Origin of the sequence: Rhizobium sp. BK661, assembly GCF_024808825.1 — a bacterium.
GTDB lineage: Bacteria > Pseudomonadota > Alphaproteobacteria > Rhizobiales > Rhizobiaceae > Rhizobium.
Window position 1 is genome coordinate 730,705 of record NZ_JANTYT010000001.1, and the last position, 57,671, is coordinate 788,375.

The window sequence follows — 57,671 nt, forward strand, 5'->3', positions numbered from 1 at the left end:
CATATTGTGGCGAGAATCTGTCTCAATGTGGCAAGGCAAGTCACATTTTAGACCTTGTTAACTTTTCCACGAAATTTTTGTGTGCATAATTTCGGTCTGCTACTACATCTAGATCAAATCGCGCCTCAATTCTTAATCAACTATTAATTCCCGTCGATTAGTTCCTACAGCTTGTCCCAGAATCGCGCGATTCGTACCCATAGAGCATCGAGGTACCACAAGTGATTCGGAGGCGGACGAATGATCGTAGTGGTTGATGAGCGTGAGCTCGTGAAAGATGGTTACACTTCACTTTTTGGGCGGGAAGGCATTCCCTCCACAGGGTTTGATCCAAATGAATTCGGCGAATGGGTTCAGACGGCGGCGGATTCTGATATCGCGGCTGTCGAGGCGTTCCTGATCGGCCAGGGGCAGCAGACTTTCGAGCTGCCGCGCGCGATTCGCGATCGGACGATGGCGCCGGTTATCGCTGTCAGCGACCAGCCATCCTTGGAAAACACGCTTGCACTTTTTGATTGTGGCGTCGACGACGTCGTGCGCAAGCCGGTGCATCCCCGGGAGATCCTGGCCCGAGCCGCCGCCATTCGACGTCGACTGAAAGCGATTTCCAGCCACACGGACATCGGCGCAATCCGCGTGTTCTCCGATGGCCGCGATCCGGAAATTCACGGCGAAGTCTTTGCGCTTCCCCGTCGCGAGCGCCGCATCCTCGAATATTTGATCGCAAATCGCGGTCGTCGCGTCACCAAGACTCAGATCTTCAACGCGATCTACGGAATATTCGACGACGAAGTCGAAGAGAACGTCGTCGAAAGTCATATTTCCAAGCTGCGCAAGAAGCTCCGGAAGAAGCTCGGCTTCGATCCGGTCGATTCGAAGCGCTTTCTTGGCTACTGCATTGATTGGAACTGATTTTTTAGAACGGGCCGTGTTGCCTGAGCATTGTCGCTGCATTCTCCCGACGATCGTTCAGCTCCAGACAGCTTCACGCAAGGCCCACCAAATACTTTCAAGCCTACTAAGGGAATCGAGGTTTTCAGATGAGCATTTTTGGCAGCATGAAGACGGCCGTGTCCGGCATGAACGCCCAGGCAAACCGCCTCAGCACCGTCGCCGACAACATCGCGAACGCAAACACGACGGGCTACAAGGCCGTTTCGACCGCCTTCTCGTCGCTGGTTCTACCCTCGACCTCGGGTAACTACAATTCGGGTGGCGTCCAGACATCCGTTCGCCAGTCCGTGTCTGAGCAGGGCGATATCTCCTACACGACCTCTAGCTACGATCTCGCGATCTCTGGTGACGGTTTCTTCATCGCTCAGAGCCCGGACGGCGTTCCGGTCCTGACTCGCGCCGGCGATTTCACCAAGGATCCCGAAGGTAACCTGGTCAATTCCGCCGGCTTCAAGCTGATGGGCTACTCCTACAATTCGGGCGCTCCCTCGGTCGTCGTCAACGGCTTCTCGGGCCTTGTACCGATCAACGTCAACCAGTCCGGTCTGACGGCGATCGCCTCGACGACGGGTACGTTCTCCGGAAACCTCAATTCGAACGCGAACGTTGCGACCGGCAACCTGCCGAGCTCGAACACTGCGCCAATCACCGCCGACACGAAGCAGATGTCGATGGTCGGTTACGACAAGCTCGGCAACACCGTGCAGTACGATTTCTACTTCACCAAGACCGCGGCCGGGACGCCAGCTTCCCCAGGTCCGCCGCCGGTTGCAGCAACGTCCGGCACCTGGCAGGTCGCAGTCTACCGGCACGACGACGCGGCGACGGGCGGTACGTCATCGTTCCCCTATTCGTCGGCCGCGGTTGGTACGACGACGTTGACCTTCGACGCGAACGGCAAGATGGCTTCCGCCGGCGCGATGACGCTCACCGACCCGGTAACGGGTGGCTCCATCGCGATGGACGTGAGCGGCTTCACGCAGCTTGCTTCGGAATTCGCGGGTAGCGGTACGCCGAACGGCCAGGCTGCAAGCCCTGTCAAGGACGTGACGATCGACAAGGACGGCACGGTATATGCCAAGTACGCGGACGGCACGTCTAAGCCGCTCTACCGCGTTCCGCTGGCGACTGTCGCCAGCCCGGACAACATGACGCTGATGAGCGGCAACGTTTATAGCGCCAACGGCCAGTCGGGCGTGACGGTTACCGGCTTCCCGCAGACGAACGGTTTCGGCTCGATCCAAGCGGGTGCGCTGGAGAGCTCGAACGTCGACCTCGCCGGCGAACTGACCGAAATGATCGAATCGCAGCGCAGCTACACCGCCAATTCCAAGGTGTTCCAGACGGGGTCCGACATCATGGACGTCCTCGTCAACCTCAAGAGATAAGTAGGGTACGGATAAGCCATGTCGCTCACTTCCGCACTGAATACGGCGCAGAACATATTCAACAATACCGGCACTCAAAGCAGTGTCGTATCGAACAATATCTCGAACTCCAGCAACAGCGACTACGTGCGCCGGCAGGCGATGATCACCACCTCGCTGGGTGGCGCGCAGGTTGTGAAGATCAGCCGCGCGCAGGAAGACGCGCTGATGCGTCAGTGGCTGAAGGCGAGTGCGCAGGACAGTGGCCAGCAGACGTTGCTGGGCGGGCTGACCGACCTGAAATCGATCATGGGCGGCAACGATTACGAGACGTCGCCAGCCAACTACTTGGCGACGTTCCGCGAAAAGCTGCAGGCTTTCCGCACGTCGCCGAGCAGCACGATTGCCGCGCAGAGCGCAGTTACAGCAGCCCAAGACGTTGCCAATTCGCTGAACGACGCAACGAAATCCGTCCAGGCCGTTCGTCAGGGCGCCGACAAGGAAATCGCGACGCAGGTCTCGACTCTCAACACGCTGCTTGCGCAATTCAAGACGGCGAACGACGCCGTCAAGAGCGCCACTGCGACCGGCGGCAATCCAGCCGATGCCCTGGACGAGCGGGACAAGCTGCTCAAGCAGATCTCTTCGATCGTCGGCGTTAACGCGGTCGACCGCGACAACGGCGATATGGCGCTCTACACAACCGACGGCACCGTCGTCTTCGATACGATCCCGCGCACAGTCACGTTTGTCGCCCAGAACACCTATACCGCTCAAACGAAGGGCAACGGCGTCTACATCGACGGCGTGCTGCTCGGTAGCGGCAAGGGCTCGACGAGCACGGCTCAGGGAAGCCTGCAAGCGCTGCTGCAGGTGCGTGATGATATCGCTCCTACCTTCCAGTCGCAGCTCGATGAGATCGCGAAGTCGCTCGTCACCATGTTCTCGGAAACCGGCGGCACCCCCACTACCACGCAGCCCGGCCTGTTTGTCTGGAAGACAGCGGTTGGAGCGCCGGGCGGTACCCCGACTGCGCCTGGCGTGATCGACGGCATTGCCGGCACGATCACCGTGAACGCCGCCGTCATCACCAACCAGGGCGGCGACCCGATGAAGTTGCGTGACGGCTCGATCTCGGGCCTCACCAATCTGAACACAACGGGCAGCAGCGGCTTCTCGGACAATCTCGACGCGCTCTACACGGAGATGGGCACCGCGCAGACCTTCTCGGCCACCGCCGGGCTGTCGTCCAACGTCAACATCATGGACTACGCCTCGAACTCGATCGGTTGGCTTGAGCAGTACCGAAGCGATGCAACGACGGCCTCCGAGAACACCTCCGCGGCGCTCTCGCGTTCGACGGAAGCGTATTCCAACGAGACTGGCGTTAACCTCGACGAAGAGCTGACGCTGCTTCTCGATATCGAGCAGTCCTACAAGGCGGCTACGAAGATCCTCAACGCTGTCGACGAAATGATGAAGTCATTGCTGGATATAGCGAGTTAAGCCATGAAAAGTTCATTTATTTCTAGCTCAGCCATTCAGAACGCAATGCGATTGACGATCCGCCAGTCGCAGAAGCAATTGGTTAGCGCTTCTCTCGAAGCAACGACCGGCGTTTACGCCGACATTGGTGCCTCGCTTGGTTCGGGCGCGGCGAAAAGCGTGAATTTCACGGCCGAAGTCAGCCGTATCAAGGCTCTCAAGGGCAGCAATTCCGTCGTCTCAGCGCGGTTGGAAGCATCGCAGCTCGGCCTCGACAGCATGAAGAAGGCCGGCGATGCGCTGGTCTCCAAGCTGACCGCGCTTCAGGGCAGCCAGGACAAGACAAGCATCACGGTGGCAATGCAATCTGCCGGTGACGCGCTGTCGCAGCTGATGGATACCGGCAATTCGATGCTCAACGGCGAGTATCTGTTCTCGGGTATCAACACCGATGTCCAGCCGCTCACCAATCAGCAGACCGCCGCGACGACCGCTATTCAGACCAACCTGGAGGCTTATGCAAGCGGCCTCGGCAAGCCGGTCAGCTCTCTGACGGGCGCCGAAATGGGCACCTTCATCACCAACTTTGTCGAGCCGATGTTCTCGCAGGACACCTTCAACGGCACCTCGACGCCGATCGCGTTCCCGCCGCCCGGTGCACCGACGCCGGTGGCGCCAGCGGCCTACGTGACGCCGCCTGCTTGGAGCGATTGGTCGGCTGCCTCGAACCAGAACATGACGAGCCGTATCAGCAACTCGGAAGTCGTGACGTCGTCGACCAACTCCAACTCGGACGGCATGCGCTACTTCGCGCTGGCCTCGATCACAGTATCGGCGTTGGCAAGCCAGAATGTAAGCGCTGACGCACTAAGCACGGTCACGTCGAAGGCGATTGGCTATGCGGCACAGGCAACGACTGGCATCGTGACGCAGGCGAGCCAGCTCGGCCTTTCGCAGGAGCGCGTCGAGAAGGCTAACGATGCCCTCGATGCCCAGTCCAGCATCATCCAGAACAAGCTCGTCGATCTCCAGGGCGTGGATACCTCGGAAGCATCGACGCTGGTCAACACGCTCCAGACGCAGCTGGAGACCGCCTACACCATTGTCTCGAAAATCCAGCAGTTGAGTCTCGTGAACTACCTTTGATGATCAAGGGTATGAAAGACAAAGAAGGATGCATGAATGTATCAGTTCTCTTACTCCGAGATCATGGAGGACTCGGTGGCCGATGCGAAGGAGCGGGAGCGTCAAGTTCTCGACCGGTCCATCGAGCTGCTGTCGATTGCACGGGACAAAGAGAAATACAGCCGGGAAGCCATTGATGCATTGTTCTACACCCGGCGTGTTTGGGTGAGCTTTATCGAGGATCTCAAGCATCCGGACAACCAGCTTGAAATCCAGCTGCGGGCGAACCTCATCTCCATCGCGATCTGGATCTTGAAAGAGTGCGATCGGATCAGGCGCCGGCAGTCGACAAACTACCAAGGCATTATCGACGTTACCACCATCATCAGGGATGGACTAAAATGAAAAGCACACTTCGTATCTCGCTAAAAGCCGGGGAAAAGATCTTCATTAACGGTGCGGTTTTGCGCGTCGATCGCAAGGTCGCGTTGGAATTCCTGAACGATGTAACGTTCCTTCTTGAAAACCACGTTCTCCAGCCGGAAGACGCGACGACGCCTCTGCGTCAGCTCTACTTCATCGCGCAGATGATCCTCATCAATCCGGAAGGCAAGGATCAGTCGACGGCGATGTTCCGCAAGTCGATCACGATGTTGCTGACCTGCTTCAAGAACGAGGAAGTCCTCGCCGAACTGAAGCGCATTGACGGTCTGGTTTCCACCGGACGCGCCTTTGACGCGTTGAAGGCGATCCGCGGCCTCTATTCGATCGAAGACAGCATTCTCAACAACCAGGAAATGCACCCGACGATGGTCGAGCAGATTCGCAAGGAGATCGCGCCATGGCGGTAGACGGCGTATCAAACGTCAACAATTCTTCGTCGTCGAGCAACTCGAGCGCACAGCAAAAGGCAACGCTCAACTACGACAACTTCCTGCAGCTTCTCATCGCGCAGATGAAAAACCAGGATCCGACGGATCCGGTGGATGCGAGCGAGCAGATGTCGCAGCTGGCAAGCTTTTCGCAGGTCGAGCAGACGATCCAGACGAACAGCAAGCTGGACACGTTGCTGGCAAGCTCGAGCCTGACCCAGGCAGGCAGCTACATCGGCAAATACATGACCAGCGCGGACGGCAGCGTGAAGGGCACGGTCGCCTCGGTAAAGGTTTATTCCGACGGCATCATTGCGACGACGACCGATGGCGGTAATATCCTCGTTCAGGCGGGAATCACCCTGTCCGACAAGGCGCCGACGACGACAGATACTTCGTCGTCGAGCTAGGTGAAATGACAGAGCGGTTCGGCCCAGTCGGACGAACCGCAAGGCGATATGAGGTTGCCTGAAAATGAATGAAGCTGATGCACTTGACCTCTTCCAGGCAGCGATCTGGACCGTTCTCGTGTCCGCCGGCCCGGCGGTCGCGGCGGCCATGGTGGTCGGTCTGATCATCGCGCTTTTCCAAGCGCTGACGCAGGTTCAGGAAGCAACGCTCACCTTCGTTCCGAAGATCGTGGCCGTCCTCGTGACCATCGGCATCTCTGCGCCGTTTGTCGGATCGCAGATTTCGATTTTCACCAATCTGGTGTTTTCGCGCATCCAGTCTGGCTTCTGAGCCACCTTCGCGCAAGCTTCGCCATTTAGTTCTCGTTCCGAATTGGTGGGCATCATGCCCGCACCTCTCATGAAGAGACGGAATCGAAATGGCGCAACCTCCCGCACTTCCCCTTCCGAAAGCCGGACTTAGCGTACGTGATATCGGTTTTGCCATGGGCATCATCGTTATCATCTGCGTGCTTTTCCTGCCGATCCCGCCATTCCTGATCGACATGGGCCTGGCGTTCTCGATCGCCTTCTCGGTGCTGATCCTGATGGTGGCGCTGTGGATCCAGAAGCCGCTCGATTTCTCGTCGTTCCCGACCATCCTCCTGATCGCGACCATGACGCGCTTGGCGCTCAACATCGCGACGACCCGCGTCATCCTTTCGCACGGCAACGAGGGCCATGATGCCGCCGGCGGCGTCATCGCAGGGTTTGCAAGCCTCGTCATGTCCGGCGACTTCGTGATCGGTCTGATCGTCTTTCTGATCCTGATCACCATCAACTTCATCGTCATTACCAAGGGTGCGACGCGTATTGCGGAAGTCGGCGCGCGCTTCACCCTCGATGCGATCCCCGGCAAGCAGATGTCGATCGACGCCGATCTTTCTGCCGGCATCATCGACGAGAAGGAAGCCCAGCGCCGGCGTAAGGAACTCGAAGAGGAAAGCTCCTTCTTCGGTGCGATGGACGGTGCGTCCAAGTTCGTTCGCGGTGACGCGATTGCCGGTCTTCTGATTACCTGCATCAACATTTTCGGCGGCATCATCATCGGCTATTTCCGTCACGGGATGCCGATTGGCGAGGCCGCCGACGTTTTCGTCAAGCTCTCGGTCGGCGACGGCCTCGTCTCGCAGATGCCGGCGCTCATCGTTTCGCTCGCCGCCGGCCTTCTCGTTTCGCGCGGCGGCACGGTCGGTTCCACCGAGCAGGCGGTCGTCAATCAGCTCAGCAACTATCCGCGCGCGCTTTCGGTGTCCGCCGTGCTGATGGCAATCCTCGGCCTCATGCCGGGTCTGCCATTCGTCCCCTTCATGTTCCTTGCCGGTCTTTTGGCCTTCGGTGCCTGGTTCATTCCTCGCCAGGTCGAGGCTGAGAACAAGGCTCGACGCGAGCAGGAAGAGAAGAAGGTCGTCCAGAACAAGGAACTCGAAAAGGACTCCGTCAAGTCGGTGCTGCGCACCTCGGAGATCGAACTCGCGCTCGGCAAGATGGTGTCGACCCGGCTGCTCGGCGCCCATCAGGAGCTTGCCTTCCGTGTCGGAAAGATGCGCAAGAAGTTCGCGACGCAGTACGGCTTTGTCGTTCCCGAAATCAAGGTGACCGACGACATCGCCATCGCCGAGAAGTCCTATCAGATCCGAATCCACGGCACGACGGTCGCGTCGAACATGCTGCGCGTCGGCGAAGTTCTTGTTGTCACCGGCTCTGGCCGCAAACCGAGCATTCCCGGCGACGAGATTCGAGAGCCGGCCTTCGGCATGCCCGCCGTTTCCATCCTTGAGGCTTTTTCCGAAGACTTGAAGCGCGAAGGTTTCCAGCCGATCGACAACGTTTCCGTCGTGCTGACGCATATGAGCGAAGTCATCCGCAACAATCTGCCGGCGCTTCTCTCCTACAAGGACGTGAAGGTGCTGATCGACAGGCTCGATCCGGAATACAAGAAGCTGGCGGACGAGATCTGCTCGTCGCATATGTCTTACTCCGGTCTGCAAGCCGTATTGAAGCTGCTCCTTGCCGAGCGCGTATCAATTCGCAACCTGCATCTCATCCTGGAAGCCGTCGCCGAACTGGCGCCCCATGTCCGCAAGACCGAGCAGATTGTCGAACACGTTCGCGTTCGGATGGCACAGCAGCTGTGTGGCGATCTTGCCGACAACGGCGTCCTGCGGGTGTTGCGACTCGGCAGCAAGTGGGATCTTGCCTTCCATCAGGCTCTGAAGCGCGACAACAAGGGCGAGATCATCGAATTCGACATCGACCCGCGCATGCTCGAGGAGTTCAGCGAGCAGGCAACGAAAGTTATCCGTGAATTCATGGATCGCGGTCTGCCGTTCGCCCTTGTCACTTCGCCGGAAACCCGCTCCTATGTGCGCATGATCATCGAACGCTTGTTCGCAACGCTCCCGGTCCTCTCGCATGTAGAGCTCGCCAAGGGCATCGAGATAAAGATTCTGGGCTCTATTTCATGATAACTGACCCGCAAGGGACCGTGCTGGCGTTGTTCCTGATCTTCTGCAGGATCGGCGGCTGCGTCCTGGCGATGCCCGGCTTTTCCTCGGCGCGGGTGCCGCCGCAATTGCGGGTCTTCATCGGTGCTGCCCTGTCGCTGGCGATCCTTCCGGTCCTGTGGGATACGGTCTATCCGATCGTTCATACATCGAACGCCACCTATATCGGTTACATCTTCAGCGAATCGTTGATCGGTGTGATGTACGGCATGCTCGCTCGGGTCTACACGCTCGGCCTGCAGTTCGCCGCGAGTGTCATCGCCATGATGGTGGGATACACGCAGCCGAGCGCCGGCGACATCTTCGAAGATACCCCCGAAAGCAGCCTTTCAGGCTTCATCACCTTCGCCGGCATGATGATCCTGTTCATGATGGACTTTCATCACATCGTGTTCCGAGCGTTGGTGGATTCCTACACGTCGATGCCCTTCGGAGGCATCCTGCAGATGCGCAGCACGCTGATCTCGTTCACCGACACGCTGTCGTCGACCTTCATGATCATGCTGCGGCTCTCAAGCCCCTTCCTGATCTACGGCCTGATGTTCAACATCGCCATCGGCTTCATCAATAAGCTCGCGCCGCAGATTCCGGTGTACTTCATATCGACCCCGTACCTGCTTCTCGGCGGCCTGTTCCTTTTCTATTTCTCCGTGGCGGCACTGGTGAGCCAGTTCGGCCAGTCCTTCGCTAGCGTCTTTATCGGCAGGTAGCGGCATGGCGGACAAGACACGCTCCCAGAAATTGAAGCGCCTCGTGGCCGTTCAACGTCATCTGGAGCAGATGGCCGAATTCGATCTTGCCGAAACCAGCCGCCAGCGCGCAGAAGTTAACGACCAGATGGACAGCGTCATCCTGGCGCTTGGTTCTATGGATCCGGTCCACCACGCCTTCTCTCAGGGCTACGCGGATCGCTTCAACCGGCTCGGGATCAAGGACAAGCAGCTGACCGGCATGCAGCAGATTCACGAAATGCGCGTTGTTCAGGAGCGCGCCAGGGGCGACAGGCTGGAAGACGGCATGCGCGAGGCCTTGGAGTCGGAGCGCCGCGAAGCCGACGACAACGCGGTCTATGATCTCATCGATCAAAAGTTCGGTACGCCAGCCTCCAGCAAGCTTCAAAAACCATAATCGTCACAATCTTAAAGCAAGAGGATTGTGACTTGGCTATTTCACCTCCGAGTGATCTGGTCCTGGATGTTGTCAAGGCTGCCGACCCACTCGAGGTTCAGGCGGCGCAGGACAAACTGAAGGCAAACCAGGCCGCTTTTGCCGCCAACAGTCTCGCCGAAGCCGGCAAAGGCTTCACGTCGGCCGTCGATATTCTCGACCGCGCCGTCGGCAAGACCGGTTTGAGCGACGGCAAGAATCGCACCACCAAGACGGAAGAGGTGCCGGAAACCTATCGCAAATTCGAGGCGATGGTGCTGCAGAACTTCATCAAGAACATGCTGCCGAGCGACAGTGAAGAAGTGTACGGCAAGGGTGCCACCGGTGATATCTGGAAGGGCATGATGGCCGAACAGCTCGGCAACGAGATTTCAAAGGGCGACGGCATCGGCATTGCCAAGCAGCTCTATCAGGACGCGCTGAAGAAGCAGGAAGGCAAGGTCGCCAACGCTTCGACCGATCAGGACGATCGCAACATGGCGATGAGTATGATCGACGAGTTCCAGCGCAAGACCTTCGGTACAACAACTGCGGACAACAAGTCCGCCAATGACGCCTGAGAGAATCGAGGACAAAAATGGAAATAATCTCGAACGAATACCGTATCAAATCGGTTCTTGGACGCCTGGAGATGATCATCGACAATGAGAACACGCGTATCGGCAACGATCCGCAGTTCGATCTCAAGGTGTCGAACGCGCACAAGAGCCGCTGCCTCTATGAACTCTCGATGCTCTTCCGCGACACCGATCCGAAGGAACTGGCGGAGACGCATCTCGATCAGCTGCACGGGCTGAAGAAGAAGCTGGTACTGAACGCACGGCGCGTCGAAGCTCATCTTGAGGCGGTCCGCACGGTTGCCGATCTCCTCAAGAATGCGGTTCAGGATGCGGATGCCGACGGCACCTATTCCCAAGAGCAATTCGTGGCACGTGACGCTTGATGATTAAGCTCGTTCTGACAGGCGTCTGGGTTTGCGCGATCACGCTGGCATCGGTCTATTTCTCGGTGCACATGGCCACGGCCCCTGCGCCGGCTCCTGATGATTCCAAGCAAAGCCAGCTCGAGCTTGTAAAGGGCGAGACGATCACCGTGCCGATCATTGCCGATGGTGCGGTCACCGGTTACTTCCTCGGCAAGGTGTCTTTCATGATGAACAAGGACGCGGTGAAGAACGTGTCCTTGCCTCTGACCGAAATGACCACCGACGAACTCTTCACACTGCTCGTCGGCAACAAGATGGTCGACATCTCGAACATGAAATCCTTCGATCCGAATGCCTTCCGGGAGATGATCAAGAAGGACATCAACCAGCATCTCGGCGGGGACTATATCGACCAGGTCATGCTGGAGCAGCTCGACTATCTCTCCAAGGAAGACGTCAAGGCAAACGCTTCCGGTCAACAGAAGAAGACAGTCAAGCCTGTCAACGTCGTAGCTCCGGCGCCAGTGTCGGATCCGGCTGCAACCGAATAGACCTTGCCGTTGCCGGCATGTCTGCGTGTGGGTCTCGATGGTTAATCATTCCTTCGTTCGCAACCGGCAATTCAAGCGATTTTCCTAAGGGATAGTTGAAATCGCGCTGCTACAAGTCCCGTCGATGGGCTGATTGTGCACCTGCATTCCGGTTCCCGGAATTCTTACATACGCTCCCAGGCGAACGCGCTCGGTCGATGCTCAATCGCCCGCGCGATTGATTATCTGTTCCGGGATGCATGCGGCATGAAGCACTACCGTCAGGAGACCGGCATGAACTTGATCGCGAATTTCGCGGTTCTGTCGTCCCGTCGTGCGATTTTCGATCTGCCGGTTTGCGATCTCGGCTGGGATGACGCGCTGGTGTTCATCAACGAACTGCTGTCGATACCGGCCGGACAGACGACGATCTCGTTCGTCAACGCGCGCAATATGCTGATGACGCTGCGCGACAGTGAATATCGTGCCGTTCTTGCGCAAAGTCTGCTGCTCCCCGATGGCCAGGGACTCGATATCGCATCGAAGGCGGCGCACGGATCACCGTTCCCAGCCAGCCTGAAGGCTCCCGATTTTGTGCCGGCGCTACTGACGTTCATGGAAATACCACGGCGCATCGGCCTGGTCGGCAGCACCCCAGTGGCCGTCAGAAAGACAGCCGCGACATTCCGGCAGCACGCTCCGTGGCATGAATTCATCGTCATTTCCGACAGATTCGACGGGACCGAAGGGGGATCGGCGATCGTCAAGGAGATCGACCAGCAGCGACCCGACATACTCATCGTCGGGGCGACGACGCCGTCTCAGGAGAAATGGGTTCATAGGAATATCCGGGCTGATCACGCCCGGCTCGTTCTTGTTGCCGGTGACTTGTTCGCCGCCGTCGCAGGTGCTCCCCGTCGTCCGCCGACGATTGTGCGGAGGCTGGGCTTCGGACGCTCCTATCTCCGGACGCAGAAACCGGCTCGCTTGGGCCTTCAGTATGGCCTCGGCTTTGCAGCGTTTCTCTACTATGTGCTCCAGTACCGCCGATCACGCCGCAAACGGATCCTGAGTCGATCGAGGTAAGATGCTAGCGGCATCGCATCAGGCGCCGCCAGTTAACCATTTCTTTGCCATGAACATTTAGGCTTGGTTAACCATCCGCAATCGCGGGCGTCCGACCGTTCATACGCATGAGATCTGGCGATGTACGACAGTAATCAGAGAAGCCAAGCCTTCGATCGGTCGGCCGCCCGGCACGATCGTGCCGCGGCCCGATCCAATGCGGCGGCTGCGTTGCCGGCGGCCGAGGCACAACTGCTCGGCGTGATCGAGCGCGCGCTTGAGCAGCAGAGAGCAAGGCAGGCTGATGCGCCGGCGCTCGTCAGCCGCATCGAGACGATCTTGGGCAAGAGGCTCGAAGCCGCAAACGATGCAGAATTTGCAGTGGTTGAGCCACAGCCAGTGGTGGCGGAGCCAGAGGTGGTGCGTCCGGCCGCAAATCTCAATCAGGCGCCACTTGCCGTCGGTGCGCGGCGTTTGCAGCCCCTTTTCATGATTGGTCTCATGTGTGCATTGGGCGCCGCGAGCGGTACTCTGATCCCGGTGGAACCGGCGCGCTATAGCGCCGAAGGCAGGCTTAGCATCCAAGGCACCGGCCAAGGTCGCGGTGAAATGGCAAAAGCGGCCGAACGGACGCTTTTGTCTTCTCACACGGTCGCAGCAACCGTCGCGGCATTGAAGCTCGATCGCGATGCCGAGTTTTCCGGGGCGTCCTCCGATGCGCTTGCGGTGACTTTCGACCTGATCGCGGCCGATGGCGCCGCCACCGATCCTGTTTCACGCGCCGAGGCATCACTCGCCTCCGCAATTCAAACGGCGACCGATACACATGCGGGCACGGTCGATTTCAAGGTGACGACCGGGAGTGTGGCGAAATCCACACGGATCGCCGGCTACCTTGCCTCAATCCTAACAGGCGCAGGCGCCACCACCGCAGTGGCCGAAGGCGGATCGCTGAAGAACGCGGCTGACGCCGCACAGCTCGAACTTTCCTCCTTTACGCAGAAGAGCGGCGAAGGAAACGTCAAGGTTGCCACTGATCTGCGGCAGCAGATCGGAAGCGTTGATGCGGCGGTGAAGGCGGCCGAGCAACGCATCGTCACCGCTCAGGACAGGGTGCGCCGGCTAAAAACGGCGAAAGTCGGCGATGTGTTGGCCGGCACACTGGATGCGGATCTCATGTCGCCGACACTCGTCGAGCGCCGCGACAAGGATGTGGCCGCGCAACTCGCCCTTTCGCAACTGTCCGTCAGTCTCGGCCCCCGTCATCCTCAGCTTCAGGCGCAGCAGGCGGAGGTCGACAGCGTGAGGGCAGCAGTCGGCGACGAACTGGCGCGCCTGGTGCGCGACGCGAATGATGAGATCAAGTCAGCCACTACAGACAAACGGCAGCTGAGTGACCGCCGCAATGCGCTCATCGCGCAGAGCAAGGATACGGGCGTCGACCTGGCCAAACTCATCGAACTCCGCGACAAGGCGAGCGCGGCGCGCTCGCGTCTTGACGATGCGATTACCACAGGATCCGTGCCTGGCGCTGGCGGCGTGCAACTGCTGAAACCCGTGCAGGTCGCTGCGGTGCCGGCCGATCAAGGCTGGCTTCCACCGCTGCTCGGCTCTCTTGCTGGGCTTGCTTTCGGCCTCGCGACTCTCTCAGTAAAGGCGCGTACCATCTTGGCCGTTCCGATAAGGAAAGAGCCATCAATGCGGACAATTACGCGAGAGCCGGCAAGTGTCACTCCATCATCGGCTCCGGTCGAGACTTCACAGGACATGGCCGCCATCCGCGCGGACCTCGCCGCTATGCGGCAGAGGCTGCATACCCGGTCGGCGACGTCCTGACCTTGCTGCGACACGATTGTTCTTGCATTTGCCATTTTAGGCAGGATAGGGCGTGGACAGGCAAATCGCGCTGAGCGCCACCGGCTATAATGAGCGAAAGCAAGGGCAGGAGACAGTCTTGACGACAGTGATTGATGGCAAACAGGTCGCAGCTTCCGTCATCGAAACGGTAAAGGCGGCGACATCGGCACTGGACAAGCAGAGTGGCGTCAAGACGGGACTCGCCGTCGTGATCGTCGGCGATGACCCGGCCAGCCATGCCTACGTCAATTCCAAGAGCAAGATGGCGAAGGAATGCGGGTTCAAATCCGTCCAGCACACCTTGCCGGTCGAGACGACCCAGGAGGAGTTGGCGGCGCTCGTCGCTTCGCTGAACGACGATCTGTCGATCCACGGCATCCTCGTGCAACTACCGCTGCCCAAGCACCTGAAATCCGAGCCGATCATCCAATCGATCCTGCCGGAAAAGGACGTCGATGGTCTCCACGTCGTCAATGCCGGTAAGCTTGCGACCGGCGATCTCGAAACAGGCTTGGTCTCCTGCACACCGGCAGGCGCGATGGTCTTTGTGCGCCGGACACACGGCGAAGATCTTTCTGGCTTGAATGCCGTGGTTATCGGCCGCTCGAACCTCTTCGGCAAGCCGATGGCACAATTGCTGCTGAACGCCAATGCGACGGTGACGATTGCTCACTCGCGCACAAAGGATCTGCCCTCCGTCTGCCGCAACGCGGACATTCTGGTTGCGGCAGTCGGACGCCCCGAGATGGTCAAGAGCGATTGGGTAAAGCCCGGCGCTACCGTCATCGATGTCGGCATCAACCGCATTCCCGCGCCGGAAAAGGGTGAAGGCAAGACCCGTCTTGTTGGCGACGTTGCCTTTGATGAAGCCGCGAAAGTCGCTGCCGTCATCACGCCGGTTCCCGGCGGGGTAGGGCCGATGACGATCGCGATGCTGATGGCCAACACCGTCATCGCCGCGCACCGCACGGCTGGTCAAACCCCGCCCAAGTTCTGATCCGCTCGCGGCACAGGCCCCGTCGAGGACCTGACGATCAGCTCGGTCTTCCAGAGTTCCTGCTCCGGAAACGGCCCATCCTGCTTGATCGTGCCGATGAGGCGCTGGGCAATGCGAACGCCCGCGGCGCGCAGCGACGATCGCGTCGTTGTCAGCGGCACGGAGAAGTTCTCTGGCTTCAGATGCGGCAGGACGTCGTCATGCGCGATTAGCGAGACGTCCTCCCCGAGCTTCAAACCAGCCTGATTGACGGCGCGGATTGCGCCGAGCGCCAGCACCGTACTGGAACACAGGATCGCCGTCGGTCGCTCCGGCATCTGCAGAAACCGTTCCATTGCAGTCTGGCCAAGCTCGTCGGTCATCGTCGTGTGGCTCATGTGATCGTCCGGAAGTGACAATCCGCGCTCGGAAAGCGCGGCAATCATCCCGTTCTTGCGGCGCATTGCGAAGTCGAGATGTTCCGGCCCGTTGAGCAGGGCGAAGCGCGTATGGCCGAGTTGCAGCAGCAGGCGCGTCGCATCGTAGAAAGCGCCTTCGTTATCGATATCGAGATAAGGGTAGTCCGGCTCAGAACCGATGGAACGACCATGCACGAGGAAGGGCATGGAGAGCGACTTCAGCATTGGCAGCCGCGGATCGTGGCCACGCATATAGGCCACAAACAGCGCATCGACATTGCCGCTGATCGCAAGCCGCCGCAGCGCGCCCACTTCGTCGTTAGGATCGGCAGGCATGATCACGAAATGAAAATCGTGGCGGACGGCCTCCTCGCCGAGGCCCGTCAGGAACTCGCCGAAGTGCACATCGGAATAGTGGTCGGGAGCCGTCGGCATCACAAGGCCGATCGAGCCGGCCTTGCCGGTTGCAAGCCGCTGAGCCGCCTTGTTCGGGCGGTAGCCAGTTTCCTTCACCGCCTGCAGAACGCGCTCGCGCGTCGCTTCATTGACCTCTGGATAGCCGTTCAATGCACGGCTTACCGTCGTCTGCGACAGGCCAAGCAATTCCGATAGCTGTTTCAAATTCACGTGCTATGCTTCCTCCGCCTACCCTGGCTGCCAGCTCCCAATGGCATCCAAAGCGCTTTTAATTATGTAGCAATTGTGCCGCTTGACTCAAGGAAAATCGCTCCATATTCCCAAGATATGGCGCTGAAGCCGTGATATAAAAGGCCGCATCTTTTACGCTTTTCGCAAAATTGCTTGACTCTTTTCCGCCGAAAGTGACATGAGTGCTTTTGTCAAAGCGCTTTGGAACGGCGTCAAAATGGTTCAAAAGTGCGGTTGGGATTGTGATGGGAGGTTGATCACATGAGAAAGACGTTTTTGATGGGCGTTGCTGCGGCGGCGCTTCTTGCTGCCGGTGCCGCATCTGCTGCCGATCTGAAGTTTGCCCCTGGGCAGGATTCGAAGTTCAACTGGAAGAGCTACGACGATTTCAAGGCTGCTCACGCCGATCTCAAGGGCGAGCAGATGACGATCTTCGGGCCGTGGCGCGGCGAAGACGAAGCCTTCTTCCGCAGCATTCTTGCTTATTTCACCGAAGCGACCGGCGTAGACGCCAAATATTCCTCTTCGGAAAACTACGAACAGCAGATCGTCATTGACACGCAGGCAGGTTCGCCGCCGAATATCGCCGTTCTGCCGCAGCCGGGCCTTCTCGCCGATCTCGCCAGCAAGGGATTCCTGACGCCGCTTGGTGAAGAGAACTCCAAGTGGATCAAGGACAATTACGGCGCTGGCGACAGCTGGGTCGGCTACGGCACCTACAAGGGCAAGGACGGCAAGGAAGCCTTCTATGCCTTCCCGTATAAGGCCGACGTGAAGTCGCTGGTCTGGTACGTTCCCGAGAATTTCAAGGAAGCAGGCTACAAGGTCCCGACGACGATGGAAGAACTGCACGCCCTGACGGAGCAGATCGTCAAGGACGGCGGTGTTCCGTGGTGCATCGGTCTCGGTTCAGGTGGTGCGACCGGTTGGCCGGCAACGGACTGGATTGAAGACATCATGCTGCGCCAGCAGAAGCCTGACGTTTACGACAAGTGGACCACCAACGAAGTGAAGTTCACGGATCCTGCCGTGGTGGCTGCGATCGAGGAATTCGGTTCCTTCGCCAAGAACGAGAAGTATGTCAGTGGCGGTGTTGCAGCTGTAGCCGCAACCGACTTCCGCGACAGCCCGAAGGGCCTCTTCGGGGTGCCGCCGAAGTGCTACCTGCACCATCAGGCTTCGTTCATCCCGTCCTTCTTCCCTGAAGGCACGAAGCTCGGTCAGGATGCCGACTTCTTCTACATGCCGACCTATGCGGCGCATGCCGACCTCGGCAAGCCGGTTCTCGGTGCGGGTACTCTCGTCACCATCACCAAGGACTCCAAGGCTGCTCGTGCTTTCGTCGAATTCCTGAAGACGCCGATCGCACACGAAGTCTGGATGGCGCAGTCGAGCTTCCTGACGCCGTACAAGGGTGTCAACACGGCCGCCTACGCCAATGAGCAGATGAAAAAGGAAGGCGAGATCCTGACGACCGCGACTACCTTCCGCTTCGATGGCTCCGACCTGATGCCTGGCAAGATCGGTGCCGGTGCGTTCTGGACCGGCATGGTCGATTTCGTCGGTGGCAAGTCCGCGGAAGAGACCGCCACGGAAATCCAGGGCGCCTGGGATGCCATCAAGTAACAACGCCTGAGTTCCATGCCGCCGTTTGCGGCGGCATGATTGAAGTGCATGGCCGGATACTGGGAGTGTCCGGCCACTGTCGCCTGTCGCTTCGAAAGCGACGGCGGCGTGACGACATCGGCGCGCAAACCCGTCAGGATAGACCGGGTCGCAGGGGAGGGACGAATGCTGTCGCAGATAGTTTCCGCTTTAGGGGTCGTGGTCGTGGCGGTCTTCGCCTGCTCGGCCTATTTCTACTTCTCGAACAAGATCTTGGATTGGTCGCTGCCGGTGAAGCATGGCGATATCCATTTCGCGGCGCGTAACCTGAACCGCCGGGCAATGATCCGACCGTGGCTGTTCATCGGGCCCGCCCTTTTGCTGCTTGTCGTCTATCTCGTCTATCCTGTGGTCGCGACGCTGATCCTGTCTTTCTATGACCGCTCCGGCGAACAGTTCGTCGGCTTTGCGAACTACCAGTGGGCCTTTACCGACCGCGAATTCCGCCAGTCGATCTTCAATAACATCTTGTGGCTGGCTGTCGTGCCGGCGGCCTGCACTTTCTTCGGCCTCGTTATCGCCGTCATGACCGATCGCATCTGGTGGGGCAATATCGCCAAGAGCATCGTGTTCATGCCGATGGCGATCTCCTTCGTCGGCGCATCGGTCATCTGGAAGTTCATCTACGAGTATCGTGGCGGCAACGATGTACAGATCGGCTTGCTCAACGCCATCGTCCAGCTGTTCGGCGGCACGCCGCAGGTGTGGATCTCGGTGCCCTTCTGGAACAACTTCTTCCTGATGATCATCCTGATCTGGATTCAGACGGGTTTCGCCATGGTGATCCTGTCCGCAGCACTTCGCGGCATCCCGGAGGAAACCATCGAGGCTGCCGTCATCGACGGCGCGAATGGTTGGCAGATCTTCTGGCGCATCATGGTGCCGCAGGTCTGGGGCACGATCGCCGTTGTCTGGACGACGATCACGATCCTCGTCCTCAAGGTCTTCGATATCGTGCTGACCATGACCAATGGTCAATGGAATACGATGGTGCTCGCCAACCTCATGTTCAACTGGCTCTTCCGTGGAGGCGGCGATTCCGGCCGAAGTGCTGTTATCGCGTTGATCATCATGCTCGCCGTGACGCCGATCATGGTCTGGAACGTCCGCCGTGCAAATCGCGAGCTGGGAGGCCACTGAGATGACGCTGACCCGAGATTTCTTCAAGATCGGCCCCGCCCGCCTCTTCGTTCACTTCGCGGTGCTTGTCATCGTCATCATTTGGCTGATCCCGACACTCGGCATCTTTGTCAGTGCGCTGCGTGACAAGGACCAGCTCGTCGTCTCCGGCTGGTGGACGGCTTTTGCCGGCTCGTCGCGGACGGTTGCGGCGCGTCTTGGCCAGCCGGACCAGCAGACGCAGGAGGGAGCCGTCTACGTCATTTCCGGCAATGTGCTGGAGGGCCAGCAGGGCCGTTCCATCCGGGCCTTCGGAACGCGCGTCCAGCAGCCATCTGCCTATAAGGCCGGCGAGACGGCAGATCTTGGCGATGGCCTTTCGCTGACCGTCGCCAGCGATGGTAACTATCGCTACATGAAGAACGCCGCCTTTGGACCGGATGATGGCGGCCGGCGTGTTTACATTTCCGTCGCCACGCCGCCGGAATTCACCCTGCAGAACTACAAGAACGTTTTGACCAGCGAGGGGATTGGCCAATCCTTCATCAACTCGTTGACCGTGACCATCCCGGCGACGATCATCCCGATCCTCATTGCCGCCTTCGCCGCCTATGCGCTGAGCTGGATGGAATTCCCCGGTCGCGCGCTGATGATCGCGCTCGTCGTCGGCCTGATCGTCGTGCCGCTGCAGATGTCGCTGATCCCGCTTCTCAGGCTTTATAACGGCATCGGCGCGCTGCTCGACGCTCCGTCGAAGACCTATCCCGGTATCTGGTTTGCGCACACCGCCTTCGGCATGCCGCTCGCCATCTACCTGCTGCGCGCCTATATCGCCGGCCTTCCGAAGGAGATCATCGAATCCGCCCGCGTCGACGGCGCCAGCGATTTCGAAATCTTTACCCGTATCGTACTGCCTTTGTCCTTCCCGGCGCTCGCATCCTTCGCGATCTTCCAGTTCCTGTGGGTGTGGAACGACCTGCTCGTCGCCATGGTCTTCCTCGGAACCGACAGGGATCACCTCGTTCTGACAGGTGCCCTGAATGCACTGCTCGGCTCGCGGGGTGGCAACTGGGAAATCCTGACGGCATCGGCCTTCGTCACCATTGTCGTACCGTTGCTCGTGTTCTTTAGCTTGCAGCGCTATCTGGTGCGTGGTCTGCTCGCGGGCTCGGTCAAGGGCGGCTAGCAACCAGAAAGCATCCAACAGGAAACATGAGCATGGCATCCCAATCCATTTTGACGGCCGACAAGGACTGGTGGCGGGGCGCGGTGATCTATCAGATCTACCCGCGCTCCTACCAGGATTCGAACGGCGACGGCATCGGCGATCTGAAGGGCATCACCGCCCGTTTGCCGCATGTCGCGGCCCTCGGCGCCGACGCGATCTGGATCTCGCCGTTCTTCACCTCGCCGATGCGCGATTTCGGCTATGACGTTTCCGACTACGAAAACGTCGATCCGATTTTTGGCACGCTGGTGGATTTCGACACGCTGATAGCAGAAGCCCATCGCCTCGGTATCCGCGTGATGATCGACCTCGTCATCTCGCACAGCTCGGACCAGCATCCTTGGTTCGTCGAAAGCCGCACGAGCAAGACGAACGCCAAGGCGGATTGGTATGTCTGGGCCGATGCCAAGCCGGACGGCACGCCGCCGAACAACTGGCTGTCGATCTTCGGCGGGTCCGCATGGGCGTGGGACCCGACGCGCATGCAATACTACATGCATAACTTCCTGACCTCGCAACCGGATATGAACCTGCACAATCCCGAGGTTCAGGATCGGCTGCTGGATGTGGTGCGCTTCTGGCTGAAGCGCGGCGTCGACGGCTTCCGTCTCGATACGATCAACTTCTACTTCCATGATAGGGAACTGCGCGACAATCCGGCTCTGCCCCCTGAGCGTCGCAACGCGTCCACCGCTCCGGCGGTCAATCCCTATAACTTCCAGGAACACGTCTACGACAAGAACCGCCCGGAGAACCTCGAGTTTCTCAAGCGGTTCCGCGCCGTGCTCGAGGAGTTTCCGGCGATTGCGGCCGTCGGCGAGGTGGGCGACAGTCAGCGCGGTCTCGAGATCGTCGGCGAATACACATCAGGCAACGACAAGATGCATATGTGTTATGCCTTCGAGTTCCTTGCGCCCGATCCCCTGGCTCCCGAGCGGGTTGAAGAGGTCATGGAAGACTTCGCTGCGGCTGCACCGGATGGCTGGGCCTGCTGGGCTTTCTCCAACCACGATGTCATGCGCCATGTCAGCCGCTGGGGATCGCTGGTCGCTGACCACGATGCCTTTGCCAAGCAGTATGCGTCCCTGCTGCTGACGTTGCGCGGCTCGGTCTGCCTCTATCAGGGCGAGGAACTCGGCCTCACCGAAGCCGATCTTGCCTACCAGGACCTGCAGGACCCGTACGGCATCCAGTTCTGGCCGGAGTTCAAGGGCCGTGACGGCTGCCGCACGCCGATGGTCTGGGACAGTCAGGTTGCTCAGGGTGGCTTCTCCACCGTCAAGCCATGGCTGCCGGTCCCGGTCGAACACATCCTGCGCGCAGTCAGCGTCCAGCAGGGCGATGAGACCTCGGTGCTCGAGCACTATCGCCGCTTCCTCGCCTTCCGCAAGCAGCATCCCGCCTTTGCGAAGGGCGAGATCGAGTTCATGGAACCGCAGGACGACGTGCTGATTTTCGTGCGCGAATACGGCAACGAGAAGCTGCTTTGTGTCTTCAACATGAGCGCTACCGAAAGCGCAGCTGTTTTGCCCGCCGGCGACTGGCAGGCGTTGACGGGCCACGGCTTCGTCAGCAATAACTACGGTGAGAAGATCGATATTCCGGCATGGGGAGCGTATTTCGCTCGTCTCGCCTGACGATTCTGGAGGAGGAATTAATGACTGGACTGACGCTCAAGGATATTCGCAAATCCTACGGCTCCGTGGACGTTCTTCACGGGATCGATCTTGAGATCAAGGAGGGCGAGTTCGTTGTGTTCGTCGGTCCTTCGGGCTGCGGAAAATCCACGCTGTTGCGCATGATTGCCGGCCTGGAGAACATCACCGGCGGTGACATGTATATCGATGGCCAACTGGTCAACGATGTGCCGCCGTCGAAGCGCGGCATCGCCATGGTGTTCCAATCCTACGCGCTCTATCCGCACATGACGGTTTACGACAACATGGCGTTCGGCATGAAGATCGCCGGCGAAAGCAAGCAGGAGATCGATCGCCGTGTTCGTGCTGCGGCCGACAGCCTGCAGCTCGGCAAGTATCTCGATCGTCTGCCGAAGGCACTCTCCGGTGGTCAGCGCCAGCGCGTGGCCATCGGCCGCGCCATCTGCCGCAACCCCAAAGTCTTCCTCTTCGACGAGCCGCTGTCGAACCTCGATGCAGCTCTTCGTGTCGCAACCCGCATCGAGATTGCCCGCCTCAGCGAGCAGATGGCCGGCACGACAATGATCTACGTCACCCACGATCAGGTCGAAGCGATGACGCTTGCCGACCGCATCGTCGTTCTTTCTGCAGGCAACATCGAGCAGGTAGGCGCGCCGCTGGAACTCTACGAGCGCCCGGCAAACCTCTTCGTCGCGAAGTTCATCGGCTCTCCGGCGATGAACGTCATTCCTGCGACCATCACCGAAGCTGGCAACACGACAACGGTGACGCTGACGGGCGGCAAGTCCGTCACGCTGGATATTGCGACAGCGGCTTCCGAGAAGGGCAAGACGGCAAGCTTCGGCGTCCGCCCTGAAGATCTGCGTGTCGCCGGTGCGGGCGACGACTATCTTTTCGAAGGCGAAGTCTCGATCGTCGAGGCGCTCGGTGAGGTGACGCTTCTCTACATCGAGGGCCTTGTCCGCGGCGAACCGATCATCGTCAAGCTGCCAGGCATTTACGACATCAAAAGGGGCCAGAAGATGCATTTCTCTGCCGACCGTTCCAAATTGCATCTCTTTGATGCGGACGGCCGTACGTATCGTAAATAAAATTGCTCCAAACGGGAGCAGCAAAAAGCGAAGCCCGGGGGTCAGCAAGCGCTGCCGGGCTTTTTATGTATCTGATCGAAAACAATATTATTTGCTGAGACACGCCCCGCCGTTCGCTGTGGACAGTACTCGATATCGAAACTGCTCTCACCTTCTGTTAAGCATCGCCCGCTAGTATTTCCTCATTGAGTATTGAGGGGAATACGAGCGGTGGCTCCATCCAATCCGATGCCCTTTGGGCAGCACTTTCTGAACAAAGAGGAATCCTTCATGTACGACCGCGAAGTGCGGTTCAGAATGGAGGATACGAGGAACGCCGCGCGCATCGAATATACGGAAAAAGGCGTCATGCACATGGCGTCCCGGCGGTGCGACATCATTCGCATTTCCAAGAGCACGGCGGTTCTCGCGCTCCTCACCCAATACGCCCTTCCGAAGCAGTTCTATCTCGATATTCCGGATGCGCGCATCACCAAAGTCGGCTGCATGCTGATGAGGGTGAATGCGAACAACACGATCGAAGTCCGATTCCTGCGCATGCTGAACGACAAGGAACTGAACAAGATCTTCGTCTACAGCACACATCCGGCGCACCGCGATCGCGTTCTCGATATTCGCGCCTGAGTTTTCAAACCATCAAAAGACAAAGCCCGCGAGCTTCCTCGCGGGCTTTGTTGTTTGATGGCTGGCTACCGACTAGTGGAAGAGCACACTCGCACCACGATCCGACGGGCCAACCGCCCGGCGGAATGGCGCAAACAGGTCGCGGCCCATGCCGAATTCGTTCTCCGACAGATCGGCGACCACCGACTCACGCTCGGCCATATCAGCTGCGTCGACAAGAACTTCCAAAGTGCCGGCGATCGCGTCGAGACGGATGATATCGCCGTCCTTGATGCGAGCGATCGGGCCGCCATCGACAGCCTCGGGCGTGACGTGGATCGCCGCCGGCACTTTGCCGGAGGCGCCGGACATGCGGCCATCTGTCAGCAGCGCGACGCGGAAGCCGCGATCCTGCAGCACGCCGAGCGGCGGCGTCAGCTTGTGCAGTTCCGGCATGCCGTTCGCCTTCGGTCCCTGGAAGCGCACGACGGCGATGAAGTCCTTGTTGAGCTTGCCTTCCTTGAAAGCGTCCTGAAGCTCCTGCTGGCTATGGAAGACAACGGCCGGTGCTTCGATGACATGCCGGTCCGGCTTGACCGCCGAGATCTTGATGACTGCCTTGCCGATATTGCCGCGAAGCATCTTCAGGCCGCCATTAGCCTGGAAGGGCGTTTCGATATTGGCGAGCACCTTCGGGTCGACACTCTTTTCCGGTGCGGGTTCGCGCACGATCGCGCCGTCGTCGCCGAGGCGGGGGTCGATCGTGTAGGCCTGCAGGCCATGTCCGAAGACGGTGCGTACGTCATCATGTACCATGCCGTGCTTGAGCAATTCCTTGATGAGGAAGCCCATGCCGCCGGCGGCGTGGAAGTGGTTCACGTCGGCAAGGCCGTTCGGATAGACGCGTGCCAACAGCGGCACGATCTCGGAGAGCTCGGCAATATCCTGCCAGGTGAGCTGGATACCGGCTGCCCGCGCCATGGCGACGAGGTGCAGCGTGTGGTTCGTCGAGCCGCCGGTGGCATGCAGGCCGACGACACCGTTGACGACCGAGCGCTCGTCGATCATCTCGCCGGCCGGCGTGAATTCGTTGCCCTGCGCGGTGATCGCCAGCGCCCGTTTGGCCGCTTCGCGCGTGAAGGCCTCGCGCAGCGGCGTGCCTGGATTGATGAAGGAGGAGCCAGGCATATGGAAGCCCATGATTTCCATCAGCATCTGGTTCGAGTTCGCCGTACCGTAGAAGGTGCAGGTGCCCGGACCGTGATACGACTTCGATTCAGCCTCTAGCAACTCGGCACGGCCAACCTTGCCTTCGGCATAGAGCTGGCGCACGCGCGACTTTTCGTCGTTCGGCAGCCCCGACGTCATCGGGCCGGCAGGAACGAAGATCGCAGGCAGATGGCCGAAGGATAGGGCGGCGATGACGAGACCCGGCACGATCTTGTCGCAGACGCCGAGGAAGAGAGCGGCATCGAACATGTTGTGGGAGAGGCCAACGCCGGCCGCCATGGCGATCAGGTCGCGGGAAAACAACGAGAGCTCCATCCCCGGCTGACCTTGGGTGACGCCGTCGCACATGGCGGGAACAGCGCCTGCGACCTGTGCAATGCCGCCGGCCTCGGCTGCCGCCTCGCGGATAATCGCGGGATAGGTCTCGAACGGCTGATGCGCCGAGAGCATGTCATTGTAGGAGGTGATGATGCCGAGATTGGGCACGCGGTCCCCCGCAAGAGCGTCTTTCTCGGCGGGGGAACAGACCGCAAAGCCATGCGCGAGGTTGGCGCATCCGAGAACGGAGCGGCTCACACTCTTCGAGGCGGCATTGCGCAGGCGCTCCAGATAAAGTCCGCGCGTCGGCTTCGATCGTTCGACAATGCGGGCGGTGATCGCAGAAATGCGTGCATTAGCGGACATGGGAGTTATCCTGCCTTGTTTGCTCTTCAGTTTTTCGTTCGCGGCTATCTGCCCGAAGGCTTATGGAGCCCAGTAGATTTCGACGGGGCTCGCTGCCCGCCGCAGAATGGCGCGGATCGGCATCTCTGCCTCGTCGCCGGCGCCTTCCGCCTTCGCCAGGACGTCCTTTTTGCTCTCGCCTTCGATATGAAGCACGAGCAGCTTTGCATCCTGGAGGCTGGAGAAGGTGAAGGTCAGCCGCGGTTCACCCGCGCCCTCAGCCTCCATGGTGATGATACCACGCGGCGTCTTCGGGTCGAGAGCGGCATTGAGGTTGCTGCCATCAGGGAAGAACGAAGCGGTGTGGCCATCACCACCCATCCCGAGGATTGCAACATCGAAGGGATTGCCGATTGTTTCGGTCGCCTTCGTCGCGAGCTTTGCGGCGTCCTCGACCGAAGCTGCCGCCTGGTAGAGCGGCAGGAAATTCGCTTCCTTGGCCTTGTTCTGGAGAAGGTTTTCGGCCACCAGCAGATGGTTCGAGCGTGGGTTGTCGGCCGGAACAAAGCGTTCATCCACGAGCGTGATGGTCACCTTCGCCCAGTTGAGATCGCGCGCCGAAAGCTCCTGGAAGAAGCGCTTCGGCGTCGAGCCGCCGGAAACGGCAAAGGTTGCCGCTCCCCGTTCGTCGATTGCCGCGGAAAGCGACGCAGCGACTTTGTCTGCTAGGTTGCGAGCCAGTTCCGCGCCATTGGCAAAAGCATGCATCGTCGCTGCCATCGTCTCTGATCCTACAGGTTGTCGTGCCAGGTGCGGCCATCACGCTCGATGAGCGCAATCGACTGGCTGGGGCCCCAGGTGCCGGCGGTGTAACCCTGAACTTTCTGGCCGGTGGATTCCCAGCCCTTCAGGATCGGGTCGACCCACTGCCACGCGGCCTCGACTTCGTCGCGGCGCATGAACAGCGTCTGGTTGGAGCGGATGACGTCCATCAGCAGGCGCTCGTAAGCGTCAGGGTTACGGACCTGGAAGGCGTCGGCGAAGCTCATATCGAGCGACACGTTGCGCAGACGCATGCCTCCCGGGCCGGGGTCTTTGATCATCAGCGACTGCTTGACGCCTTCATCTGGCTGCAGGCGGATGATGAGCTGGTTCTGGTTGATACGACCGGCGGACTGGTCGAAGACCGAGTGCGGGATCGGCTTGAAAGTGATGACGATTTCCGACATGCGACCCGCAAGGCGCTTGCCGGTTCTGATATAGAAGGGAACGCCAGCCCAGCGCCAATTGCCGATCTCCGCCTTGATCGCCACGAAGGTCTCGGTGTTCGAAACGCCGCCTTCGAGCTCTTCAAGGTATCCCTTGACCGGACCGCTGCCGGAAGCGCCGGCACGATATTGGCCACGTACGGTGTTGGTCTCGACGTTCGATGCGTTGATCGGCTTCAATGCACGCAGCACTTTCAGCTTCTCGTCGCGGACGGCCTCGGAGTCCATCGAGGAGGGGACTTCCATCGCGACCAGGCAGACGAGCTGCATGATGTGGTTCTGCACCATGTCGCGCAGCGCCCCAGCGGTGTCGTAATATCCGGCGCGGCCTTCGAGACCGACCGACTCCGCGACCGTGATCTGCACGTGGTCGATATGGTTGGCGTTCCACAGCGGCTCGTAGAGGGCGTTGGCAAAGCGCAGCGCCATCAGGTTCTGCACCGTTTCCTTGCCAAGGTAGTGGTCGATGCGGAAGATCTGCTCTTCCTTGAAGACCTTGCCGATGGTGTCGTTCAGCTGCAGGGCGGAAGCGAGATCGCGACCGATCGGCTTCTCGACCACGATGCGCGTCGACTTAGTGATCAGCTTATGATCGTGGATCTTCTGCGAAATGTCGCCGAAAATGCCCGGTGCGACGGCGAGGTAGAAGGCGCGTACGCGATCCTTGCCTTCGTCCAGAAGCTTCTTGAGGTGATCCCAGCCGGCATCCGAGCGCGCATCGACTGGTACGTAGTACAGGCGCTGCAGGAACTTCGTGACTTCGGCTTCGTTGTATTCGCCCTTCTTGAGGTGTTCGTTCAGGGCATCCTGGGCAAACTTTCGATATTCCTCGTTCGTCAGCGGGCTACGCGACGCACCGATGATGCGGGTCGGCTCGGAGAACTGACCCTCGACTTGCCGGTGATAAAGGGCCGGCAGCAACTTGCGTTCTGCAAGGTCGCCACTGCCGCCGAAAACGACATAATCAAAGGGTTCAACGGGGATGGTTTGGCTGCTCATGAGGATGTCTCTCAATCAGACGGGTTATTGGCTCTTTAATCTAATCGATTTAAAAAAGCCAGTGTGCGATGCAATGAATCTCTCGGAAAGAGGTTTTAGATCGAATTGCCGCGCGATGAAATCCGCAATCTGACTAAAACTTGTCGCGCAAGGCAAACCAGGAAAGCGCCAGGAAAAGCAGCGGCGCACGCATGGCCGCGCCTCCCGGAAATGCCGGAATATCCAGCGATTTGAAAAGCTCCAAATCCGCCGATCGCCCGAGCACCGTGTCAGCATAGAGCTTTCCACAGTAATTGGACAGCATCACGCCATGCCCGGAATAGCCGCCAATGGACGTCACACCAGGCATCACCTCACGCACGAACGGTTGCCGTGGCATGGTGATGCCGACCGAGCCTCCCCAGGCGTGCGAAATCTCGATATCCCGAAGCGCCGGGTAAATCTCGGCGATTTGTCGGCGGATGTGCTGCGTTATGTCGCGCGGATTGTCGGCCGTATAGGCCTCCCGACCGCCAAAGAGCAGCCGGCCGTCCTTGGATTTGCGGAAGTAGCGCACGACGAAGCGTGAGTCGGCCACGGACTCTCCGCCTGACAGCACTTGCGGGTGCCCATCGAGCGGCACGGTAGCCCCGATAAAGGAGCGGATGGGCATCACATGGCTAGCCGTCACCGGCTCGAGATTGCCGATGTAGCCATTGCAAGCGATCAGCGCCCTGTCGGCAGTAATCGTGCCCCGCGACGTCTCGATTATCACCTTGTTGCTGCCATGAAGGATCGCCGAGGCCTTGGTCATCTCGTAAATCTGTGCACCGGCATTGGCTGCAACGCGGGCGAGCCCGATCAGCAGTTTGAGCGGCTGAATGTGGCCAGTGCCGGTGTCGCGAACGCCGCAATAGTAGCGCGTTGAGCCGAGACGCTCTTGGGTTTCGGCTTTGTCCATGAAGCGCATGTGCGGATAATTGTAGCGCATCGCCGCGATTTCAGCATTTTCGTAGTAGTCCGCCTTGTAGCTCTCCTTGTGCGCGACGTTCATCTGACCCGGCATGTACTCCATGTCGATCTGATGGTCGGTCGCGAAATCCATGAGATGGTGCTTGGCTGCCTCGGCCAGATCGAACAATGCGCGCGAGCGTTCGTAGCCGATCTTTTCCTCAAGTTCTTCCGGCCACCAGCGCTGTCCGGTACCAAGCTGGCCACCATTGCGGCCCGAGGCGCCGTCGCCAACCCGGCACGCCTCGATGAGAACCACCGAGACGCCTGACGTGGCGAGATTGTAGGCGGCTTGAAGGCCGGTGTAGCCGCCGCCGACGATGGCGACGTCGCACGTCTTCGAGCCGTCCATTTCGGGATAGGTCGGCCGCTCGCCCGAGGTGGCCTGATACCACGAAATGCCGGGCGCAATGGGGCTCTGCCATCTCTCCTGCGATGTCATGACTGAGCCCTCCCTACACGTTCAGCAGAAGGAATTCGCGCTCCCAGGGGCTGATCACCTGCATGAAGGTTTCGAACTCTCCACGCTTCACGCCAGCATAGATGCCGAGGAACTCTTTGCCGAACACTTCCTCGAAGGCCTCCTCGTCTTCCATTAGCGCGACCGCTTCCAGCAGGCCGCGCGGCAGGTCGATCGAGCCCTCGTTTGCGGTATCCTCTGTCGGCGCTGTCGGTTCGATGCCCTTCATGATACCGAGCAGGCCGGAGGCGAGCGAGGCCGCAAGCGCGAGGTATGGATTGGCATCCGAACTCGGCAGCCGGTTTTCCACGCGCCGTGCCTGCGGGTCGGACACCGGCACGCGGAACGCCGTCGTGCGGTTGTCGTAGCCCCAGGCGTTGTTGACGGGCGCCGACATGTCGGGTGTCAGTCGCCGATAGGAGTTCACATAGGGCGCCAGCATCACCATTGAACTCGGCACGTATTTCTGCAGGCCGCCGATGAAATGGAAGAATTCGCGAGAGGCAGAACCATCGGGGTTCGAGAAGATGTTCTTGCCCGTCTCGCTGTTGACCACCGATTGGTGGATGTGCATCGCCGAACCCGGCTGCCCCTGCATCGGCTTGGCCATGAAGGTGGCATAGATGCCATGCTTCATCGCCGCTTCGCGGATGGTGCGCTTGAACAGAAACACCTGGTCGGCAAGCTCGATCGGATTGCCGTGGCGCAGGTTGATTTCGAGCTGCGCCGGACCTTCCTCGTGGATCAGCGTGTCGATCTCGAGGCCCTGCTTTTCCGAGAAGTGATAGATGTCGTCGATCAGTTCGTCGAACTCGTTGATGCCGGCGATCGAATAGCCCTGACCGCCGAGGATCGAGCGGCCGGAGCGGCCCTTCGGCGGATGCAGCGGATAATCAGGGTCGTCGTTCTTGGCAACGAGATAGAATTCGATCTCTGGCGCCACGATCGGTTTCCAGCCGCGGTCGCCATAGAGCTTCAGCACGCGCTTCAGGACGTTTCGCGGTGTATAGGGAACCTCTTCCCCATCCACGCTAACAATATCGCAGATCACCTGCGCCGTCGGGTCGGTTTCCCAAGGGACGACGGAAAGCGTCGAAAGATCGGGCACCAGCTTCAGGTCGCTGTCCCGTGGCTCGTAGCGGAAGCTTTCCGTTTCGTCAGGATATTCGCCGGAGATGGTGTGGCGATAGATCGCCGAAGGCAGCGCAAGCGAGGTGTTCGAGGTGAACTTCGAACTCGGCATCATCTTGCCACGCGGCACGCCGGCGAGGTCCGGCGTGATGCATTCGATGTCCTCGATGCCGCGTGCCCGCAAGAACTGCGCCGCTTCCTTCCAGTTTGCCACGCCGCGCTGATGTCCGGGGTCCGGGGGAGTTTTTTTCGAGGCGGGTACGTTTCTGGCAGGCTTCAGCGTCGTCTTTTTTGGGGACATGACACACCGGTTTGCGTTGATCGTGGCGGCATCATAACCGGAGTTTGGCAATTGGCGAGAGGGTGGCACGTTGACTTTCGCCCAATGATGGAAAAAGAAGACGCCTTTCGACAAGGGAAGTGGTTTTGCAGCGAAAATGCGATGTGATCGTCCTCGGCGCGGGCGCCGCCGGCATGATGTGCGCCATTCGCGCCGCTCAGCGCGGCCGCTCGGTCATCGTTCTCGATCATGCGAAGTCGCCGGGCGAGAAGATCCGCATTTCGGGTGGCGGGCGCTGCAACTTTACCAACATTCATACCAGCCCGAAGAGCTTCCTCTCCGCCAATCCGCATTTCTGCAAGTCGGCGCTGGCGCGTTTCACGCCATCGGATTTCATCGCCATGGTCGATCGCCACCGGATCGCCTGGCATGAGAAGACGCTTGGGCAGCTATTCTGCGATGACACCGCCAAGGATGTTATCCGGATGCTTCTCGACGAGATGCAGGCCGCAGGCGCAGCTCTGCATCTGCGTACCGAGATCGTTGATGTCGAGAAAAGCGACGAGGGCTTTCGTATCGCGACGTCGGAGAGTACATACGAATGCCGCTCGCTGGTCATTGCGACCGGCGGCAAGTCGATCCCGAAGATGGGTGCGACCGGCCTCGCCTATCGTATCGCCGAGCAGTTCGGCCTTCCTCTGGTGGAGACGCGGCCTGGCCTCGTACCACTGACCATGGATCAGGCCACGCTCGAAAATCTTTCCGAACTATCGGGGATATCCGCACCCGCCGAAATACGCCACGGCAAGACCGCCTTTCGCGAAGCGCTGTTGTTCACGCACCGCGGCCTGAGCGGCCCCGCGATCCTGCAGATTTCATCCTATTGGCGCGAGGGCGACGATATCACCGTCGACATCGAGCCCGACATTGATCTCCTTGAGCATTTGAAGGCGGCGAAGAGGGCAAACGGTCGGCAGTCCGCTCAGACGGCGCTGGCCGAGATACTCCCCAAGCGACTCGCGCAACACCTGACTGACCGGGAGGGTATTGTCGGCCACATGGCGGACCTTTCCGACAAGACGCTGCTGCGCCTCGCCGAGGCCGTGCAGAGCTGGAAGATCAAGCCATCGGGTTCGGAAGGGTACAGAACCGCCGAAGTGACGCTTGGCGGCATCGATACCGCGGCACTCGACTCCCGGACCATGGCGGCGAAGGAGGTTCCGGGCCTCTATTTTATCGGCGAATGCGTCGATGTAACCGGCTGGCTCGGCGGCTATAATTTTCAATGGGCCTGGGCGTCTGGCTTTATTGCCGGCGAATCTTTGTAGACGTGAAACTATCTGGCCGATTCAAGAGTTCTTAAACTGGGTGCGCCATCCTGCCTCATGAACAGTTGGAAAAGCGCTTCCTAAATAAAGCTTTACCAGCAAGACGTTTTGTTGGATTGTTATGCCAGAGATGAAGTGAGGTTCTGCAAATGAACAAGAACGCTCGACGCGCACGCGCCATTGCAATCGCCCAGGCTAAGCCGGACAAAAAGCTCGTTGCCTTGCGTTATCTCGTCATCTCTGCCAGCGCGTTGGCCGCTGTGGCCGCTCTTCTCCTCGCACGTTGGCTCTGACATCCCCCGAGTTCTTTTGGCGGCTGCATGAAGTAGTTTGTCCCGCTGGCTATCGCGCGGATAAATCGATTTGAATGCGCTTTTCCATAGTTTTCGCTTATCCGAAAATTAAGACATCCTCTGCAACATTCGCTCAATAATTTGGGCGCTTACGCATGCGCGTGAAGCGAGTTGGCAATGACTGCCGCCCGGTCCCGGCCGGGACTCCAATTGTTCCAATTTAAGCAGCTCAATGCACTCGGTCGGCGCCCATCAGGCGGCTGGCGGGAGGAGTGGTGTATGGAAGGCCGGAACCGCCATGTTGATTGATAAGATTCTTTCCCGCTTCAGGATCAAAACCAAGGTCCTGATTTTTGTGTTGCCGTTCGTTGTCAGCATTTCGGCAGTCGGCCTGACGGGGCTTTATGCTTCGGGCATGCTGCAAGGACGCATGGAAATCTCCAATAGCGTGCTGCAGTCGCTGAGCGGGTTCAAGGATCTTTACGGCTCCATGGACGATTTCCTGCAAATCACCAGCCAGGAAGCCCGTGACAAGCTTTACGGGGACATCAAGACACAGCAAGGCACGCTGAACGCGACGCTGAAGCAGATCGGCGATAATGGTGGCCGCGACAACCTGCGGGCCGCGACAGATGGCACCTCGGGGATTTCCGATACTGTCGGCAAGCTCTGGACCCTGCATGAGCAGGAACTTGCCCTGCGCAAGTCGATCGACGACGCGCAGAAGGTAATGATTACCAGCCGCTTCAACGTCAACTACGATGCCCAGCAGCTTGAGGAAAACATCCGCAAGGACGAGGGCAACGCCACGGCGACGCTGCGCGCGGCGGATCGTCTGCTGAAGGGCGGCGATACGCTGGCGACCGTTATGGGCGACTTCAACAAGGCCCAACTGCCAGCTGACAAGCTCAAGGTCGTAACCGATGCCATTCCTGCGATCGCCAAGGCTCAGCGCCTGATCGAGATTTCCGTGCCGCAGAACCAGAAGAGCATGACGCAGTCGCTTTCGCAGACGATTAGCGACGTCAAGGCGCAGGCGACTGCCGCCGACGCCGGCACCGATGAGGCGATTGCCAATCTCGGTCGGCTCGTGTCCCGCTTTCGTCAGATGTCGACCTATACTCAGCTGACGGCAACGCAGATGATGCGTGAAGCGACGACGACCTTCGTCGAGCTGGACAGCCGCATTGCGCAGACGAACTCGGTTCTCGAAGACACGCGCCGTCTGGAGAGCGCGATCTACTCGCTGCAACTCGTTCTGGGCGAATTCGCCGCGAAGCCGGGCAAGGAAAACCGCGTTCGCCTGCACCAGGAGATCGCGACGCTCGGCACCAACCTCAACACCCTGCTTGCCAGTGCGAAAGGCATGAACTTCGCGGAAGACATCGTCGCTGCGATGTCGCCAGCCCTTGCCTCCATGGACAAGGATGCCCAGAGCCTGGTCGACACGATCAACCAGCGCGTTGCCGACTACGCTTCCGCTCGCCAGCAACTCGATGCTGTCTGGGGCCAGCTGACAACCTTCGCCGAGCTGCAAAAGCAGAGCGCCGGTGCCGAACGCACGCAGGCAAACGGCATCTCGGTGCTGACGACCGGCCTCGGCATTCTCGTCTCGATCATCGGCGGCATCGCGCTTGTTCTGACGCTGCAGCGCCCGATCGGCCAGATCACCGCAGCGATGCGTCGCATTGCCGACGGCGTTCTCGATACCAACATCTCGGGCCATCTGCGGCACGACGAAATCGGCGACATGGCTCGCGCGCTCGGTATCTTCAAGGAGAACGCGATCTCCAAAATCCGTATCGAGGAGCAGAGTGAGGAAGAGCGCGCCGCAGCCGAGCATGAGCGCCAGTGCAACGATGCCGAGAAGCGGGAGATGGACCGCCAGATCGAGTTTGCCGTCAACGCGCTCGCGTCCGGCCTCGAACGGATGTCGCAGGGCGACATTTCGACCACGATCGAGACGCCGTTCATCGGCCGCCTTGAACAGCTTCGCCAGGATTTCAACGGTTCGATGATGCGCCTGCAGGCGACGATGAGCCAGATCCGCGATAACGTCGAGATGATCCAGCGCAATGGCAACCAGATGGCCCAGTCGGCGGAAGATCTCTCCAAGCGCACCGAGCAGCAGGCTGCCTCGCTGGAAGAGACCGCTGCTGCGGTTGAACAGATCACGGTGACGGTCCGGTCTTCCGCGGAGCGAGCCAAGGATGCGGACCAAATCGTCCGCCAGGCCAAGCGCAGCGCCGACGACTCGGCAGTCGTCGTCAGCAACGCCATCGACGCGATGGGCCGGATCGAAGGGGCGTCCCGCCAGATCGAACAGATCATCGGCGTCATCGACGAGATCGCCTTCCAGACCAACCTGCTGGCTCTCAACGCCGGAATCGAAGCTGCGCGTGCCGGTGAAGCCGGCAAGGGCTTCGCCGTCGTCGCGATGGAAGTGCGTGAGTTGGCGCAGCGCTCCGCTGCCGCAGCGCAGGAGATCAAGGGGCTCATCAACAAGTCGACGACAGAGGTCAGTTCCGGTTCGCAGTTCGTGCAGGAGACCGGCACGGTGCTCGCAAAGATCAGCGCCCAGATCGTCACGATCAGTCAGCATGTCGAGACGATCGCGCGTGCAAGCCACGATCAGTCGAACGCCCTGCAGGAAGTCAATGCGACCGTCAACCAGATGGATCAGATGACGCAGCAGAACGCCGCGATGGTGGAAGAGACCACTGCGGCAAGTCGCGAGCTTGCCGTCGAGGCGGATTCGCTGCTGCGGCTCATCCAGCAGTTCAAGATTGATGGCGACGCGCAGCCGGCGGTCTATCGCGCCGCATAAAGCGACCGCAGGCACAAGCGCTTTGAGGGCCCCGGTATTCCGGGGCCCTTTCTGTTTCTCGATCGGTTGCGTGCCTTTTTCAAATTTTTGACAATTGTCAATTTTTTGAAGACTTTCCTTAAATTTTTAGCGCTAACCCATGAGGCTCATGTCTCAGGGGATATCTATGCTGCGCCTGTTCTCGGCTTCCATCGTACGTCAGATCGTTGCCATCACACTTGTTCTACTCGCCTTCAGCACCGCGGCGATCGTCTGCGTCACCTACTACAATCTGAGCGCCTACGTGATGGCGAGCGCCGTTTCCGACGCAAAGGACGCGAGCCGGACGATGGCGGTTCTCTACGGCGCGAGCGATGCCGGAGTGAGGGTGGACGTCAGCAACAATGAGCTTGCGAGTGTGACAGAAGAGAAGCTTCCTTCACTCGGCGATCACGTGCTGGTCGATCGCACGGCACAATCGATCGCCGGCGTTGCCACCGTCTTTGAGCGCCAGGGCGGCGACTACGTCCGCGTCTCCACCAACGTCAAGAAAGAGAACGGCGACCGCGCTGTCGGCACGAAGCTTGCCACGGATCATCCGGCGCAAGCGGTGTTGGCCAAGGGTGAGGCCTACTACGGTCCCGCTGACCTTTTCGGTCGCAAATTCATGACGGGCTATTTCCCGGTGAAGAACACGGCTGGTTCGAACGTCGGGATCCTGTTCATCGGCATCCCGATGGAGGTCTACTACAGCAGCCTGCAGCAGCTGCTGATGCTGGTGGCCGGTGTCGGCGTCGCAGTTTTGCTGCTGGTCGGCGTGGTGGCCTACTTCGCGATCCGCGCGTCCATCAGGCCGCTGGAGGCGCTGACCGCAACCATTCACACGATTTCCGACGGTAATCTCAACGGGCCGATCCCTTGCGTGGAGAAGCAAAACGAATTCGGTGCGATCGGACGCGCACTCGCGCTGTTCCGCGACAATGCGCGCGCCCGTCAGACGCTGGAGGTGCAAGCCGCGGAACAGCGGCAACTCAGCGACGATGAGCGTGCCCGCAACGACGCCGAGAAGCGCGCGCTCGACGGCCAGATCGACTTCGCCGTCAACCAGCTGGCTGTAGGCCTGGGGCGCCTGGCGGGGGGCGACGTTTCGCAGACGATCCAGACACCATTTGTCGGTCGCCTCGAGCAGCTCCGTGTCGACTTTAATGCCTCCCTCGTTCGGCTGCAGGAAACGTTGGCACGCATTCGCGACAACACCGCTTCGATCCAGAACAACTCCGGTGCCATGCTGGCCTCTGCCGACGAGCTTTCGAAGCGCACGGAAGCACAGGCCGCTAACCTGGAGGAGACCGCAGCTGCAGTTGAGCAAATCACCGTGACCGTCAAATCGTCCGCGGTGCGTGCACGCGAAGCGAACGAGGCCGTGTCCGCGACCAAGAAGAATGCCGATAGTTCGGGCGCAGTCGTCAGCGACGCGGTCGCGGCGATGAACCGCATCGAAGAGGCATCGAAGCAGATCGAACAAATTATCGAAGTCATCGATGATATTGCGTTCCAGACCAACCTTTTGGCGCTGAACGCCGGTATCGAGGCGGCTCGGGCCGGCGAGGCGGGCAAGGGCTTTGCCGTGGTCGCGCAGGAGGTGCGCGAGCTTGCACAGCGCTCCGCCGACGCGGCGCGCGAAATCAAGGGGCTGATCGAGAAGTCGACGCGTGAGGTTATGGCAGGCTCGGGCCTCGTGCAGAAGACCGGTGCCGTGCTTGCAACGATCAGCCAGGAGATCGTTGCGATCAGCAGCCACGTTGAAACGATCGCGACGGCAAGCCAGGATCAATCAGCCGCTCTGCAGGAGGTCAATGGGGCCGTCAATGCGATGGACCAGATGACGCAGCAGAACGCTGCGATGGTCGAGGAAACCACGGAGGCGAGCAGGAAACTTGCCAACGAAGCTGATGCTTTGATGACGTTGGTACAGCAGTTCCGGTTCGAAGCCGCCCAGGATTATGACCGCGCAAGGCAGGCGGCGTGACCGATCTGTCCGGATCGGCAGGAGTCCTTTCCTCGGGGGCGAAGCGTCCCGCGGTTTAGCCGGGGGGACATGAGGAAGGCCGCGAAGCGGACCATACTGGAGTTGCCGACGCTCTCGTAGAATTCGCTTTCGGCTTTTGCCGAATACTTGTCACGACTGTCGTTCAGCAGATCCGCAATCTGTGCGATGGCGATGAGAGTAATCATGGCGATGTCCTTCAATCTTGGGCATCACCTTAGTTATTCCCCGGAATTTGCTTTATAAACGGGAATTCTCTCACTATGTTTTTCACTCATGAAAAACACTCAATGGGATTCCTTTCAATTATTCGTGCAGGTCGCGCGCTTCGGCGGGCTGACGGGCGCCAGCACGTCGAGTGGGCTCAGTCCGGCCACGATCGGTCGCCGCATGCTCGATCTTGAACATGAGATCGGCAAGGCTCTCTTCATCCGCAGCCAGACGGGATACGGCCTCACTGTGGACGGCCAGGTCCTGCTGGAACATCTGCAGGACATGGAGGCTGCGGCCCGCAAGGTCGACGCCTGGCGGCAGGCGGGCAGCGTCGGCGCCACGGTAAGGGTGGCTGCAGGCACCTGGGTGGCCTGGCTCCTGACGGACAACTTCGCAGCGATCCGCAAGCCCGGCGATGCCTTTGCCGTCTCGCTGACCATCGGCGAAGCGCGCGCCAACCTCAATTACAGGGAAAGCGATATCGGCATCCGCGCTTTCGAGCCGGAAGAAAGCAACCTCGCAGCACGCCTGCTCGGCGAGGTGGCCTATGCAGTTTACACGAGGCGCAATGCTGACGGCGCCGAAGAACGGTGGGTGGCGGTCGCCGAAGAGGAAGCGATCTCGAACTATCTCCGCTGGCCGCATCGCAATGCAGCCGGTTCGATCGTTGCGACAGTCAACCGTCCGCGCTCCCTTCCGGAGTTGGTCAGAGCCGGTGCGGGTAGGGCCGTCTTGCCGTGCTTCGTCGGTGACCTCGATCCCGCACTGCAGCGTCTTGGTGGCGAGTTGCCCGAACTGCGCCACCGGCAATGGATCGTCATGAACAACGAGGATCGGCACCGACCGGAAATCCGGACCGTTGCCGATCGCATGACGAAATTGCTGAAGAGCTATGTCGATCTCTTCGCGGGCAAGCGCCCCAGTCGAAGCTGAGGGCGCCGACCGGTGCCGTTCAGCTGCGTCCCGCGACGATGACGGGGATCAGAAGGTCGCCCCAGTTCCCGTCGCCACCATGGTGTCTCGCCGAGCGAACGATCTCGACGGAAACGCCGGCATCGACTGCCTTCATGACCGATTGGTTCAGTCGGTGCAGGTCGTTGGCGAGCATGCGGATCATCGTCTGCTGATCCGGGGTCATGCAGGTGGACTGTTCTTCAGCACGTTCCTTGACGCGTGCAAGCGTGGGCATGGCATTCTCCTCCTTGGTGCGTTCATTCTGCTGCTGGTTTGAATTGTGCGTGTTCGGTGGATTCTTTCATTGCAGTGGTCGACGAACGTCCGCCGGTGATGGCCATCGAAACGGCATCGAAGTAACCGGTGCCGACTTCGCGCTGATGCTTGGTCGCGGTGTAGCCGTTAATCTCCGCCGCGAACTCTGCCTCTTGCAGTTCGGAGTAGGCGGCCATCTGCCGGTCCTTGTAGCCGCGGGCGAGCTCGTACATCCCGAAGTTCAACTGGTGGAAGCCGGCAAGCGTGATGAACTGGAACTTGTAACCCATCGCGCCGAGTTCGCGCTGGAACTTGGCGATCGTCGCGTCATCGAGGTTTTTCTTCCAGTTGAACGACGGCGAGCAGTTGTAGGCGAGCAGCTTGCCCGGATGCACCTTGTGGACCCCTTCGGCGAAGCGGCGCGCCTGCTCGAGATCCGGCTTCGAGGTCTCGCACCAGATGAGATCGCAGTGCGGTGCATAGGCGACCGCGCGTGCGATGCATGGCTCGAGCCCATTGCGAACCTGATAGAAGCCTTCGACCGTGCGACCGGCATCATAATCGACAAAGGGTTGGTCGCGTTCATCGATGTCTGAGGTCAGCAGCTTGGCGGCCTCGGCGTCCGTGCGGGCGATGACGAGCGTCGGGACGCCCATGACATCGGCTGCGAGGCGAGCCGCGTCAAGGTTGCGGATATGAGCTGCGGTCGGGATCAGGACCTTGCCGCCAAGGTGGCCGCATTTCTTCTCGGACGCCAACTGATCCTCGAAATGGACGCCGGCGGCACCGGCTTCGATATAGGCCTTCATGATCTCGAAGGCATTCAGCGGACCGCCGAAGCCTGCCTCCGCGTCGGCGACGATCGGCGCAAACCAGGTCTCGACGGAAAGGCCGTTCCGCTCTGATGTTTCGATCTGGTCGGCGCGCTGCAGGGTCCGGTTGATCCGCTTGGCAAGCTCTGGCCCGGCGTTCGCCGGATAAAGCGACTGGTCCGGGTACATGGCAGAAGCGGTATTGCTGTCTGCGGCGACCTGCCAGCCGGAAAGGTAGATTGCCTTCAATCCGGCACGAACCATCTGCATCGCCTGATTACCGGAGAGCGCGCCGAGGGCGTTGACGAAATCATCCTGATGCAGAAGTTGCCACAGCCGCTTGGCGCCCATTTCGGCGAGGGTATGGCGTAGTTCGACGGAGCCGCGCAGCCGCTTGACGTCATCGATCGAGTAGGGACGCTCGACCCCGTTGAAACGTCCTGCCGGAAGATCCCGGTGCAGCTTGTCAAATTCTGTCATCTCATGCTCCTTGTAGATTATGTGGTCGGTCTGGATGATTGACAGAATTTACAAATCCCTGAGAAAAGCCAGAGTTATCTATGGTATAGCGGGCGAAAACGAGTTAGGATGCAAAGCTTTGACAGGTTCGCTTTGTGAATTTGTAAAATATTGTAAATGTCGCGCGTCGAAGTTTTGTAAAGGATTGTCACATGGCGGAGCGCAAGATCTTTGCGGGACCAAAGGTTCGGCGCATTAGAAACGGTCTCGGCTTGACCCAGTCCGCGATGGCCGAGGCGCTCGGGATCTCTCCGTCCTATCTCAACCTTATCGAGCGCAACCAGCGGCCACTGACCGTGCAACTGCTCCTGAAGCTGTCTTCGGTCTACAAGGTCGATCTGGAGGAGCTGAGGGAAGGCAGTGGCGGCAGTCTCGATCAACTGAGGGAGATTTTTGCGGATCCGCTGCTGGCGGGCGAACTACCCGGCGATCAGGAGCTCGTCGAGGTCGCGGAAGCAGCGCCCAACGCGGCCAGTGGCATCATCAAGCTGTACCGCGCCTACAGCGAACAGGCGAGCCGCTTGTCGGACCTGACGTCCCTGACAGCGGGACCGGGACAAATGCCGCTGGCGGGCGCGCGGCTTCCAGCCGACGAAGTCCGCGATGTTCTAGAGCGGCGCTCCGCCTATTTCCCTGAGTTGGAGGCAGCGGCAGAGGCCTTCCTGGCCCGCTTTGCCGAGGTGCGTGATTTGCCGGCGGCTTTCAAGGAGTGGCTCGGGGCGGAGCGCGGGATCAGTGTGCGTGTCCTTCCAGTTCATGTCATGCCCGACCTGCGGCGCCGCTTCGACCGGCACTCGATGCGTCTCTTCGTCTCCGAGCGACTGTCGCCGGCCGATCAGGCGCACGAGGTCGCCATCGAGGTTGCGACGCTCGCCTTGCGCGATGCGATCCTGGCGGAGCTCGACGGTCTGGCGCTGTTGACGCCGGAGGCGAAGCGGATAGCGCGCTTCGAACTCTCTCGTTACGGCGCGTTGGCGCTCGCCATGCCCTATGCGCCATTCCTCTCTGCAGCACAAGCCAGCCGATACGATGTCGACATCCTTCGCTCGCGCTTCGGCGTTTCCTATGCGCAGACGGCGGCCCGGCTGGTCACGCTGCAGCGTCCGGGTGCCTCCGGCATTCCATTCTTCATGATGGAGATCGATGCGGCCGGCCACCGGCTGCGGCGTGCGGGAGCGCAGGGCTTCCCGCATTCGCGTTTTGGCGGCGGCTGTCCCAAGCTGAACATTCATGCGGCCTTCCTTCAGCCCGGCCAGATTCTTGCCGAAACGGTCGAACTGCCGGATGGCGGTCGCTACCTCACCGTCGCCCGGACGCTCGAGGGGCCGAACGTTGCGTTCGGCGAGCGGGTGAGGCGCACGGCATTACTACTCTGCTGCGAGGCGGCGACCGGTGAAGCGTCGGTCTATGGTCAGGTTGTAACTGCGCAGCAGCCGGTCCTGATCGGACCCGCCTGCCGCTTGTGCGAGCGGCGCGGTTGCCTCTCGCGCGCTGAACCACCCGTCACACGACCGCTAGGCCTCGATGAGATGGTTACAGGCCTCAGCAGCTTCGACTTTCAATGACTGTGAAATGATTGAGACTACTGGTTTTTGCGCTTGTGGGCTCTCGAAAACCTTTCTAGTCTGCCTGCAAAACCAGAGGGGCGGCGTCCGCAAACGGCACCGCAAAGCAAGAAGAAAACAGGAGATAGCATGAGGTCAGTAATCGCAAGACTTGCAGCGGGCGCCGTTATACTCGCGTTCGCCGCTGCGCCGTCCTTTGCGCAGGAGCGTGTGGTCAACATCTACAACTGGTCGGACTACATCGACAGCTCCATCCTAGAAGACTTTACCAAGGAAACCGGCATCAAGGTCGTCTACGACACCTTCGATTCCAACGAGACGGTTGAAACAAAGCTGCTCGCTGGCGGCACCGGTTACGACGTGGTCGTGCCGAGCGGTGACTTCCTTCAACGCCAGATCCAGGCGGGCGTCTTCCAGAAGCTCGACAAATCCAAGCTGCCGAACCTCTCCAATATGTGGGATATGATCCAGCAGCGCACCGCGATGTACGACCCCGGCAACGAATACGCCGTGGACTACATGTGGGGCACCAACGGCATCGGTTACAACAAGAAGAAGGTCGCCGAGATCCTCGGACCCGACGCAAAGGCGCCGGGCCTTGAAGCAATCTTCGATCCGGCGGTTGCGGCAAAATTCAAGGATTGCGGCATCTATATGTTGGATGCACCAAAGGACGTCATGCCGTCGGCCTTGACCTATATCGGCCTTGACCCCAATTCGAGCAAGCCGGCCGATCTGCAGAAGGCCGGCGAACTGCTGGAAAAGGTAAGGCCCTTCGTCCGCAAGTTCCATTCCTCGGAATATATCAACGCCTTGGCTAACGGCGATATCTGCATCGCGTTCGGTTACTCCGGCGACATCTTCCAGGCCGCCAACCGCGCGACCGAAGCCAAGAATGGCGTCGAAGTCGGTTATTCCATTCCGTCACAGGGCGCGCAGATGTGGTTCGACATGATGGCGATCCCGGCGGATGCCAAGCACGTCGCCGAGGCGCACGAATTCCTCAACTACATGATGAAGCCTGAGGTCATCGCCAAGGCCAGCAACTATGTGTTCTACGCCAACGGCAACAAGGCGTCGCAGCAATTCATCGACAAGGAAGTCCTTGACGACCCGTCGGTCTATCCGAGCGAGGACGTAATGAAGAAGCTCTACAGCGTCACACCATGGGATCCGAAAACGCAGCGCACCGCGACCCGGATCTGGACGAAAGTCGTCACCGGCCAATAACGAAGATTAGGCCCGGCCGGTAACGCCCGGGCCTTTTCTTTCCGTGCCGGCCTCGGGGAAGCCGGCTCTTAGAATGACTTTTCGGGGCACAATATGAAGTCACTTGGCAATATCCGCCGTTCCTTTTCACCGTGGACAGACCCGGCATCGAAGCCGTTTATATCGTTCAACAACGTCACGAAGCGATTTGGCGACTTCACGGCCGTCGACGACCTGTCTTTGAATATCTATCACCGCGAATTCTTTGCTTTGCTCGGGGCTTCCGGCTGCGGAAAATCGACGCTGCTGCGCATGCTTGCAGGCTTCGAGCAGCCGACTTCGGGCGAAATCGTCCTCGACGGCACAAACCTTGCCGGCACGCCGCCCTACAAGCGGCCGGTCAACATGATGTTTCAGTCCTACGCGCTCTTTCCGCATATGACCGTGGAAAAGAATATCGCCTTCGGCCTGCGCCAGGATGGCATGCCGAAGGAGGAGATTGCCGAGCGCGTTCTGCAGATGCTGAAGATGGTGAAGCTCGAAAAGTTCGCCGCGCGCAAGCCGAACCAGCTGTCTGGTGGCCAGCGCCAGCGCGTTGCTCTGGCGCGTTCGCTCGCCAAGCGGCCGAAGGTGCTACTGCTCGACGAGCCGCTTGGCGCGCTGGACAAGAAGCTGCGTGAGGAAACGCAGTTCGAGCTCATGGATCTGCAGCAGAACCTCGGCCTGACCTTTGTCGTGGTCACCCACGACCAGGAAGAGGCGATGACCATGGCCGATCGAATTGCGGTGATGAGCCACGGCAAGGTCGTCCAGGTGGCGACGCCGGCCGAGATCTACGAGGCGCCGAACTCCCGCTTTGTTGCTGACTTCATCGGTGACGTGAACATCTTCGATGGCAAGGTCGCGAGCGCGAATGACAGCACCGTCGAGATTGCCGTCGACCAAGATTTCTCGATCAGCGTCGTCACCCCCGAAAAGCCGACCATGGGCTCGTCTGTCGGCTTCGCGATCCGTCCGGAAAAGCTCAAGGTTTCACGCAAGCCGCCTGCCAATCCAAAGGTGAACGCGGCCTCCGGGGAACTGTGGGACATCGGCTATCTCGGCGACATGACGGTTTTCCACGTGAAGCTGACGAGCGGCAAAGTGGTCAAGGCCTCGCTTCTCAATGCCCAACGGGCCGTCGACGATCCGTTTACTTACGATCAGGAAGTCTGGATCACCTTCGCCGAGGATGCCGGCGTCCTTCTCAAGGATTGAACCATGGGCAAGCTCGGTTCCGCTTTCTACAATCGCCTGGTCATCATCGTTCCCTATGTCTGGCTGCTGCTGTTCTTCCTGGCGCCGTTCTTCATCGTCTTCCGCATATCGCTGTCGACGACGGCAATCGCCATGCCCCCCTACGAGCCGGTTTTTTCGCTCGGTGATGGCTTGGCCGGTTTCTGGGAAAAAGTCGGCACCTTTTCCTTCGACAACTATAGCTACCTCATCGATGATCCGCTCTATGTGAACGCTTACATATCGAGCCTGGTGATCGCCGGCATCTCGACGTTCCTGACGCTGCTGATCGCCTATCCGATCGCCTACGGCATGGCACAGGCGCCGCGCAGCATTCGTCCGACGCTGCTGATGCTGGTCATCCTGCCGTTCTGGACGAGCTTCCTTATCCGGGTCTACGCCTGGATCGCGATCCTGAAGCCGGAAGGATTGTTCAATCAGCTTCTGCTATCGCTGCACGTCATCGACACCCCTCTGATCATCCTGAACACCAACGTCGCGGTCTATATCGGCATCGTCTATTCCTACCTGCCGTTCATGGTCCTGCCGCTCTACTCCTCGCTGGAAAAGATGGATGGCACCTTGATCGAAGCTGCGCAGGATCTTGGCTGCACGCCGATCAGCGCGTTTTGGCGAGTGACTTTCCCGCTGTCGCTGCCCGGCGTCGTCGCCGGCTGCATGCTGGTGTTTATCCCCGCTGTCGGCGAGTTCGTTATCCCCGATCTCCTTGGCGGATCGCAGACGCTGATGATCGGCAAGACGTTGTGGAACGAATTCAATTCCAACCGCGACTGGCCAGTGTCCTCGGCGGTCGCGACCATCCTGCTGCTGATCCTGGTGATCCCGATCGTGTTCTTCCAGAACGCGCAGGCCAAGGCCGATGAGCAGGGGAGATAGACATGCTGAGATGGACCCGTTTCAACGTCGCTTCCGTCGCGCTCGGCTTCGCGTTTCTCTACCTGCCGATCGTTCTTCTGGTCGTGTTTTCCTTCAACGAGTCGAAACTCGTGACCGTCTGGGGTGGCTTTTCGGCCAAATGGTACGTCTCGCTCCTTCATAATCAGGCTTTGCTCGATGCGGCCTGGGTGACGATCCGCGTCGGGATACTCTCGGCCACCGCGGCAACGATCCTCGGAACGCTCGCCGCGATCGCTCTGGTGCGTTACACGCGCTTTCGCGGGCGCATGCTGTTTTCCGGCATGGTGTACGCGCCGCTGGTCATGCCCGAGGTGATCACCGGCCTGTCGCTTCTGCTGCTCTTCGTCGCAATCGGCCTGGACCGCGGCTTCTGGACGATCACGCTGGCGCACACGACGCTGACCATGTGCTTCGTTGCCGTTGTCGTGCAATCGCGGCTGCTGAGCTTCGACCGATCGATCGAGGAGGCAGCCCAGGATCTCGGCTCGCCGCCCGTGCGGACGTTCTTCGAAATCACGCTGCCGATTATTGCGCCTGCAGTGCTTTCCGGCTGGATTCTCGCCTTCACATTGTCGCTGGATGACCTTGTCATCGCGAGCTTCACCTCCGGCCCCGGAGCGACGACGCTGCCGATGAAGATCTACAGCCAGGTCCGCCTCGGGGTAACGCCCGAGATCAATGCGGTCTGCACTATTCTGATCGGCATCGTGGCGATTGGCGTCATCTGTGCATCGACGATCACGAAGCGCCGCGAACTGCAGCGCGAGCGGGACGAGCGTGCGGCGGCAAACGCGCCGTGACTATTTGGTCGACCCCTGCTGCGTGACCGGGGCAGGCGAGATAACCGGCTCCGGCCACGCACCGCCAACGAAGAATGGCAGAGGCGGCAAGCTCGGTGATACCGTTGGGTCGGTCGCCTCGATCGTTCCCGACAAGGCCAATCCACTCGACCGATAAGGAATGACGCCCGAAAGGATCAGCGTCTGCTGCGGTCCCTCGATCCGTGCCCCGTGGATTGTCGCTGCGCCGTCCGCGAGGTCCGCGGTGATGTCGAAATTGTCGAAAGCGAAGGCGCGATGGGATACTGAATTCAAGGGAAAGAAGTCGGCTCGTGCTGCCTCTTCGCGCACCGCTTCCGCATCAAATCCTGGAAGTGAGCCCGACCGCGCGCGGAAGGCGATCCTTCCCGTCACGTCGCTGGCCCCAGCCTTCCAGAGCGGCATCGATGTCTTCACCGACATGTCCAGAGAACCCGTTGCAAGCGGCAGCGGTCCTTGGAGCTGAAGCCGCTCGATCAGGCCGGCAAAGTCGGCACCCCGGATCGACAGTTGCAATCTGCCACCGCCGTCGAAATCTCCACGCATCGCCTCCAAGTGAGCAGATAGTTCGCCGCCCTCGAATTGGCTGTCGCCGATGTCGAACTTCGCCTCGTTGCTGGAAACGATGATGCTGGCCCCGACGTCCGATAGCGTGAAAGGCTCCACCAGCGCCTGCTTGGCGGAAAGCCGCAGGTCGAGGTCCAGCTTTTGCAGAAGTCCGCCATCGGGCGGTCCATCCGCCTCACCGGCGGCCAGGCGCAGGATAAACGCATCGAACAGCGACCGGAAGTTCATTTGGTCGAAAGCGAGCGTGCCACCAAGCTTGGCGCGCTTGCCCGGTGGAAAGGCCACATCCATCGCACCGCGCGCATTCGATCCATTCATGCTCATGTTGACATTGTCGAAGCGGAAGCCGTTCGGCACCGACGCGACATCCGTCTCGAGCGAGAAGGTCCGAAGGGTCGCGATACCCGGCAGCGATCGGTCGACCCATGTCAGCAGTGCCGGCATGTCGGGGATGCTGAGCGCCATGTTGCCGGAGAGGTCGAAGAGATGCGAGATATTTGCCACCCCTTGGAACCGCGCTGTAAGCAGGCCGGAAGTCAGCGACGCCGTCATCTCCGCGCTCTTGCCGCCGAAGATGAGCAACGGGCTGCGGGAGGAAAAATCGAGCTTCAAATCCTGTCCGCTCGTCCGTGCGATCAGCACGGCGGTGATTGGGCTCGACAGTTTGCGCCAGCTGACATCGGCCGTCACGCCGTCGAAACGGAACGTCCTGCCGCTGGCGACGTCGGCGACATTCACTGTCCCGTCCTCAACGGTAATCGCCCCGATGGCGGCATCCAGTTTTTTGTCGAGGACTTCTCTTCCGCCTTCTTCGCGCGCATTGGCGATCGCCTTTGCCAGAAGCCCCTCATTGGTCCAGTCGATCACGCCGCTGCTTTCACGCGTCAGCAGCAGGTTGGGGCGCAGAAGATGGAACTCGTGGAAGCTTGCACGCCCTCTGATCGCGTCAATCAGGCTGAATTCGGCGGAAAGGCTTTCGACCGTTCCAAGCAGCTTGGCGCCGTCGTCTTTCTGGCGAACGGAGATCTTGCTGAGGATAATCCGAGGCGTCGGCCAGAATTCGATGACCGGCTTGCCGGCGATCTCTGCACGATAGCCTGCCCATTTCGAAAGCGCATCCTCAATGCCGGATCGAACAAGGCCGGTGGAAATCAGATAGGGGGCGGCCACCCGAAGCGCGACGAAGATAGACAAGACAACGAGCAGCGTGACTGTTACCAGCCTCGCAAAGCTTGGCAACCAGCCGGTCACTGGCCTGATTTTGTTCCACCACCGCGGCTGTCGTGACGTCCCCATATAATCCGCCAGTCTCTTTGGGTAATTGCCCTTAATGCTCTGAAATGCCGGATATATCAAATGCCGTTTGCTTGCAAATACATGCCGCTGGCCGTGCTCGTCACTGCCTTTATAAGCTGATATTGCATTGTATATAGGCGAGCGAACAGAAGGAGTGTCGAATGCGCGACGATAAGCCACTTTGGGTGCCATCTCAGGCATCGATCGAGGCAAGTCCGATGTATGCCTTCATGAAGAAGTGCAACCGCGACTTTGGGCTCTCACTGGCAGGCTATGGCGAACTGCACGCATTTTCTGTCGCTGATCGGGAGCGGTTCTGGACATCCGTCTGGGACTTCTGCGGTGTCAAAGGCGAGCGCGGAATGCCGGCGCTTATCAATGGCGATGTCATGTTGGATGCGCGCTTCTTCGCTGATGCCACCCTGAATTTTGCCGAGAATCTGCTTTGCCAAGAAGGCGCCGACGATGCCCTGATTTTTCGCGGCGAGGACAAGGTCGCCGACCGCTGGAGCTGGGATCGGCTGCGCGATTTAGTTTCCAGGCTGCAGCAGGCGTTCAAGGCGATGGGCGTCGGCTCCGGGGATCGCATTGCGGCGATGATGCCGAACATGCCGGAAACGGTGGCCTGTATGCTGGCCGCCGCTTCGATCGGCGCGATCTGGTCGTCGTGTTCGCCAGACTTCGGGGAGCAGGGCGTGCTCGATCGGTTTGGTCAGATCGAGCCGAAGCTCTTTATCGCCTGTGACGCCTATTGGTACGGCGGCAAGCTGCAGGATGTGAAGACCAAGGTCGCGGCCGTGACAAGGCAACTTGGCGTGCCCTGCCTCGTCGTCCACTATGCCGGCGATGCAGCCTCTGTTGTCAACGAGACACCGGGTGGCAAGACGCTGGAAGACTTCATTGCGTCCTTTGAACCACGTCCGGTCGAGTTCACGCGGCTGCCGTTTTCCCATCCCCTCTATATTCTCTTCTCGTCGGGAACGACCGGCGTTCCGAAGTGCATCGTGCACTCCGCCGGCGGCACATTGTTGCAACATCTCAAGGAACACCGGCTGCATTGCGGCATTCAACCCGGCGAAAAGCTCTTCTATTTCACCACGTGCGGCTGGATGATGTGGAACTGGCTGGTAAGCGGACTGGCGGTCGGGGCCACTGTCTGCCTCTTCGATGGCTCGCCTTTCGCGCCCGATGGGAATGTGCTGTTCGACTTTGCCGCAACCGAGAAGTTCGCCGTTTTTGGAACGTCGGCGAAGTATATCGACGCGGTCCGCAAGAGCGGGCTGACACCACGAACAAGCCACGACCTTTCCAGCCTGCGGCTGATGACGTCGACCGGATCACCGCTTTCGCCCGAGGGCTTCACCTTCGTCTATGAAGGTATCAAGGAAGACGTGCAACTCGCTTCCATTTCCGGAGGGACGGACATTGTCTCCTGTTTCGTCCTCGGTAATCCTTTGCAGTCGGTCTGGCGTGGCGAGATCCAAGGCCCCGGCCTTGGTCTGGCGATGGATGTCTGGGATGACGACGGCAAGCCGGTTCGGCAGGAAAAGGGCGAACTCGTTTGCACCAAGGCCTTCCCTTCGATGCCCGTGATGTTCTGGAACGATCCGGACGGCGCAAAGTACAAGGCAGCCTATTTCGAGCGTTTCGACAACGTCTGGTGCCACGGCGACTTTGCCGAGTGGACAGAGCATAACGGCATCGTCATTCATGGACGATCCGACGCCACGCTCAACCCCGGCGGCGTCCGCATCGGAACGGCCGAGATCTACAACCAGGTGGAGCAGATGGGCGAAGTCGCAGAAGCGCTCTGCATCGGCCAGGAATGGGATGACGACGTCCGAGTCGTTCTCTTCGTTCGCCTGGCGCCCGGCGCAGCCCTTACCGAGGAATTGACGAAGGCGATCAAGAGCCGCATTCGCACCGGCGCCTCGCCTCGCCACGTACCTGCGAAGATCGTTGCCGTCAGTGATATTCCCCGCACCAAGTCGGGCAAGATCGTCGAGCTTGCCGTGCGCGAAATCGTCCACGGCCGGCCGGTCAAGAACAAGGAGGCGCTCGCCAATCCAGAGGCACTGGAGCTGTTTGCGGGGCTCGAGGAATTGCGTATCTGACCGAGAGAAATAACGAGCCGGTTACAAGCTTTCACCTTTGAGAGATTGAGGACCGTGGCAACCTTTTGTTAAGAGACGTTGGTCAGAAGTGAATTCAACTTGGGGCTGCGCATGAACGATGCAGCCGGAGCGGTTGGCTCCCAAAACATGATGTTGGACTGACTAAGCCCTTGTTGAACAGCACCCAAACTCTGAGGCAGCCTTTTGGCTGCCTTCTTTTGTTCAGCCTGCGAGGACCCGCTGCGACGGGAAGGCGATCTCGACCAATGTTCCTTCGTTGGGTGCGGAGCTAATCGCGAAAATCGCGCGGTTGGCATCTACCATCGCCTTGGTGAGCGGCAGGCCAAGCCCCGTGCCGTCACCGCGGTGTCGCGACTGTGCGGAAACCTGGCGGAATGGCTTCATGGCCTGCTCGAGTTCGCTGCGCGTCATGCCGACACCGGTATCACGCACGCGCAAGACGACGCTGCCGTTTGCCTCGTAGGAGGTTGATACGACGATCTGCCCCCCAGCCGGCGTGAACCGGATCGAGTTGGAAAGGACGTTGAGCGCGATCTGCTTGATCGAGCGAAGATCCGCAACGACATCGGGCACAGCCTGGGAGAGGGCGGTGCGGATGATCACGCGTTGGCTGTTTGCCTGCGGTTGGAGCAACGAAACTGCCTCCGAAATCGCATTGTTCAGGTCGATGGCGCCGAAGTCCAGTTCCATTTCCCCGGCCTCGATCTTCGAGATGTCCAGCAGGTCGTTGACGATGTCGAGGACGTGGCGGCCGGAACGACCGATGTCATTGGCGTATTCGACATAGCGCGGATGCCCGATGGGACCGAAGCGCTCGGTTGCCATCATGTCGGAAAAGCCGATGATTGCATTGAGCGGTGTGCGAATCTCGTGGCTGACACGCGCCAAGAAATCCGTCTTGTGTTCGTTGGCGGTCTCCGCAGCGCTCTTGGCGTTTCGAAGTTCGTCTTCCGTGCGTTTCCATTGGGTAATGTCGCGAATGACCGCGCAATAGCCGCTGGAGGAGGTGAGCCGTCCCATCGTCATGAAGAGCGGCACAAAACCGCCGCCGGCCTCGCGTCCGATCACTTCGCGGCCATCGTTGAGCACGCTTGCGACGCCATGGCCCGACAGGCCGCCGAGGTAGTCGAGTACAGCCTTCTGGCTCTCATGCGCAAACAGCATGACGAACGGCTTCCCGCGGGTTTCGTCCTCGTCGTAATTAAAAAGCGCGCTGGCGGAGCGATTCATCGAACGGATGTCACCCTCCGCGCCGATCACCACGACCCCGTCTGTTGCCGTTTCGAGGATCGACCGCAGCTCCTCGACCTCCACCTGCAGCTTGGCGACCTTCTCCAGCATCCTTTCGAAGGAGCGGGGCTCCGCAGGCGGCACAGGTCGCGTCGGAACCACCGCATCACTTGCTGCCGGCATCAGGGCGAGCATCAAGGCGCTGCTTTCTTCCCAGCGAATGGACTGCAGCCGTGCCGTGACTGGAATGAGACTATCGTCGGCCGTTACCAGCATCATCGAGCCGGAGCTGCCGGCGCTGCCTTCGAGCTCCGAGCGCTGCAGCAGCGCATCGATGCCGCCCACCTCGCTTAATTCCTCAAGCGTGTTGTAGCCGGTCAGTCGCATGAACTCCGGGTTCGCGTGGATCAATTCGTCGCCGGCGTGCACGAGGACGGCGACGGGGAGCTGGTCGACGGTCGCGGCGGACAGTCCCCCGATCATTTTGGCGCGCGGCGGAATGAAGCTTGCCAGCATATCCATTTGGCTGACGGTTTCTTCCAGCCCTTCGGTCACATCGTCTTCACCAGGCTCGCTGGTATCGACCGTCTCGCCTTCACCGGCCTCAGCCTTGGTGATGTCTTGATCTTCAAACGAGGCGTCTGTGGCCGCTTCATCAACATGCCCGGTGATTGCCTGCGTATCCGCTGCGGGCGCGTCATGCCGTTCAGTCTCGCTCACCGTAGGCTCTTCGTCGCGCACTTCCGGCTCTCGGACGCCGAAGGCTTCGAGCCGTTTGGCGATCTCGCGGAAATTTGCCTGCTCGGCCGAGGTTAGCCGCGGGCCGACGCCATGCAGTTGCACGATCTTGTCCGTCAGGCGACGGCTTGGGGTTTCGACAATCCGCAAGGCCGGCGGCTCGGCGGCTGGCGACGGATTGACTGACAGCTCGGTCCTCACTTCATCGTCAGAGTCGGCGGTAGCAGGTTCCTCTGCGGCGGGCGCTTCGGATGGGGGCGTCGTTGCCTCTGTCTCGTCGCTGGCCGCCACTTCTTCGGCGCGCGCCGGCGCCGCATCATCCTCGGAGGCCTCTGGCTGGTCGGGTATTGCGGCGTCATCGATCAAGCCGTTCGGACCAAGCGTCAGTCCAAGCGCCAGAGGGTCTTCGGCCGCATCGGACAGGCGCACGACGCCAAATCCTCGAAAGCCGTCGAATTCGCGGCTGCGTGTATAGGTGGGCAGGGCTGCGAGATCGACCGGTACGGCCAGGCTCGTTCCCTCGATTGGCCAATGAATCGTCTTGCCGGACCAGGTGTCGCGGCGCGCCAGAGCTTCGCTGATCTTGCCTTCAGGATCGAGATTGAAGAGCGCCGCAATGTCGCTGAACGGCGTGCCGATGATATCAGCCGCATGCGGTCCCACCGCTTCGGCAAACTCATTTGACACCTCGCTGAACCGCCCTGCCGCGTCGATTTTCCAGACGAAGCGGGTGGCGCGGCTGTTCGGGTGGAAAACGAAGGCATCAGCCTTGGCAGCCGGCTCAGGTTCCGGCTGCTCTCTCTCTGCAGCGATTTCGACACCATGATCGGTTGTCCCCGGGCTTTCCACAGCTGGCGTTTCTGCCGGAATCTCTCCGGCCGCCGTCGATTCCTCGCTCGAGGCGATAGAACCCGGCTCGTTCCCGGCTCCATCCGATATTGTTTCCATTGCCGGTACGTCCGCATAGGCTTGGACAGAGTGTCCTTCGACCGGCGCGGGCGACTCACCGGCGTTTTCCGATACCGGCCCGTCCTCGTGGCTCATCACCTCAGGAGCCGGCTCGGCGTCCATCGCTTCTTCGGCGATTGCAGCAGGGTCCGAGTTCACCGCTTCCACGACATCGCTTTCATGGAGGTTCTCGTCGAGAGGCTCTTCCAGGTCTTCGATGCCGGCAATTGCATCGATCGCATCGACGAAGTTTGCTGTCTCTGGCGCCTCGTTATGGTTAACGGCGGCTGTGGATAAGTCGTCTTCAGGGGCCGTCGGGGTGTCAATCGGGTCGAGGTGCCCGATGACGGTTTCCACCGCAAAAAGCAGATTGAGCACCGGCTCATCGCTGAGTCGTCCGACGGCCGCCGGAAGGTAGCCCTTGCCGGTCGCGACGGGCCGCTTCACCAATCGATCGGCATGATCGCCGGCCATCGTGGTCATGGCCTTGGCGGTCTGCTGTGTGACACTGAGCGCTGCGAAACCGGGGGAGGCGGCGATGATTTCGCCGCCAGCGCCGATTACAGCCATATGCGTATCCGGGTCGTCGAGCCCTTTGAGCATCTGTTCTGCGGAGGCCTTGATCGACAGTGCACGAGTCGCGACCGGCAGCGACAGGAGAACGGCGCGCTCGCCCGAGGAAAGGCGGATTAGTTCTACCGTTGCCTGAACGGCAACGCGCTGGAAGCCCCTGGCAATTCGGATCATGAAGTTGCGGCTGTCGCCCACATTCACAAGCTGCCGGGCTGTCACCTGCAACTGGCGAAAGGTGATGTCGGCGCCGTCGATGCCCTGGTCCAGCAGGTCGTAGACTGCCGATTGCCCGAAGAGTTCAGCGCCAGCGCCGTTTGCCCAGAGAGCACGGCTGAGATCCGCCGAAAGCAGCACCATCGCTTCGCCGCGCGAAAAACGTTCCCGCACGCGTGGATGCACGGCGATGTCGATGAACGGATATTGGACTGCGGGCATGATCGAACCTTCAGCTTCGGTCATTCTGAAATTAATAGTCTATTAATAACGATAGGCCGGAATGGGGTCCAGAACAGCCCTCGGTTTTCGGCCGAAAAGGTTAACACGTTGTGCGACGCACAAAGATGTTGCAATGCACAAAAACTTGCGCTATATAATGAACATCTAACCTACGAGGCGATATCCATGCCGAGGCAAAAGGAGCACAAACCAATGGCGAGCATAAAGATGGACGACGTTTTTTCAATGTCGTCGTTTGATCCTTCCAAGTTCACTGAATCCTTCCGGGATTTCGCGGAAAAGGGCGCGCAGCAGTCGCGCGAAGCCTACGCGAAGATGAAGACCGCTGGCGAGGATGCGAGCAAGACGCTCGAAGCAACGGTTCAGACCGCCCAGGCCGGCGCCGTTGAAATCGGCCACAAGGCAATCGACGCTCTGCGCACGAACGCCGAAAACTCGCTGACGCACATGGAAGCTCTGCTTGCCGTCAAGTCGGTCGCCGAACTCGTCGAACTGCAGACCACCTTCCTGCGCAAGCAGGTCGAGCTGACGATCGAGCAGGCCAAGGCGATGCAGGAAACCTCCAAGCAGGTTGCCGAAAAGCTTGCCAAGCCTTCCAAGGAAGCTGCTGAAAAGGTCATGGCCTCCTTCAAGGCGGCCTGATTTTTCGAGACGACACACGAAGAGGCTGGACCATTTGTCCGGCCTTTTTGTATATTGGGGAGAGATAGGACTTGAATTAATTTCCAAGTCCTCGTATGTGACCCCCGTCGCGTCGGACGCGATTTGTGCGGTTGTAGCTCAGTTGGTTAGAGCGCAGGTTTGTGGCACCTGAGGTCGGAGGTTCGAGACCCCCCAACCGTACCATTCTCCCCCAAGAAAATTAGTTGCAGTACGCGGGTGGTGAAGAAGCCATCCTTATACGTCGCTCCGACGAGCGATGTCGCCTCGCCCGCCTTTCCGCGGCAGGTCCTTCACTCCGCACTCTCACTTTTTGCCTTGCACCCGAGCGCGATAAGGCTAGGTTCGCTACGAACAGCCGCCCGGCTGGTTTCTTATAAACATTCGTAGGAGATTCGTGATGGAGTATCGTCGTCTTGGCAAATCAGGCCTGAAAGTCAGCGAATTCTCCTTCGGATCTTGGGTCACCTTTGGCAAGCAGGTGGAGGGCGGCGATGCGGTCAGCCTGATGAAGCTCGCCTATGACAACGGTGTGAACTTCTTCGACAATGCCGAAGGCTATGAGAGTGGAAAATCCGAACGTGTCATGGGCGAAGCGCTCAAGACGCTCGGCTGGAGCCGCGATAGCTTCATCGTCTCCAGCAAGGTCTTCTGGGGTGGTGAGAAGCCGACGCAACGCGGGCTGTCGCGCAAGCACGTGACCGATGCCGCTCACGCCGCGCTGAAACGGCTGCAGGTCGAGTACCTGGACCTCTATTTCTGCCACCGGCCGGATATCGATACGCCGATCGAAGAGACGGTTCGGGCGATGCACGATCTCGTGGCGCAGGGGAAGATCCTCTACTGGGGAACCTCGGAATGGTCGGCGCAGCAGTTGACCGAAGCCTATGCCGTCGCGCGAGATCTTCGCATCACGCCGCCAACGATGGAGCAACCCCAATACAACATATTCGAGCGCCAGAAGGTGGAAGCCGAATATCGGCCACTTTACGATCTTCTGGGTCTCGGAACCACGATCTGGTCGCCGCTTGCGTCGGGCGTCCTCACCGGCAAATACAATGACGGTGTGCCGGCTGACAGCCGCATGAACCTTCCCGGATACGAGTGGCTGAAGGAGAAGCTATCGAGCGATGCAGGCCGCGCCCAGCTCGCAAAGGTCCGCGAGTTGGCGAAGCTTGCAGACGAGATCGGGATATCGATCACGCACCTGGCTCTGCTGTGGTGCCTGGCCAACAAGAACGTCTCGACCGTCATTCTTGGCGCATCGCGCACAAGTCAGTTGCAGGATAATCTTGCCGCCCTTTCGCATAGGGACAAATTGACGCCAGACGTGCTCGACCGGATCGACACAATCACCGGAAACAGACCGGCGGCGCCCCAGCGGTTCTAACTGCGCTAGACCCGCAGGGCCGCACGCGAGCCGACCGTCTTGCGACCGGCCGGAGCACTTGGCTGGATGCGTCGTCACGCGGAGGTCCTGTCTGGCGCGTAGCCCGTCAGACACAAGGCGGGTCAATACTTCGGGGGAACGTAGAGCTCCTGCGGCAGCACCTTGCGCTCGTAGTCGGGATTGAAGACTCGGTCGGGCAGCGTTATTTCCTCGTGCGGAACATCGCCATAAGGTATTTGCTGCAGCAGGTGATCGATGCAGTTCAGTCGCGCACGCTTCTTGTCGTTGCCTTCCACGATATGCCACGGCGCTTCGGGAATATTGGTGCGCGCGAAAGTCTCTTCCTTGGCCTTCGTATAGGCCTCCCAGCGGACGCGCGATTGCAGGTCCATCGGCGACAGCTTCCACTGCTTCAGGGGATCGTGAATGCGAACGAGGAAGCGCATCTGCTGCTCTTCGTCGGTGATCGAGAACCAGTACTTGACGAGCCGGATGCCGGAACGGACGAGCATGCGCTCGAATTCTGGAACGTCGTTGAAGAATTGATCGACCTGGTCCTCGGTCGCAAATCCCATGACGCGCTCAACGCCAGAGCGATTGTACCAGGAGCGATCGAAGAGGACGATTTCACCGCCGGCTGGCAAATGCGGCACGTAGCGCTGGAAGTACCACTGCGTCTTCTCGCGGTCGGAAGGGGCGGGCAAAGCGACGGTGCGGACGACACGCGGATTGAGGCGCTGCGTGATGCGTTTGATCACGCCGCCCTTTCCTGCGGAGTCGCGACCTTCGAAGATCACGACGACCTTCTCTTTGTTATAGACCACCCAATCCTGAAGCTTGATCAACTCCGCCTGCAGCGACAACAGCGCGCGGAAATAGTCGAGCCTCGGGATCGAGACCGGATGGGCGTTTCGATAGATCTTGCGGATTGCGTCGGAGAGTGCCGGTTCCGAGAGTTCCAGCTCATAATCCTCATCGAGGGTGTCGGCCAGTTCGGCCTCAAGCCAATCTGAATGTTCGGTGTCGGATTTGTTGTTCATGGACGTTCACCCTCAATGCGTTCGTGGCAAGGTTTGAAGTATGGTTGCCGAGCCGGCGTCAGAACAATTGGCGCAAGACGACAAACAAAAGAAAGGCGATCATGATCGAGGCAGGAAGTGTCAAAATCCACGCCATCAGCATGTTCCTGACCGTCGACCATTGCAGCCCCGAGCCGTTCGCGGCCATCGTCCCGGCCACACCGGACGATAGTACATGTGTCGTGGAAACCGGCAATCCCAGGTGATCGGCTGCACCGATCGTTGCCATTGCCACGACTTCGGCAGCGGCACCTTGGCCATAGGTCAAGTGCGTCTTGCCGATTTTCTCGCCGACCGTGACGACAATGCGCTTCCAGCCGACCATTGTGCCGAGCCCCCCAAGTTCCGCCGGCATCGACCGTGTGTAGATGACGGTCGCAACGGAGTTGGCCGTGTCATGAAAGCCGTTTACGAACTCGAAGCCGAGCGCAATGAGCAGCGCGATCCCAAGCAGAATCCAGGGAACGGCGGCGGCGCTGGTTAGCTCCGGGCCAAGCGCGTAGGCAACATAACCAAGTCCTGCAAGGAGCAGGATCAAGAAGACTGGGAGGAACCATCTTGCTGCGCTGCGTCCCTCCAGTGGGTGGCTCGCTCGATCGTGACGATGTTCTTCACCCTGAACTATTGTCATCTTTCGGCTCCTCTTGGGACTGGTCCTTAGTCGGGTCTATTCCCATAGAATGAAGCTCCTGTGACATCAGGCGCCCGGCCTGTGCATTGAGTGCAAAGAATTTCTCATCTTATACGTGCGGCTTTCCTTGAATTAGGCAAAGATACATTGCGATATCTCTACATGGACGCGGTTCAGCCACCTTCTCGCCGCCCTTTGTTCATTCTTTACTAATAAATCCATTGC

General features: G+C 59.7%; 49 protein-coding genes and 1 tRNA gene. 37 read left to right on the top strand and 13 right to left on the bottom strand.

The window, feature by feature from the left end; genetic code table 11:
- Window positions 1–240: 240 nt before the first annotated feature.
- The 17 genes from rem to folD all read left to right on the top strand — a co-directional run bounded on the left by rem (window position 241) and on the right by folD (window position 15,300).
- Window positions 241–912 (top strand): transcriptional activator Rem, encoded by a 672-nt coding sequence (gene rem, locus FHX16_RS03600; protein WP_016552777.1) that lies wholly within the window; start codon window positions 241–243, stop codon window positions 910–912.
- A gap of 128 nt (window positions 913–1,040) precedes the next feature.
- Window positions 1,041–2,342: a flagellar hook protein FlgE gene (locus FHX16_RS03605; RefSeq protein WP_183752650.1), complete on the top strand. Its 1,302-nt coding sequence runs from the start codon at window positions 1,041–1,043 to the stop codon at window positions 2,340–2,342.
- 18 nt (window positions 2,343–2,360) lie between these two features.
- Window positions 2,361–3,827: a flagellar hook-associated protein FlgK gene (flgK, locus tag FHX16_RS03610; RefSeq protein ID WP_183752648.1), complete on the top strand. Its 1,467-nt coding sequence runs from the start codon at window positions 2,361–2,363 to the stop codon at window positions 3,825–3,827.
- Between the two features lie 3 nt (window positions 3,828–3,830).
- Window positions 3,831–4,952 (top strand): flagellar hook-associated family protein, encoded by a 1,122-nt coding sequence (locus FHX16_RS03615; protein ID WP_016552780.1) that lies wholly within the window; start codon window positions 3,831–3,833, stop codon window positions 4,950–4,952.
- 36 nt (window positions 4,953–4,988) lie between these two features.
- Complete coding sequence (flaF, locus tag FHX16_RS03620) at window positions 4,989–5,336, top strand: flagellar biosynthesis regulator FlaF (RefSeq protein WP_007530128.1); 348 nt, start codon at window positions 4,989–4,991, stop codon at window positions 5,334–5,336.
- Window positions 5,333–5,782 (top strand): flagellar biosynthesis repressor FlbT, encoded by a 450-nt coding sequence (flbT, locus tag FHX16_RS03625; RefSeq protein ID WP_016552781.1) that lies wholly within the window; start codon window positions 5,333–5,335, stop codon window positions 5,780–5,782. The genes flaF and flbT overlap by 4 nt, the downstream gene beginning before the upstream one ends.
- Window positions 5,773–6,213, top strand: coding sequence for a flagellar hook assembly protein FlgD (flgD, locus tag FHX16_RS03630; protein ID WP_183752646.1), 441 nt, complete (start codon window positions 5,773–5,775; stop codon window positions 6,211–6,213). The genes flbT and flgD overlap by 10 nt, the downstream gene beginning before the upstream one ends.
- A gap of 64 nt (window positions 6,214–6,277) precedes the next feature.
- Window positions 6,278–6,544 carry a flagellar biosynthesis protein FliQ gene (gene fliQ, locus FHX16_RS03635; RefSeq protein ID WP_016552783.1) on the top strand — a complete coding sequence of 89 codons (267 nt, stop codon included), beginning with the start codon at window positions 6,278–6,280 and terminating at the stop codon, window positions 6,542–6,544.
- An 88-nt stretch (window positions 6,545–6,632) separates the two neighbouring features.
- The gene (flhA, locus tag FHX16_RS03640) at window positions 6,633–8,720 is read left to right on the top strand and encodes a flagellar biosynthesis protein FlhA (RefSeq protein ID WP_183752644.1); all 2,088 of its coding nucleotides are present in this window, start codon (window positions 6,633–6,635) and stop codon (window positions 8,718–8,720) included.
- Entirely contained in the window at window positions 8,717–9,469 is a 753-nt protein-coding gene (fliR, locus tag FHX16_RS03645) for a flagellar biosynthetic protein FliR (RefSeq protein ID WP_183860190.1), read from the top strand. Before flhA ends, fliR begins: the two co-directional genes overlap by 4 nt.
- A 4-nt stretch (window positions 9,470–9,473) precedes the next feature.
- Window positions 9,474–9,887 (top strand): hypothetical protein, encoded by a 414-nt coding sequence (locus FHX16_RS03650; RefSeq protein ID WP_259126525.1) that lies wholly within the window; start codon window positions 9,474–9,476, stop codon window positions 9,885–9,887.
- A 32-nt stretch (window positions 9,888–9,919) separates the two neighbouring features.
- Window positions 9,920–10,486: a rod-binding protein gene (locus FHX16_RS03655; protein ID WP_016552788.1), complete on the top strand. Its 567-nt coding sequence runs from the start codon at window positions 9,920–9,922 to the stop codon at window positions 10,484–10,486.
- 17 nt (window positions 10,487–10,503) lie between these two features.
- Window positions 10,504–10,869 (top strand): hypothetical protein, encoded by a 366-nt coding sequence (locus FHX16_RS03660; protein WP_183752638.1) that lies wholly within the window; start codon window positions 10,504–10,506, stop codon window positions 10,867–10,869.
- Window positions 10,869–11,402: a hypothetical protein gene (locus tag FHX16_RS03665; RefSeq protein ID WP_183752636.1), complete on the top strand. Its 534-nt coding sequence runs from the start codon at window positions 10,869–10,871 to the stop codon at window positions 11,400–11,402. The genes FHX16_RS03660 and FHX16_RS03665 overlap by 1 nt, the downstream gene beginning before the upstream one ends.
- Window positions 11,403–11,675: 273 nt before the next feature.
- The gene (locus tag FHX16_RS03670; protein ID WP_183860186.1) at window positions 11,676–12,467 is read left to right on the top strand and encodes a WecB/TagA/CpsF family glycosyltransferase; all 792 of its coding nucleotides are present in this window, start codon (window positions 11,676–11,678) and stop codon (window positions 12,465–12,467) included.
- 120 nt (window positions 12,468–12,587) lie between these two features.
- Entirely contained in the window at window positions 12,588–14,282 is a 1,695-nt protein-coding gene (locus tag FHX16_RS03675; RefSeq protein ID WP_259126528.1) for a succinoglycan biosynthesis protein, read from the top strand.
- Between the two features lie 118 nt (window positions 14,283–14,400).
- Window positions 14,401–15,300 carry a bifunctional methylenetetrahydrofolate dehydrogenase/methenyltetrahydrofolate cyclohydrolase FolD gene (folD, locus tag FHX16_RS03680; protein WP_183860182.1) on the top strand — a complete coding sequence of 300 codons (900 nt, stop codon included), beginning with the start codon at window positions 14,401–14,403 and terminating at the stop codon, window positions 15,298–15,300.
- Here folD and FHX16_RS03685 read toward each other — a convergent pair.
- Complete coding sequence (locus FHX16_RS03685; protein WP_016552794.1) at window positions 15,279–16,325, bottom strand: LacI family DNA-binding transcriptional regulator; 1,047 nt, start codon at window positions 16,323–16,325, stop codon at window positions 15,279–15,281. The two genes, folD and FHX16_RS03685, sit on opposite strands and share 22 nt — an antisense overlap.
- Before the next feature lie 282 nt (window positions 16,326–16,607).
- Here FHX16_RS03685 and FHX16_RS03690 point away from each other — a divergent pair, with 282 nt between their 5' ends.
- The 6 genes from FHX16_RS03690 to FHX16_RS03715 all read left to right on the top strand — a co-directional run bounded on the left by FHX16_RS03690 (window position 16,608) and on the right by FHX16_RS03715 (window position 23,731).
- Window positions 16,608–17,972 carry an ABC transporter substrate-binding protein gene (locus FHX16_RS03690; protein WP_259126529.1) on the top strand — a complete coding sequence of 455 codons (1,365 nt, stop codon included), beginning with the start codon at window positions 16,608–16,610 and terminating at the stop codon, window positions 17,970–17,972.
- 165 nt (window positions 17,973–18,137) lie between these two features.
- A complete protein-coding gene (locus tag FHX16_RS03695; protein WP_114711469.1) occupies window positions 18,138–19,151 on the top strand; it encodes a carbohydrate ABC transporter permease in 1,014 nt (337 codons plus the stop codon).
- 1 nt (window position 19,152) lies between these two features.
- Window positions 19,153–20,316 (top strand): carbohydrate ABC transporter permease, encoded by a 1,164-nt coding sequence (locus FHX16_RS03700; protein ID WP_114711471.1) that lies wholly within the window; start codon window positions 19,153–19,155, stop codon window positions 20,314–20,316.
- A 26-nt stretch (window positions 20,317–20,342) separates the two neighbouring features.
- Window positions 20,343–21,995: an alpha-glucosidase family protein gene (locus tag FHX16_RS03705; RefSeq protein WP_183860178.1), complete on the top strand. Its 1,653-nt coding sequence runs from the start codon at window positions 20,343–20,345 to the stop codon at window positions 21,993–21,995.
- Window positions 21,996–22,015: 20 nt separating this feature from the next.
- Window positions 22,016–23,107, top strand: a complete 1,092-nt coding sequence (locus FHX16_RS03710; protein ID WP_183752622.1) for an ABC transporter ATP-binding protein — start codon at window positions 22,016–22,018, stop codon at window positions 23,105–23,107.
- A 270-nt stretch (window positions 23,108–23,377) separates the two neighbouring features.
- On the top strand, window positions 23,378–23,731 hold the full coding sequence (locus tag FHX16_RS03715) for a hypothetical protein (RefSeq protein ID WP_040673934.1): 354 nt from the start codon (window positions 23,378–23,380) through the stop codon (window positions 23,729–23,731).
- 72 nt (window positions 23,732–23,803) lie between these two features.
- Here FHX16_RS03715 and edd read toward each other — a convergent pair whose 3' ends face one another.
- The 5 genes from edd to FHX16_RS03740 form a co-directional block, all read right to left on the bottom strand.
- A complete protein-coding gene (gene edd, locus FHX16_RS03720) occupies window positions 23,804–25,624 on the bottom strand; it encodes a phosphogluconate dehydratase (RefSeq protein WP_114711477.1) in 1,821 nt (606 codons plus the stop codon).
- Window positions 25,625–25,684: 60 nt separating this feature from the next.
- A complete protein-coding gene (gene pgl / locus FHX16_RS03725) occupies window positions 25,685–26,383 on the bottom strand; it encodes a 6-phosphogluconolactonase (protein ID WP_183860176.1) in 699 nt (232 codons plus the stop codon).
- An 11-nt stretch (window positions 26,384–26,394) separates the two neighbouring features.
- Window positions 26,395–27,870 (bottom strand): glucose-6-phosphate dehydrogenase, encoded by a 1,476-nt coding sequence (gene zwf / locus FHX16_RS03730; RefSeq protein WP_183860174.1) that lies wholly within the window; start codon window positions 27,868–27,870, stop codon window positions 26,395–26,397.
- 133 nt (window positions 27,871–28,003) lie between these two features.
- Window positions 28,004–29,302 (bottom strand): FAD-binding oxidoreductase, encoded by a 1,299-nt coding sequence (locus FHX16_RS03735; protein ID WP_183860173.1) that lies wholly within the window; start codon window positions 29,300–29,302, stop codon window positions 28,004–28,006.
- 13 nt (window positions 29,303–29,315) lie between these two features.
- A complete protein-coding gene (locus FHX16_RS03740) occupies window positions 29,316–30,752 on the bottom strand; it encodes a glutamine synthetase family protein (RefSeq protein ID WP_037139264.1) in 1,437 nt (478 codons plus the stop codon).
- Between the two features lie 125 nt (window positions 30,753–30,877).
- Between FHX16_RS03740 and FHX16_RS03745 the strand changes: the two genes are divergently transcribed.
- The 4 genes from FHX16_RS03745 to FHX16_RS03760 all read left to right on the top strand — a co-directional run bounded on the left by FHX16_RS03745 (window position 30,878) and on the right by FHX16_RS03760 (window position 37,187).
- On the top strand, window positions 30,878–32,059 hold the full coding sequence (locus FHX16_RS03745) for an NAD(P)/FAD-dependent oxidoreductase (protein WP_183860171.1): 1,182 nt from the start codon (window positions 30,878–30,880) through the stop codon (window positions 32,057–32,059).
- Between the two features lie 149 nt (window positions 32,060–32,208).
- Window positions 32,209–32,352, top strand: coding sequence for a hypothetical protein (locus FHX16_RS03750; protein WP_183860169.1), 144 nt, complete (start codon window positions 32,209–32,211; stop codon window positions 32,350–32,352).
- Window positions 32,353–32,650: 298 nt separating this feature from the next.
- Window positions 32,651–35,179 carry a HAMP domain-containing methyl-accepting chemotaxis protein gene (locus FHX16_RS03755; protein ID WP_259126532.1) on the top strand — a complete coding sequence of 843 codons (2,529 nt, stop codon included), beginning with the start codon at window positions 32,651–32,653 and terminating at the stop codon, window positions 35,177–35,179.
- A gap of 166 nt (window positions 35,180–35,345) precedes the next feature.
- Window positions 35,346–37,187 carry a methyl-accepting chemotaxis protein gene (locus FHX16_RS03760; RefSeq protein WP_183860165.1) on the top strand — a complete coding sequence of 614 codons (1,842 nt, stop codon included), beginning with the start codon at window positions 35,346–35,348 and terminating at the stop codon, window positions 37,185–37,187.
- Here the strand turns inward: FHX16_RS03760 and FHX16_RS03765 are convergent.
- A complete protein-coding gene (locus FHX16_RS03765; RefSeq protein WP_183860163.1) occupies window positions 37,160–37,393 on the bottom strand; it encodes a hypothetical protein in 234 nt (77 codons plus the stop codon). The genes FHX16_RS03760 and FHX16_RS03765 overlap by 28 nt on opposite strands.
- Window positions 37,394–37,481: 88 nt before the next feature.
- Between FHX16_RS03765 and FHX16_RS03770 the strand changes: the two genes are divergently transcribed.
- Window positions 37,482–38,351, top strand: a complete 870-nt coding sequence (locus FHX16_RS03770; RefSeq protein WP_183860162.1) for a LysR family transcriptional regulator — start codon at window positions 37,482–37,484, stop codon at window positions 38,349–38,351.
- Window positions 38,352–38,370: 19 nt separating this feature from the next.
- Here the strand turns inward: FHX16_RS03770 and FHX16_RS03775 are convergent, their stop codons facing one another.
- Both FHX16_RS03775 and aceA read right to left on the bottom strand, forming a co-directional pair.
- Window positions 38,371–38,607, bottom strand: coding sequence for a hypothetical protein (locus tag FHX16_RS03775; protein ID WP_016552811.1), 237 nt, complete (start codon window positions 38,605–38,607; stop codon window positions 38,371–38,373).
- Between the two features lie 22 nt (window positions 38,608–38,629).
- The gene (aceA, locus tag FHX16_RS03780) at window positions 38,630–39,919 is read right to left on the bottom strand and encodes an isocitrate lyase (protein WP_183860159.1); all 1,290 of its coding nucleotides are present in this window, start codon (window positions 39,917–39,919) and stop codon (window positions 38,630–38,632) included.
- Window positions 39,920–40,110: 191 nt separating this feature from the next.
- Between aceA and FHX16_RS03785 the strand changes: the two genes are divergently transcribed.
- From FHX16_RS03785 to FHX16_RS03805, 5 genes are all read left to right on the top strand, one after another.
- The gene (locus FHX16_RS03785) at window positions 40,111–41,523 is read left to right on the top strand and encodes a short-chain fatty acyl-CoA regulator family protein (protein ID WP_183860157.1); all 1,413 of its coding nucleotides are present in this window, start codon (window positions 40,111–40,113) and stop codon (window positions 41,521–41,523) included.
- Window positions 41,524–41,652: 129 nt separating this feature from the next.
- The gene (locus tag FHX16_RS03790) at window positions 41,653–42,753 is read left to right on the top strand and encodes a polyamine ABC transporter substrate-binding protein (protein WP_183860155.1); all 1,101 of its coding nucleotides are present in this window, start codon (window positions 41,653–41,655) and stop codon (window positions 42,751–42,753) included.
- A 93-nt stretch (window positions 42,754–42,846) separates the two neighbouring features.
- The gene (locus tag FHX16_RS03795) at window positions 42,847–43,989 is read left to right on the top strand and encodes an ABC transporter ATP-binding protein (RefSeq protein WP_183860153.1); all 1,143 of its coding nucleotides are present in this window, start codon (window positions 42,847–42,849) and stop codon (window positions 43,987–43,989) included.
- Window positions 43,990–43,992: 3 nt separating this feature from the next.
- Window positions 43,993–44,904, top strand: a complete 912-nt coding sequence (locus tag FHX16_RS03800) for an ABC transporter permease subunit (protein ID WP_114711504.1) — start codon at window positions 43,993–43,995, stop codon at window positions 44,902–44,904.
- A gap of 2 nt (window positions 44,905–44,906) precedes the next feature.
- A complete protein-coding gene (locus tag FHX16_RS03805; RefSeq protein ID WP_016552816.1) occupies window positions 44,907–45,725 on the top strand; it encodes an ABC transporter permease in 819 nt (272 codons plus the stop codon).
- Here the strand turns inward: FHX16_RS03805 and FHX16_RS03810 are convergent, their stop codons facing one another.
- Window positions 45,726–47,606 (bottom strand): AsmA-like C-terminal region-containing protein, encoded by a 1,881-nt coding sequence (locus FHX16_RS03810; protein ID WP_183860149.1) that lies wholly within the window; start codon window positions 47,604–47,606, stop codon window positions 45,726–45,728.
- Window positions 47,607–47,767: 161 nt separating this feature from the next.
- Here FHX16_RS03810 and FHX16_RS03815 point away from each other — a divergent pair, with 161 nt between their 5' ends.
- Window positions 47,768–49,720 (top strand): acetoacetate--CoA ligase, encoded by a 1,953-nt coding sequence (locus FHX16_RS03815; protein ID WP_183860147.1) that lies wholly within the window; start codon window positions 47,768–47,770, stop codon window positions 49,718–49,720.
- 222 nt (window positions 49,721–49,942) lie between these two features.
- On the opposite strand, the gene FHX16_RS03820 is transcribed toward FHX16_RS03815, so the two are convergent.
- The gene (locus FHX16_RS03820; RefSeq protein WP_183860145.1) at window positions 49,943–53,665 is read right to left on the bottom strand and encodes a PAS domain-containing sensor histidine kinase; all 3,723 of its coding nucleotides are present in this window, start codon (window positions 53,663–53,665) and stop codon (window positions 49,943–49,945) included.
- Between the two features lie 213 nt (window positions 53,666–53,878).
- Between FHX16_RS03820 and FHX16_RS03825 the strand changes: the two genes are divergently transcribed.
- From FHX16_RS03825 to FHX16_RS03835, 3 genes are all read left to right on the top strand, one after another.
- Window positions 53,879–54,328, top strand: a complete 450-nt coding sequence (locus tag FHX16_RS03825; RefSeq protein WP_183752582.1) for a phasin — start codon at window positions 53,879–53,881, stop codon at window positions 54,326–54,328.
- Between the two features lie 127 nt (window positions 54,329–54,455).
- Window positions 54,456–54,532 (top strand) — tRNA-His (locus tag FHX16_RS03830).
- Between the two features lie 214 nt (window positions 54,533–54,746).
- Complete coding sequence (locus tag FHX16_RS03835) at window positions 54,747–55,736, top strand: aldo/keto reductase (RefSeq protein ID WP_183860143.1); 990 nt, start codon at window positions 54,747–54,749, stop codon at window positions 55,734–55,736.
- Between the two features lie 122 nt (window positions 55,737–55,858).
- Here the strand turns inward: FHX16_RS03835 and ppk2 are convergent, their stop codons facing one another.
- Window positions 55,859–56,776 (bottom strand): polyphosphate kinase 2, encoded by a 918-nt coding sequence (gene ppk2 / locus FHX16_RS03840; protein ID WP_183752579.1) that lies wholly within the window; start codon window positions 56,774–56,776, stop codon window positions 55,859–55,861.
- 58 nt (window positions 56,777–56,834) lie between these two features.
- The gene (locus FHX16_RS03845; RefSeq protein WP_183860141.1) at window positions 56,835–57,446 is read right to left on the bottom strand and encodes an inorganic phosphate transporter; all 612 of its coding nucleotides are present in this window, start codon (window positions 57,444–57,446) and stop codon (window positions 56,835–56,837) included.
- Window positions 57,447–57,671 lie beyond the last annotated feature (225 nt).

Bases quoted from the DNA above. Each gene is read 5' to 3' on its own strand.
- rem (WP_016552777.1), top strand. From the start codon at position 241: ATGATCGTAGTGGTTGATGAGCGTGAGCTCGTGAAAGATGGTTACACT.
- FHX16_RS03605 (WP_183752650.1), top strand. From the start codon at position 1,041: ATGAGCATTTTTGGCAGCATGAAGACGGCCGTGTCCGGCATGAACGCC.
- flgK (WP_183752648.1), top strand. From the start codon at position 2,361: ATGTCGCTCACTTCCGCACTGAATACGGCGCAGAACATATTCAACAAT.
- FHX16_RS03615 (WP_016552780.1), top strand. From the start codon at position 3,831: ATGAAAAGTTCATTTATTTCTAGCTCAGCCATTCAGAACGCAATGCGA.
- flaF (WP_007530128.1), top strand. From the start codon at position 4,989: ATGTATCAGTTCTCTTACTCCGAGATCATGGAGGACTCGGTGGCCGAT.
- flbT (WP_016552781.1), top strand. From the start codon at position 5,333: ATGAAAAGCACACTTCGTATCTCGCTAAAAGCCGGGGAAAAGATCTTC.
- flgD (WP_183752646.1), top strand. From the start codon at position 5,773: ATGGCGGTAGACGGCGTATCAAACGTCAACAATTCTTCGTCGTCGAGC.
- fliQ (WP_016552783.1), top strand. From the start codon at position 6,278: ATGAATGAAGCTGATGCACTTGACCTCTTCCAGGCAGCGATCTGGACC.
- flhA (WP_183752644.1), top strand. From the start codon at position 6,633: ATGGCGCAACCTCCCGCACTTCCCCTTCCGAAAGCCGGACTTAGCGTA.
- fliR (WP_183860190.1), top strand. From the start codon at position 8,717: ATGATAACTGACCCGCAAGGGACCGTGCTGGCGTTGTTCCTGATCTTC.
- FHX16_RS03650 (WP_259126525.1), top strand. From the start codon at position 9,474: ATGGCGGACAAGACACGCTCCCAGAAATTGAAGCGCCTCGTGGCCGTT.
- FHX16_RS03660 (WP_183752638.1), top strand. From the start codon at position 10,504: ATGGAAATAATCTCGAACGAATACCGTATCAAATCGGTTCTTGGACGC.
- FHX16_RS03665 (WP_183752636.1), top strand. From the start codon at position 10,869: ATGATTAAGCTCGTTCTGACAGGCGTCTGGGTTTGCGCGATCACGCTG.
- FHX16_RS03670 (WP_183860186.1), top strand. From the start codon at position 11,676: ATGAACTTGATCGCGAATTTCGCGGTTCTGTCGTCCCGTCGTGCGATT.
- FHX16_RS03675 (WP_259126528.1), top strand. From the start codon at position 12,588: ATGTACGACAGTAATCAGAGAAGCCAAGCCTTCGATCGGTCGGCCGCC.
- FHX16_RS03690 (WP_259126529.1), top strand. From the start codon at position 16,608: ATGAGAAAGACGTTTTTGATGGGCGTTGCTGCGGCGGCGCTTCTTGCT.
- FHX16_RS03695 (WP_114711469.1), top strand. From the start codon at position 18,138: ATGCTGTCGCAGATAGTTTCCGCTTTAGGGGTCGTGGTCGTGGCGGTC.
- FHX16_RS03700 (WP_114711471.1), top strand. From the start codon at position 19,153: ATGACGCTGACCCGAGATTTCTTCAAGATCGGCCCCGCCCGCCTCTTC.
- FHX16_RS03705 (WP_183860178.1), top strand. From the start codon at position 20,343: ATGAGCATGGCATCCCAATCCATTTTGACGGCCGACAAGGACTGGTGG.
- FHX16_RS03710 (WP_183752622.1), top strand. From the start codon at position 22,016: ATGACTGGACTGACGCTCAAGGATATTCGCAAATCCTACGGCTCCGTG.
- FHX16_RS03715 (WP_040673934.1), top strand. From the start codon at position 23,378: ATGTACGACCGCGAAGTGCGGTTCAGAATGGAGGATACGAGGAACGCC.
- edd (WP_114711477.1), bottom strand. From the start codon at position 25,624: ATGTCCGCTAATGCACGCATTTCTGCGATCACCGCCCGCATTGTCGAA.
- pgl (WP_183860176.1), bottom strand. From the start codon at position 26,383: ATGGCAGCGACGATGCATGCTTTTGCCAATGGCGCGGAACTGGCTCGC.
- zwf (WP_183860174.1), bottom strand. From the start codon at position 27,870: ATGAGCAGCCAAACCATCCCCGTTGAACCCTTTGATTATGTCGTTTTC.
- FHX16_RS03735 (WP_183860173.1), bottom strand. From the start codon at position 29,302: ATGACATCGCAGGAGAGATGGCAGAGCCCCATTGCGCCCGGCATTTCG.
- FHX16_RS03740 (WP_037139264.1), bottom strand. From the start codon at position 30,752: ATGTCCCCAAAAAAGACGACGCTGAAGCCTGCCAGAAACGTACCCGCC.
- FHX16_RS03750 (WP_183860169.1), top strand. From the start codon at position 32,209: ATGAACAAGAACGCTCGACGCGCACGCGCCATTGCAATCGCCCAGGCT.
- FHX16_RS03755 (WP_259126532.1), top strand. From the start codon at position 32,651: ATGTTGATTGATAAGATTCTTTCCCGCTTCAGGATCAAAACCAAGGTC.
- FHX16_RS03760 (WP_183860165.1), top strand. From the start codon at position 35,346: ATGCTGCGCCTGTTCTCGGCTTCCATCGTACGTCAGATCGTTGCCATC.
- FHX16_RS03765 (WP_183860163.1), bottom strand. From the start codon at position 37,393: ATGATTACTCTCATCGCCATCGCACAGATTGCGGATCTGCTGAACGAC.
- FHX16_RS03770 (WP_183860162.1), top strand. From the start codon at position 37,482: ATGAAAAACACTCAATGGGATTCCTTTCAATTATTCGTGCAGGTCGCG.
- FHX16_RS03775 (WP_016552811.1), bottom strand. From the start codon at position 38,607: ATGCCCACGCTTGCACGCGTCAAGGAACGTGCTGAAGAACAGTCCACC.
- aceA (WP_183860159.1), bottom strand. From the start codon at position 39,919: ATGACAGAATTTGACAAGCTGCACCGGGATCTTCCGGCAGGACGTTTC.
- FHX16_RS03785 (WP_183860157.1), top strand. From the start codon at position 40,111: ATGGCGGAGCGCAAGATCTTTGCGGGACCAAAGGTTCGGCGCATTAGA.
- FHX16_RS03790 (WP_183860155.1), top strand. From the start codon at position 41,653: ATGAGGTCAGTAATCGCAAGACTTGCAGCGGGCGCCGTTATACTCGCG.
- FHX16_RS03795 (WP_183860153.1), top strand. From the start codon at position 42,847: ATGAAGTCACTTGGCAATATCCGCCGTTCCTTTTCACCGTGGACAGAC.
- FHX16_RS03800 (WP_114711504.1), top strand. From the start codon at position 43,993: ATGGGCAAGCTCGGTTCCGCTTTCTACAATCGCCTGGTCATCATCGTT.
- FHX16_RS03805 (WP_016552816.1), top strand. From the start codon at position 44,907: ATGCTGAGATGGACCCGTTTCAACGTCGCTTCCGTCGCGCTCGGCTTC.
- FHX16_RS03810 (WP_183860149.1), bottom strand. From the start codon at position 47,606: ATGGGGACGTCACGACAGCCGCGGTGGTGGAACAAAATCAGGCCAGTG.
- FHX16_RS03815 (WP_183860147.1), top strand. From the start codon at position 47,768: ATGCGCGACGATAAGCCACTTTGGGTGCCATCTCAGGCATCGATCGAG.
- FHX16_RS03820 (WP_183860145.1), bottom strand. From the start codon at position 53,665: ATGCCCGCAGTCCAATATCCGTTCATCGACATCGCCGTGCATCCACGC.
- FHX16_RS03825 (WP_183752582.1), top strand. From the start codon at position 53,879: ATGGCGAGCATAAAGATGGACGACGTTTTTTCAATGTCGTCGTTTGAT.
- FHX16_RS03835 (WP_183860143.1), top strand. From the start codon at position 54,747: ATGGAGTATCGTCGTCTTGGCAAATCAGGCCTGAAAGTCAGCGAATTC.
- ppk2 (WP_183752579.1), bottom strand. From the start codon at position 56,776: ATGAACAACAAATCCGACACCGAACATTCAGATTGGCTTGAGGCCGAA.
- FHX16_RS03845 (WP_183860141.1), bottom strand. From the start codon at position 57,446: ATGACAATAGTTCAGGGTGAAGAACATCGTCACGATCGAGCGAGCCAC.